Annotated in this window: 51 protein-coding genes (1 of these 51 cut by a window edge); 20 read left to right on the top strand and 31 right to left on the bottom strand. The window is 63.6% G+C overall.

Annotation, left to right across the window (positions count from 1 at the left end):
• The 4 genes from metX to ACZ6YA_RS13990 form a co-directional block, all read right to left on the bottom strand.
• Window positions 1-1,005, bottom strand: the 5' portion of a protein-coding gene (metX, locus tag ACZ6YA_RS14005; RefSeq protein ID WP_465897718.1) for a homoserine O-succinyltransferase MetX. The gene continues 135 nt to the left of window position 1, outside the view; the window shows 1,005 of its 1,140 coding nt (coding positions 1-1,005); its start codon is at window positions 1,003-1,005; its stop codon lies off the left edge, out of view.
• A gap of 88 nt (window positions 1,006-1,093) precedes the next feature.
• Window positions 1,094-1,684: a YggT family protein gene (locus ACZ6YA_RS14000; RefSeq protein WP_465897717.1), complete on the bottom strand. Its 591-nt coding sequence runs from the start codon at window positions 1,682-1,684 to the stop codon at window positions 1,094-1,096.
• Window positions 1,685-1,694: 10 nt separating this feature from the next.
• Window positions 1,695-2,513, bottom strand: a complete 819-nt coding sequence (gene proC / locus ACZ6YA_RS13995) for a pyrroline-5-carboxylate reductase (RefSeq protein ID WP_465897716.1) — start codon at window positions 2,511-2,513, stop codon at window positions 1,695-1,697.
• Between the two features lie 38 nt (window positions 2,514-2,551).
• Window positions 2,552-3,238: a YggS family pyridoxal phosphate-dependent enzyme gene (locus tag ACZ6YA_RS13990; RefSeq protein WP_465897715.1), complete on the bottom strand. Its 687-nt coding sequence runs from the start codon at window positions 3,236-3,238 to the stop codon at window positions 2,552-2,554.
• A gap of 65 nt (window positions 3,239-3,303) precedes the next feature.
• Here ACZ6YA_RS13990 and ACZ6YA_RS13985 point away from each other — a divergent pair, with 65 nt between their 5' ends.
• Window positions 3,304-4,302: a type IV pilus twitching motility protein PilT gene (locus ACZ6YA_RS13985; RefSeq protein WP_465897714.1), complete on the top strand. Its 999-nt coding sequence runs from the start codon at window positions 3,304-3,306 to the stop codon at window positions 4,300-4,302.
• A 121-nt stretch (window positions 4,303-4,423) separates the two neighbouring features.
• On the opposite strand, the gene ACZ6YA_RS13980 is transcribed toward ACZ6YA_RS13985, so the two are convergent.
• A complete protein-coding gene (locus tag ACZ6YA_RS13980) occupies window positions 4,424-5,050 on the bottom strand; it encodes a C40 family peptidase (protein ID WP_465897713.1) in 627 nt (208 codons plus the stop codon).
• A 177-nt stretch (window positions 5,051-5,227) separates the two neighbouring features.
• Between ACZ6YA_RS13980 and ACZ6YA_RS13975 the strand changes: the two genes are divergently transcribed.
• A complete protein-coding gene (locus tag ACZ6YA_RS13975; protein WP_465897712.1) occupies window positions 5,228-5,647 on the top strand; it encodes an NINE protein in 420 nt (139 codons plus the stop codon).
• A gap of 45 nt (window positions 5,648-5,692) precedes the next feature.
• Here the strand turns inward: ACZ6YA_RS13975 and ACZ6YA_RS13970 are convergent, their stop codons facing one another.
• The 3 genes from ACZ6YA_RS13970 to ACZ6YA_RS13960 form a co-directional block, all read right to left on the bottom strand.
• Window positions 5,693-6,388, bottom strand: a complete 696-nt coding sequence (locus ACZ6YA_RS13970; protein ID WP_465897711.1) for an SPOR domain-containing protein — start codon at window positions 6,386-6,388, stop codon at window positions 5,693-5,695.
• 1 nt (window position 6,389) lies between these two features.
• Window positions 6,390-8,126, bottom strand: coding sequence for an arginine--tRNA ligase (gene argS / locus ACZ6YA_RS13965; protein WP_465897710.1), 1,737 nt, complete (start codon window positions 8,124-8,126; stop codon window positions 6,390-6,392).
• Between the two features lie 108 nt (window positions 8,127-8,234).
• A complete protein-coding gene (locus ACZ6YA_RS13960; protein WP_465897709.1) occupies window positions 8,235-10,454 on the bottom strand; it encodes a primosomal protein N' in 2,220 nt (739 codons plus the stop codon).
• A gap of 167 nt (window positions 10,455-10,621) precedes the next feature.
• Between ACZ6YA_RS13960 and rpmE the strand changes: the two genes are divergently transcribed.
• The 3 genes from rpmE to ACZ6YA_RS13945 all read left to right on the top strand — a co-directional run bounded on the left by rpmE (window position 10,622) and on the right by ACZ6YA_RS13945 (window position 13,110).
• The gene (gene rpmE, locus ACZ6YA_RS13955) at window positions 10,622-10,837 is read left to right on the top strand and encodes a 50S ribosomal protein L31 (protein WP_465897708.1); all 216 of its coding nucleotides are present in this window, start codon (window positions 10,622-10,624) and stop codon (window positions 10,835-10,837) included.
• Window positions 10,838-10,839: 2 nt separating this feature from the next.
• Window positions 10,840-11,661 (top strand): thermonuclease family protein, encoded by an 822-nt coding sequence (locus ACZ6YA_RS13950; RefSeq protein ID WP_465897707.1) that lies wholly within the window; start codon window positions 10,840-10,842, stop codon window positions 11,659-11,661.
• A gap of 180 nt (window positions 11,662-11,841) precedes the next feature.
• A complete protein-coding gene (locus ACZ6YA_RS13945; protein WP_465897706.1) occupies window positions 11,842-13,110 on the top strand; it encodes a malic enzyme-like NAD(P)-binding protein in 1,269 nt (422 codons plus the stop codon).
• A 74-nt stretch (window positions 13,111-13,184) separates the two neighbouring features.
• On the opposite strand, the gene ACZ6YA_RS13940 is transcribed toward ACZ6YA_RS13945, so the two are convergent.
• A complete protein-coding gene (locus tag ACZ6YA_RS13940; RefSeq protein ID WP_465897857.1) occupies window positions 13,185-15,635 on the bottom strand; it encodes a penicillin-binding protein 1A in 2,451 nt (816 codons plus the stop codon).
• A 179-nt stretch (window positions 15,636-15,814) separates the two neighbouring features.
• On the opposite strand from ACZ6YA_RS13940, the gene pilM reads away from it, so the two are divergent.
• From pilM to ACZ6YA_RS13885, 11 genes are all read left to right on the top strand, one after another.
• On the top strand, window positions 15,815-16,663 hold the full coding sequence (gene pilM / locus ACZ6YA_RS13935; protein ID WP_465897705.1) for a type IV pilus biogenesis protein PilM: 849 nt from the start codon (window positions 15,815-15,817) through the stop codon (window positions 16,661-16,663).
• Window positions 16,663-17,199: a PilN domain-containing protein gene (locus tag ACZ6YA_RS13930; protein WP_465897704.1), complete on the top strand. Its 537-nt coding sequence runs from the start codon at window positions 16,663-16,665 to the stop codon at window positions 17,197-17,199. Before pilM ends, ACZ6YA_RS13930 begins: the two co-directional genes overlap by 1 nt.
• A complete protein-coding gene (locus ACZ6YA_RS13925; protein ID WP_465897703.1) occupies window positions 17,196-18,212 on the top strand; it encodes a pilus assembly protein PilP in 1,017 nt (338 codons plus the stop codon). Before ACZ6YA_RS13930 ends, ACZ6YA_RS13925 begins: the two co-directional genes overlap by 4 nt.
• The gene (locus ACZ6YA_RS13920) at window positions 18,136-19,404 is read left to right on the top strand and encodes a type IV pilus secretin PilQ (RefSeq protein ID WP_465897702.1); all 1,269 of its coding nucleotides are present in this window, start codon (window positions 18,136-18,138) and stop codon (window positions 19,402-19,404) included. The genes ACZ6YA_RS13925 and ACZ6YA_RS13920 overlap by 77 nt, the downstream gene beginning before the upstream one ends.
• 4 nt (window positions 19,405-19,408) lie before the next feature.
• Window positions 19,409-19,927, top strand: a complete 519-nt coding sequence (gene aroK / locus ACZ6YA_RS13915) for a shikimate kinase AroK (RefSeq protein ID WP_465897701.1) — start codon at window positions 19,409-19,411, stop codon at window positions 19,925-19,927.
• A 94-nt stretch (window positions 19,928-20,021) separates the two neighbouring features.
• Complete coding sequence (gene aroB / locus ACZ6YA_RS13910) at window positions 20,022-21,119, top strand: 3-dehydroquinate synthase (protein WP_465897700.1); 1,098 nt, start codon at window positions 20,022-20,024, stop codon at window positions 21,117-21,119.
• Between the two features lie 15 nt (window positions 21,120-21,134).
• Complete coding sequence (locus tag ACZ6YA_RS13905) at window positions 21,135-22,727, top strand: AAA family ATPase (RefSeq protein WP_465897699.1); 1,593 nt, start codon at window positions 21,135-21,137, stop codon at window positions 22,725-22,727.
• Window positions 22,728-23,100: 373 nt separating this feature from the next.
• Complete coding sequence (gene gltB / locus ACZ6YA_RS13900; RefSeq protein ID WP_465897698.1) at window positions 23,101-27,546, top strand: glutamate synthase large subunit; 4,446 nt, start codon at window positions 23,101-23,103, stop codon at window positions 27,544-27,546.
• A gap of 107 nt (window positions 27,547-27,653) precedes the next feature.
• Window positions 27,654-29,072: an FAD-dependent oxidoreductase gene (locus ACZ6YA_RS13895; RefSeq protein WP_465897697.1), complete on the top strand. Its 1,419-nt coding sequence runs from the start codon at window positions 27,654-27,656 to the stop codon at window positions 29,070-29,072.
• Window positions 29,073-29,267: 195 nt separating this feature from the next.
• The gene (hemE, locus tag ACZ6YA_RS13890; RefSeq protein WP_465897696.1) at window positions 29,268-30,332 is read left to right on the top strand and encodes a uroporphyrinogen decarboxylase; all 1,065 of its coding nucleotides are present in this window, start codon (window positions 29,268-29,270) and stop codon (window positions 30,330-30,332) included.
• A 115-nt stretch (window positions 30,333-30,447) separates the two neighbouring features.
• A complete protein-coding gene (locus ACZ6YA_RS13885; RefSeq protein ID WP_465897694.1) occupies window positions 30,448-30,795 on the top strand; it encodes a YgiW/YdeI family stress tolerance OB fold protein in 348 nt (115 codons plus the stop codon).
• Between the two features lie 99 nt (window positions 30,796-30,894).
• Here the strand turns inward: ACZ6YA_RS13885 and ACZ6YA_RS13880 are convergent, their stop codons facing one another.
• Window positions 30,895-32,139, bottom strand: coding sequence for an MFS transporter (locus tag ACZ6YA_RS13880; protein WP_465897693.1), 1,245 nt, complete (start codon window positions 32,137-32,139; stop codon window positions 30,895-30,897).
• Window positions 32,140-32,248: 109 nt separating this feature from the next.
• Between ACZ6YA_RS13880 and ACZ6YA_RS13875 the strand changes: the two genes are divergently transcribed.
• Window positions 32,249-33,142 carry a LysR family transcriptional regulator gene (locus ACZ6YA_RS13875; protein ID WP_465897692.1) on the top strand — a complete coding sequence of 298 codons (894 nt, stop codon included), beginning with the start codon at window positions 32,249-32,251 and terminating at the stop codon, window positions 33,140-33,142.
• 4 nt (window positions 33,143-33,146) lie between these two features.
• Here the strand turns inward: ACZ6YA_RS13875 and ACZ6YA_RS13870 are convergent, their stop codons facing one another.
• The 17 genes from ACZ6YA_RS13870 to ACZ6YA_RS13790 are packed head-to-tail and all read right to left on the bottom strand — an operon-like array spanning window position 33,147 to window position 47,960.
• Entirely contained in the window at window positions 33,147-34,373 is a 1,227-nt protein-coding gene (locus tag ACZ6YA_RS13870) for a beta-ketoacyl-ACP synthase (protein ID WP_465897691.1), read from the bottom strand.
• Entirely contained in the window at window positions 34,373-35,101 is a 729-nt protein-coding gene (fabG, locus tag ACZ6YA_RS13865; RefSeq protein WP_465897690.1) for a 3-oxoacyl-ACP reductase FabG, read from the bottom strand. The genes ACZ6YA_RS13870 and fabG overlap by 1 nt, the downstream gene beginning before the upstream one ends.
• Window positions 35,094-35,564 (bottom strand): hotdog family protein, encoded by a 471-nt coding sequence (locus ACZ6YA_RS13860; protein WP_465897688.1) that lies wholly within the window; start codon window positions 35,562-35,564, stop codon window positions 35,094-35,096. Before ACZ6YA_RS13860 ends, fabG begins: the two co-directional genes overlap by 8 nt.
• Complete coding sequence (locus ACZ6YA_RS13855; protein WP_465897687.1) at window positions 35,561-36,754, bottom strand: beta-ketoacyl-[acyl-carrier-protein] synthase family protein; 1,194 nt, start codon at window positions 36,752-36,754, stop codon at window positions 35,561-35,563. The genes ACZ6YA_RS13860 and ACZ6YA_RS13855 overlap by 4 nt, the downstream gene beginning before the upstream one ends.
• Complete coding sequence (locus tag ACZ6YA_RS13850; RefSeq protein WP_465897686.1) at window positions 36,751-37,233, bottom strand: hypothetical protein; 483 nt, start codon at window positions 37,231-37,233, stop codon at window positions 36,751-36,753. Before ACZ6YA_RS13850 ends, ACZ6YA_RS13855 begins: the two co-directional genes overlap by 4 nt.
• Window positions 37,230-39,551, bottom strand: coding sequence for an MMPL family transporter (locus tag ACZ6YA_RS13845; RefSeq protein ID WP_465897856.1), 2,322 nt, complete (start codon window positions 39,549-39,551; stop codon window positions 37,230-37,232). The genes ACZ6YA_RS13850 and ACZ6YA_RS13845 overlap by 4 nt, the downstream gene beginning before the upstream one ends.
• A complete protein-coding gene (locus ACZ6YA_RS13840; RefSeq protein WP_465897685.1) occupies window positions 39,541-40,134 on the bottom strand; it encodes an outer membrane lipoprotein carrier protein LolA in 594 nt (197 codons plus the stop codon). Before ACZ6YA_RS13840 ends, ACZ6YA_RS13845 begins: the two co-directional genes overlap by 11 nt.
• A complete protein-coding gene (locus ACZ6YA_RS13835) occupies window positions 40,131-40,556 on the bottom strand; it encodes an acyl-CoA thioesterase (protein WP_465897684.1) in 426 nt (141 codons plus the stop codon). The genes ACZ6YA_RS13840 and ACZ6YA_RS13835 overlap by 4 nt, the downstream gene beginning before the upstream one ends.
• Window positions 40,549-42,093: an HAL/PAL/TAL family ammonia-lyase gene (locus ACZ6YA_RS13830; RefSeq protein WP_465897683.1), complete on the bottom strand. Its 1,545-nt coding sequence runs from the start codon at window positions 42,091-42,093 to the stop codon at window positions 40,549-40,551. Before ACZ6YA_RS13830 ends, ACZ6YA_RS13835 begins: the two co-directional genes overlap by 8 nt.
• Window positions 42,074-43,006: an LpxL/LpxP family acyltransferase gene (locus ACZ6YA_RS13825; RefSeq protein WP_465897682.1), complete on the bottom strand. Its 933-nt coding sequence runs from the start codon at window positions 43,004-43,006 to the stop codon at window positions 42,074-42,076. The genes ACZ6YA_RS13830 and ACZ6YA_RS13825 overlap by 20 nt, the downstream gene beginning before the upstream one ends.
• Window positions 43,003-43,737, bottom strand: coding sequence for a glycosyltransferase family 2 protein (locus tag ACZ6YA_RS13820; RefSeq protein WP_465897681.1), 735 nt, complete (start codon window positions 43,735-43,737; stop codon window positions 43,003-43,005). The genes ACZ6YA_RS13825 and ACZ6YA_RS13820 overlap by 4 nt, the downstream gene beginning before the upstream one ends.
• On the bottom strand, window positions 43,730-45,409 hold the full coding sequence (locus ACZ6YA_RS13815) for an ApeI family dehydratase (RefSeq protein WP_465897680.1): 1,680 nt from the start codon (window positions 45,407-45,409) through the stop codon (window positions 43,730-43,732). The genes ACZ6YA_RS13820 and ACZ6YA_RS13815 overlap by 8 nt, the downstream gene beginning before the upstream one ends.
• Window positions 45,406-45,948: a COG4648 family protein gene (locus ACZ6YA_RS13810; protein ID WP_465897679.1), complete on the bottom strand. Its 543-nt coding sequence runs from the start codon at window positions 45,946-45,948 to the stop codon at window positions 45,406-45,408. The genes ACZ6YA_RS13815 and ACZ6YA_RS13810 overlap by 4 nt, the downstream gene beginning before the upstream one ends.
• Window positions 45,945-46,199 (bottom strand): acyl carrier protein, encoded by a 255-nt coding sequence (locus tag ACZ6YA_RS13805; protein WP_465897678.1) that lies wholly within the window; start codon window positions 46,197-46,199, stop codon window positions 45,945-45,947. The genes ACZ6YA_RS13810 and ACZ6YA_RS13805 overlap by 4 nt, the downstream gene beginning before the upstream one ends.
• 9 nt (window positions 46,200-46,208) lie before the next feature.
• A complete protein-coding gene (locus ACZ6YA_RS13800) occupies window positions 46,209-46,481 on the bottom strand; it encodes a phosphopantetheine-binding protein (protein WP_403133906.1) in 273 nt (90 codons plus the stop codon).
• Window positions 46,450-47,268: a lysophospholipid acyltransferase family protein gene (locus tag ACZ6YA_RS13795; RefSeq protein WP_465897677.1), complete on the bottom strand. Its 819-nt coding sequence runs from the start codon at window positions 47,266-47,268 to the stop codon at window positions 46,450-46,452. The genes ACZ6YA_RS13800 and ACZ6YA_RS13795 overlap by 32 nt, the downstream gene beginning before the upstream one ends.
• Window positions 47,244-47,960 (bottom strand): beta-ketoacyl synthase chain length factor, encoded by a 717-nt coding sequence (locus ACZ6YA_RS13790; protein WP_465897676.1) that lies wholly within the window; start codon window positions 47,958-47,960, stop codon window positions 47,244-47,246. The genes ACZ6YA_RS13795 and ACZ6YA_RS13790 overlap by 25 nt, the downstream gene beginning before the upstream one ends.
• Window positions 47,961-48,270: 310 nt before the next feature.
• Between ACZ6YA_RS13790 and ACZ6YA_RS13785 the strand changes: the two genes are divergently transcribed.
• The 3 genes from ACZ6YA_RS13785 (at window position 48,271) to ACZ6YA_RS13775 (ending at window position 49,770) form a co-directional block, all read left to right on the top strand.
• Window positions 48,271-49,044: a ParA family protein gene (locus ACZ6YA_RS13785; protein ID WP_465897675.1), complete on the top strand. Its 774-nt coding sequence runs from the start codon at window positions 48,271-48,273 to the stop codon at window positions 49,042-49,044.
• Window positions 49,045-49,115: 71 nt separating this feature from the next.
• On the top strand, window positions 49,116-49,424 hold the full coding sequence (locus ACZ6YA_RS13780) for a type II toxin-antitoxin system HigB family toxin (protein ID WP_465897674.1): 309 nt from the start codon (window positions 49,116-49,118) through the stop codon (window positions 49,422-49,424).
• Window positions 49,414-49,770, top strand: coding sequence for a helix-turn-helix domain-containing protein (locus ACZ6YA_RS13775; protein ID WP_465897673.1), 357 nt, complete (start codon window positions 49,414-49,416; stop codon window positions 49,768-49,770). The genes ACZ6YA_RS13780 and ACZ6YA_RS13775 overlap by 11 nt, the downstream gene beginning before the upstream one ends.
• A 3-nt stretch (window positions 49,771-49,773) precedes the next feature.
• On the opposite strand, the gene trxC is transcribed toward ACZ6YA_RS13775, so the two are convergent.
• The 4 genes from trxC to ACZ6YA_RS13755 form a co-directional block, all read right to left on the bottom strand.
• Window positions 49,774-50,208 (bottom strand): thioredoxin TrxC, encoded by a 435-nt coding sequence (trxC, locus tag ACZ6YA_RS13770; protein WP_465897672.1) that lies wholly within the window; start codon window positions 50,206-50,208, stop codon window positions 49,774-49,776.
• Between the two features lie 123 nt (window positions 50,209-50,331).
• A complete protein-coding gene (selO, locus tag ACZ6YA_RS13765) occupies window positions 50,332-51,792 on the bottom strand; it encodes a protein adenylyltransferase SelO (RefSeq protein ID WP_465897671.1) in 1,461 nt (486 codons plus the stop codon).
• 45 nt (window positions 51,793-51,837) lie between these two features.
• Complete coding sequence (gene mscK, locus ACZ6YA_RS13760; protein WP_465897670.1) at window positions 51,838-55,146, bottom strand: mechanosensitive channel MscK; 3,309 nt, start codon at window positions 55,144-55,146, stop codon at window positions 51,838-51,840.
• A gap of 35 nt (window positions 55,147-55,181) precedes the next feature.
• Window positions 55,182-56,924, bottom strand: coding sequence for a potassium/proton antiporter (locus ACZ6YA_RS13755; protein WP_465897855.1), 1,743 nt, complete (start codon window positions 56,922-56,924; stop codon window positions 55,182-55,184).
• Between the last annotated feature and the right edge of the window lie 254 nt (window positions 56,925-57,178).

Below are 57,178 nucleotides of genomic sequence, written 5' to 3'. Positions count from 1 at the left end.
GACGATTTCGCGCGAGCGGGCCGGCGAGAAGCGCCAGTCGGTGGTGAACGACATGATGCAGTAGTGCGCCGTGACGTTGGCCAGGGTCGCGGCCAGGTCGCCGCCATTGGCCGCAGCCGGGTCGAAATAGTCCAGCGCCTTGGTCATCAGCAGGTAAGTGTTGGCGTCGAAGCGGCCGGAAAATTCCTCGCCCTGATAGCGCAGGTAGCTCTCGACCTGGAATTCGACGCTGTGGAAGTCGTAGTTGAGCTTGTCGCTCTTGAGCTCGCGGCCGAATTTTTCGCCCATCGAGTCGTCGGACAGGTAGGTGATATGCCCGACCATGCGGGCCAGCATCAGGCCGCGCTTGGGGATTACGCCCTGGTCCTGGAACGAGCCGCCGTGGAACTCAGGGTCGGTAAGGATCGCCTGGCGCGCCACTTCGTTGAACGCGATGTTCTGCGCCGAGAGCTTGGGGGCCGAGGCGATGTCGACGCAATGGCGTACGCGGTCTGGGTAGGTCATGGTCCATTGCAGCGCTTGCATGCCGCCGAGGCTGCCGCCGACGATGGCGGCCCACTGGTTGATGCCCAACCGATCAGCCAGGCGTGCCTGGCTGTGCACCCAGTCAACCACGGTCAATACTGGGAAGTCGGCGCCATAGGGCTTGCCGGTGGCCGGGTTGACGCTACTGGGGCCGGTGCTGCCGTTGCAGCCGCCGAGGTTGTTCAGGCTGACCACGAAGAAGCGGTTGGTATCGATAGGCTTGCCCGGGCCGATGCAGCTGTCCCACCAGCCCGGCTTGCGGTCGGTGGTGGCATGGTAGCCGGCAGCATGGTGATGGCCAGACAAGGCATGGCAGATCAGCACGGCATTGCTCGCGCTGGCGTTCAGGGTGCCATAGGTCTCGTAGACCAGCTCGTAGCTGGCTAGCGAGCGGCCGCAGGCCAGGGCCAGCGGGTCATCGAATTGGGCGGTTTGCGGTGTAACCAGACCGACGGAATCTTCGGGAAGGACAGTGGACATCGACCCTGCTCACGCTTGACGGAGGCGTAAGTCTAAAGAGCGCTACCCCCAGCGGCAAGCAAAGGCTTGCCGCCAGAAGCATGCGGGGTCAGATCATGCGGAACAGTTCTTGTGGCATGCCGGCGTAGGCGGCCAGCGGAGGCATGACGAACGACTGGATTACCTGGATCGCCAGGAAGGCGAAGATCGGCGAGATGTCCATGCCGCCCAGGTTCGGCACCAGGCGGCGGAAGGGTGCCAGCACGGGTTCGCTGATCTGGTAGGCCAGTTCGGCTGCCGGGTTGTGGCTGTTCGGCGCGACCCACGAAACGATCACCATGACGATCATCGCCACCCAGAAGATCTTCAGGAACAGCGAGGTGATGCCAATGATCGCCCACATCAGCAGGTGCAGGACATCACCGAAGGTGCCGTACGTGACCATCAGTACGAAGCCCATCAGCAGCGCCTGGATGACTACCGCCAGCAGCAGCGAGGAGGTGTCCAGGCCGCCGACGCTGGGGATGATGCGGCGGATCGGCTTGAGCAGTGGCTGGGTGGCGCGTACTGCGAACTGGCACAGCGGGTTGTAGAAATTGGCTTTTACCAACTGCAGTACGAAGCGCAGCAGGACGATCACCAGGTACAGGCTGACCAGGGTTTGCACCACGAAGATCGTGGCGCCGGACAGTGCATTCATCTGGAACTCCTTATTTACCCAATTGCTCGGCCAGCTCGGCGGAACGCGTCGCCGCTGCTGCCAGTGCTTTCTCGACGATGGCTTCGAAACCGCTGGCCTGGAACGACTTGATCGCCGCTTCGGTGGTGCCGGCGGGCGAGGTGACCCGGCGACGCAGTTCGGCGGCGTCGACATCGCTGGCCACAGCCATGTGTGCGGCGCCCAGTGCGGTCTGCAGGGTCAGCTGCGAGGCGGTTTCGCGTGGCAGGCCCAGTTTCTCGCCAGCGGCGGTCATGGCTTCGATCAGCAGGAAGAAATACGCAGGTCCGCTGCCGGAAACGGCGGTGACGGCATCAAGCTGTTGCTCCTGCTCCAGCCACAGCGCGGAGCCGACAGCCGACAGCAGCTGCTCGGCCTGCTCGCGCTGTGCGCTGGACACTTCGGCGGTGGCATACAGGCCACTCACGCCCTGGCGCAGCAGCGCCGGGGTGTTGGGCATGCAGCGCACCACGGCGCGAGCGCCGAGCCAAGCCTGCAGGCTGGCACAGGTGATGCCGGCAGCGATCGAGACGATCAGCTGGCCATCCTGCAGGTTCGGCTGCAGGGCCTCGCAGACGGCCTTCATCACCTGCGGCTTGACTGCCAGGACGATCACGTCGGCCCTGGCGATGGCCTGGGCGTTGTCTTCGAACACCTCGATGCCGTGCTCGGCCTGGACCCGGGTGCGGGTTTCGGCGCCTGGATCGCTGGCGCGGATCTGCGCGGCGTCCACGCCCTGGGCGCGCAGGCCGCCGATCAGGCTGGCAGCCATGTTGCCGGCGCCGATGAAGGCAATATGTGTCTTGCTCATGTCAGGTCCTTGAGGGAAAGCGTGAGTAAAGCATGGAATCAGACGGGCCCGTAGTTGCGGGCGCCGAACAGGGCGGTGCCGATACGTACCCAGGTCGCGCCTTGCGCAATCGCAGCTTCCAGGTCGTGACTCATGCCCATGGAAAGGGTATCCAGGCCTAGATTCAGGCCTTCCTGCAGCTGGCGCAGGGTCGCGAACGCGGCCTCTTGCTTGGCGCGCTCTTCGCTGGGTTCGGGGATCGCCATCAGCCCGCGCAGGCGCAGGTTGGGCAGCGCCGCCACGGCATGGGCCAGCGCCGGCAGGTCGGCTGGGGCACAGCCCGACTTGCTGTCCTCATCGCTGACATTCACCTGCAAGCAGATGTTCAGTGGAGGCAGGCCCTGGGGGCGCTGCTCGGACAGGCGTTGGGCAATTTTCAGGCGGTCCACGGAATGCACCCAGTCGAAATGCTCGGCAATGGCTTTGGTCTTGTTCGACTGAATGGGGCCGATGAAGTGCCAGATCAAGGGCAGGTCGCGCAGTTCGTCCTGTTTGCCCAGGGCTTCCTGCAGGTAGTTCTCGCCGACATCGCACACGCCTGCGGCATGGATTTCGCGGATGGCGCTGGCCGGTTTGGTCTTGCTCACCGCCAGCAACTGAACGCTGGCCGGGTCGCGTCCGACGGCCTGGGCTGCACTGTGGATGCGGGCGGCGAGGGCGGAAAGGTTGTCTGCTATGGTGGACATGGATCGATGCCGTCGGCTCTGGGGTCTGCGGCATTCTACCTGCTTGATGGCTATTGGGGAGTCTCATGGACGTGACCGACCTGTTGACCCGGGCCAGTGATGTGGGGGCAAGTGACCTGCACCTGGCCGCGGGCGAGATACCGATGCTGCGCGTGGATGGCGAGCTGCGCCGCATGGACCTGCCGAGTGTGTCGCCGGCAGCATTGACCGAATGCCTGGCGCCGCTGCTTGACGATACCCAGCGCCAGCAATGGGCGCGGGGGGACGAGCAGGATCTGGCGTTGGAACTGCCGTCACTTGGCCGCTTTCGACTGAATCTGTTTCGTCAGTTGAAGGGCCCGGCAGCAAGCTTGCGCTTGATTCCGAAACGTATCGCCACTCTTGACGAACTCGACCTTGAAGAAGTGTTTCGTGCTGTTGCGCAGTGCACAGATGGCCTGATTCTGGTCGGTGGACCTACTGGCAGTGGCAAGTCCAGCACCTTGGCGACGTTGATCGACCAGCTTAATCGGCAGCGATCTGCGCACATCGTCACGCTTGAAGACCCTGTCGAAGTTATCCACAGCAGCCAGCGCAGCCTGGTCAACCAGCGCGAGATCGGTCGGCATTGCCGCGACTTTGCGCAAGGGTTGCGCAGTGCACTTCGCCAAGACCCAGATGTGATCATGATTGGCGAATTACGTGATCTTGAGACGATTCGCTTGGCGCTACGGGCGGCGGAAACCGGGCATCTGGTGCTGGCGACGGTGCACACGCGCTCGGCTGCGGGCAGCATTGACCGGCTGGTGGAAGTGTTTGCCGCCGAGGAAAAGCCGCTGGTGCGGGCGATGCTGGCGCAATCGCTGCGGATGGTAATCGCACAGGTGCTGGTCAAACGCGTGGACGGCGGGCGGGTGGCGGCCAGGGAGGTGCTGATGGCGACGCCTGCGGTGCGTAATCTGATTCGCGAGGGGCGGATGGCGCAGTTGTGTTCGGTGATGCAGGCCGGGGCGGCGGAAGGGATGCGGACGATGGAGGGGGCACTGCGGGGGTTGCGGGGTAGGGGATTGATCGGGCCTTTGTAATGCTGTCGCCGGCCTGTGGGAGCGGGCTTGCCCCGCGAACCAGGGCAGAGCCCTGGCCATTCACATGGCTGACTGGGCTGGCCTCTTCGCGGGGCAAGCCCGCTCCCACAGTTCGGTGCGGTCAGCGCTTGGCCAGGGCCAGTTGCTGCTGCTCCTTCGGCAATACCCGCTTGGCTACAACATAATGCTTCTGCCAGTAAGGCTTGCTCAGGTTGTCGATGCTCACCCGCTTGCCGCGGCGCGGCGCATGGATGAAGCGGTCGTTGCCCAAGTAGATGGCAACGTGGTTGACCCGGCGGCTCTTGATGTTGAAGAAGATCAAATCGCCTGGCTTGAGGTCGCTTTTAGGCACCTTCACACCGTGGCCCTGGGCCATGGCATTGGAGGTGCGCGGCAAGTCGACATCGGCCACGTCGTTGAACGCGTATTTAACCAGCCCGCTGCAGTCGAACCCTTTTTTAGGGCTGCTGCCGCCCCAAACATAAGGTGTACCGAGCACATTCACGGCGCGGCTGAGCACATCGCTGCTCTGCTTCGGCGACATGGCCGCGACAGGCAGGTTGTGAGCCTTGCCAGCGCTGCTTGAGCGTGCACGCAGTGCACTGTGCTTGCTGGGGGCGTGTTTCACCGTGGCATTGGTGGTATAGCCGGTGAAACCATTGGGAAGACGTTGCTCACGGTTGGTGGCGTGGGCGGCCAGGGGCAATAATAGACAGAGGGTCAGCCATGTCTTGAACAAAGGCGGCATAGATGAAGCTCTTGTGAAGTTTTGATTTTGGTTTTGAGTGTTGGCGCGCAACTTTATAACAGCTTTTTGATCAATTTTTGATCCGTTGGTCGATTGTCATGTTGCCGTACGTCGGCGTGCCACGCAAAAGTCACATTTTTTTTTAGAAAATTTTTGGATAACCCACAGGGGCTACGAATGAACAGTTATGAACAGGGTGCACCGATTCACGACACCCACAGCAAGGTCATCGGCTACCTGCTGTGGATTTTCGGCTTCACCGGATCGCACCGTTTCTACTACGGCAAGCCGATCACCGGGACGATCTGGTTCTTTACCCTGGGCCTGCTTGGCATCGGCTGGCTGATCGACCTGTTCCTGATCCCGGCGATGGATCGCGAGGCCGACCTGCGCTTCCAGTCGGGACGCCTCGATTTCAACGTGGCCTGGCTCCTGCTGACATTCCTTGGCATTTTTGGCGTACACCGCCTGTATCAGGGCAAATGGATCACCGCGATCATTTACTTCTTCACTGGCGGGCTGTTCCTGCTTGGCGTGCTGTACGACTTTTTGACCCTGAATGGGCAGATTTCTCAAGCCAATGCAGAGCGCCGTTAGGCTACAAAAAAGGCCTTGTCGCGCTGAGCGGCAAGGCCTTTTTCACTACTGGCGGGTCTGTCGCTGCTGCAGCAGCAGATTACTGAACCCTGCCCCTGCCAGCTGCTTCTGCGCGCCGGTCAGCTGTTCACGGTTGCTGAACGGGCCGACCAACACGCGATACCAGGTCTCATCCTTGACCGTACCCGATTCCACCTTCACCGCCTGACCGAGCAGGATGATCTGCGCGCGTACTTTGTCGGCATCGGCCTGCTTGCGGAACGAACCGGCCTGAAGGAAGAACTGTGTGGTCGCCGCAGGCTTGATTACCGGCGGTGCAGGTGGGGGGGTCTGGCCCAGCAGTGCGGCCTGCGCCCGGGCGGTATCGATCTTGGCCGCTTCCGCTGGCGTCACCGGGGTCACCGGTTGCGCAGGCACTGGCGGTGTTTTCTCCGGCACGGCCTCTGGCGGCACGATCACTTCCGACTCCGGCAGCAGGGTGTAGAAGTCGTATTTCGGCTTCACCGGTTGCTGCGTGGTGGCAGCTGTCGACTTGCCCTCGACGACCTTCTCCTGCTTCTGCTGCTCGGGCTTGGTGCGCTTGATATCGCCACCGCCCGGTTCGAGCTTCATCAGGAAAACGATGAACGCGCCGACGGTCAGGCCAACCGCCAACCACACCCAGCCGGGGATCGGCTGTTTGGCCGGTGCCTGGGTGCGGCTGGCGCCGCGCTTGGGTGCAGGTTTTTTCTTGGCTGCCAACTTACATGCGCTCCAGGGTTTCCAGGCCGAGCAGTTCCAGACCTTGTTTGAGGGTGCGACCGGTCAAGGCAGCCAGGCGCAAACGGCTCTGCTGCTGTTCCGGAGTTTCGGCGGCGAGGATCGGGCAGTTCTCGTAGAAGCTGGAGAACAGACCGGCCAGGTCGTACAGGTAGGTGCAGAGTACGTGCGGGGTGCCCTTGTCGGCGACGTTGTTGAGGATTTCGCCGAACTGCGCCAGGCGGGCAGCCAGGTCCTGTTCGTGGGCAGCCTGCAGGACGATGTTGCCTTCGACCTCGTCGAAGCCCTTGCCCAGCTTACGGAACACACCGGCCACACGGGTGTAGGCGTACAGCAGGTACGGTGCGGTATTGCCTTCGAAGTTGAGCATCAGCTCGAAGTTGAAGCTGTAGTCGCTGGTGCGGTGTTTGGACAGGTCGGCGTATTTCACCGCGCCGATACCCACCACTTCACCGATCTTGCGCAGTTCGTCTTCCGCCAGGCTCGGGTTCTTCTCCTTGACCAGCGCGTAGGCGCGCTCTTTGGCCTCGGTGAGCAGGTCGATCAGCTTCACGGTGCCGCCGTCACGGGTCTTGAACGGGCGGCCATCGGCGCCGTTCATGGTGCCGAAGCCCATGTGCTCCATTTGCATCGGGTGGCCGACGAAGCCAGCGCGGCGCGCCACTTCGAACACCTGGTTGAAGTGCAGGGCCTGGCGCTGGTCGACGAAGTACAGCGCGCGATCAGCCTGCAGCACGTTGCTGCGGTAGCGCACGGCCGCGAGGTCGGTGGTGGCGTACAGGTAGCCGCCATCGGCCTTCTGCACGATCACTGGCAGCGGTTCGCCTTCGCTGTTCTTGAATTCTTCGAGGAACACGCACTGCGCGCCTTGGTCCTCAACCAGCAGGCCCTTGGCCTTGAGGTCGGCTACCACGTTGGCCAGGTCGGCGTTGTAGGCGCTTTCGCCCATCACGTCGGCCATGGTCAGCTTGACGTTGAGCAGCTCGTAGGTCTTCTGGCAGTGCGACAGCGAGATGTCCTTGAAGCGCGTCCACAGCGCCAGGCATTCAGGGTCGCCGGCCTGCAGCTTGACCACCAGGCCGCGGGCACGGGTGGCGAACTCTTCCGATTCGTCGAAGCGTTTCTTCGCCGCTCGGTAGAAGTTTTCCAGGTCCGACAGCTCGTCGCTGGTGATCGGGTTTTCCTGCAGGTAGGCCATCAGCATGCCGAACTGGGTGCCCCAGTCGCCGACGTGGTTCTGGCGAATGACGTTGTCACCGAGGAACTCCAGCACGCGCGCGACGCTGTCACCGATGATGGTCGAGCGCAGGTGGCCGACGTGCATTTCCTTGGCCAGGTTCGGCGCCGACATGTCGATCACGACTTTCTCGCACGGGCCGGCCTTGCGTACGCCCAGGTGGCCATCGGCCAGGGCGGCGTCCAGGCGATTGGCCAGGGCGTCGGTGTTCTGGAAGAAGTTCAGGAAGCCGGGGCCGGCGATCTCGACCTTGCTGATGTCACTGCTCGATGGCAGGGCGTCGATCAGTTTTTCGGCGAGGTCCCGCGGTTTCATGCCGGCCGGCTTGGCCAGCATCATGGCGATGTTGCTGGCGAAGTCGCCGTGGGTCTTGTCCCGGGCGTTTTCCACCTGGATCGCCGGCGACAGCCCTTCAGGCAGCACACCGTCGGTGACGAGTTGGGTGAGGGCTTGCTGGATCAGCTGGCGAATGGTGTCTTTCATGGGGATCTCTTTTCGACCGCTAGCGCGGTGGAGCGCCTGGATGCGCAGGTGGAAAAACTGGGCATTATCCGTTGCCGAGGCCGGGTTGCCAACCTTTGGCCGGCAAGCTTAATAAAGGTCGACTGGGTCGACATCCAGCGACCAACGTACTTGCCGCCCGCTTGGCAGCTGCTCCAACACTAGCAACCAGGCACTGATCAGTCGATGCAAGGGCGCCCGGGTGTTGGCCTGGATCAACAGTTGGGCACGGAAGCGCCCGGCCTTGCGCTCCATCGGAGCCGGCACCGGGCCCAACAGTTCAATGCCGGGCAAGCGCTGCTCGGCCACCAGGCGTTCCGCCGCGCTGCAGGCTTCGTCGAGGAAGCCTTCGGCCTGCCCCGGCTTGTGCGCCTCGGCACGCAACAGGGCGAGGTGGGAATACGGCGGCAGGCCGGCTGCGCGCCGCTCGTCCAAGGCCTGCTCGGCGAACGCGAAGTAGCCTTGCTCGGTCAGTTGCACCAGTAGCGGGTGGTCGGCCAGGTGAGTCTGGATCACCACCTTGCCGGGCTCTTCGGCCCGCCCGGCGCGCCCAGCCACTTGCACGATGAGCTGGGCCATGCGCTCGGTGGCGCGGAAATCGCCGGAGAACAGCCCGCCGTCGGCATCGAGAATGGCGACCAGGGTGACCCGCGGGAAGTGGTGCCCCTTGGCCAGCATCTGCGTGCCAACCAGGATACTCGGCTGGCCGCGCTGGATGGTGTTGAACAGGTTGTGCATGGCGTCCTTGCGCGCGGTGCTGTCGCGGTCTACGCGCAAGATCGGGTAATCGGGGAACAGCACTTTCAGGCGTTCCTCGGCCCGCTCGGTGCCTGCACCCACCGCACGCAGGTCAACGTGATTGCACTTCGGGCACTGGTGCGGTAGGCGTTCGTCGTAACCGCAGTGGTGGCAGCGCAGCACGCCGGAGCGCTGGTGCACGGTCATGCGCGCATCGCAGCGCGGGCATTCAGAGAGCCAGCCGCAGTCGTGGCACAGCAAGGTCGGTGCGAAGCCGCGGCGGTTGAGGAACACCAGCACCTGTTGGCCGGCCTCCAGGGTCTGGCGGATGGCTTGCTGCAGGGGGCCGCTGATGCCGCTGTCCAGCGGCAGGCTTTTCACGTCCAGGCGCATCATCCGCGGCGGGCGTGCGCCGCCAGCGCGCTGGTTCATGCGCAGCAGGCGGTAGCGACCGGTCAGGGCGTTGTGCAGGGTTTCCAGCGAGGGCGTGGCCGAACCGAGAAGGATCGGGATGTTTTCCTGGTGCGCGCGCACCAGTGCCAGGTCGCGGGCGTGGTAGCGCAGGCCTTCCTGCTGTTTATAGGAGCCGTCGTGCTCTTCGTCGATGATGATCAGGCCAGGATTCTTCATCGGCGTGAACAGTGCCGAGCGCGTGCCGATGATGATGTCGGCCTCGCCATCGCGGGCCGCCAGCCAGGCGTCGAGACGTTCGCGGTCATTGACCGCCGAGTGCAACAGGGCGATGCGGGCGTTGAAGCGCTGCTCGAAGCGCGCCAGGGTCTGTGGGCCTAGGTTGATCTCGGGGATCAGCACCAGCGCCTGCTTGCCGGCTTCCAAGGTTTCGCGGATCAACTGCAGGTAGACCTCGGTCTTGCCACTGCCGGTGACGCCGGCCAGGAGGAAGGCGTTGAAGCTGTCGAAGCCCTCGCGCACGGCGTCGAAGGCCTCGCGCTGTTCATCGTTGAGCGGCAATTCCGGCTGGGCCAGCCAGTGCTCATGGCGTTGCGCTGGCAGATGGCGGCGCGTTTCGAGACGAACCAGGTCCTTGGCCAACAGCAGGTCTAGGCTGTCCTTGTTCAGGTTGAGCTTGCTCAGCAGGCTGTGGGCAACGCCGTGAGGGTGCTGGGCCAGCGTCTTGAGTGCGTCGCGCTGGCGCGGTGCGCGAGCGATGCGCGGGTCTTCGATACGCGCATCGGGGGCGACGTGCCAGAAGCGTTCCTGACGCATCTCGGCCGGTTCGCCCTGACGCAGCAGCGTCGGCAACGCCCAGCTCAGGGTGTCGCCGAGGCTGTGCTGATAGTACTGGGCGGTCCACAGGCACAGCTTGAACAATGATGCCGGCACTGGCGACACCGGGTCGAGCAGGGCGCTGGCCGGTTTCAGCTTGTCGGCTGGCACCTCGCTGTGGGTGCAAACCTCGACCAGCACGCCAATCATTTCGCGGCGGCCGAACGGCACGCGAATGCGCATGCCCGGGGTGAGCACCTGGCGCGCCATGCTCGCCGGCGCCCGGTAGTCGAACAGGCGACGTAGCGGGGAGGGCAGGGCAAGGCGCAGGATGACGTCGGACACGCTGAAGGTCTCGCAGGGCGTTTCAAAGACTGGCGAGCCTAGCAGACGACGGTCGGTGCAAGCGACAACTTGCGTTGATGCGAAGCTCTGGTATTATTCGCCGCCTAATTACGTGCGGTATTCAACAATGGGTGTTGGGTGGCGGCACGCAGCTTGAGGAAGTGACCATGAAAGCCGATATTCATCCGAACTACGAAGCTGTTGCAGTCACCTGCAGCTGCGGCAACAAATTCGAAACCCGTTCGACCCTGGGCAGCACCCTGTCGATCGACGTTTGCAACCTCTGCCACCCGTTCTACACCGGTAAGCAGAAAGTCCTGGACACCGGTGGTCGCGTACAGAAGTTCGCCGATCGCTTCGGTATGTTCGGTACCAAGAAGTAATCATGCGCATGGCGAACCCTTCGGGTTTCGCATTGTTGCTGAAAAAGGCGCCCCTTGTGGGCGCTTTTTTTGTGGGCGCAATCTGGCAAACCTCGACCTGGGCATTTTGCCCGCTGCCAGACCGGCCGCAGCAGGTGGCGGTGCGCCAGGTGGTCGATGGCGACACGCTGCGCCTGAGTGACGGCCGCAGCGTGCGCATGATTGGCATCAATGCGCCGGAAATCGGGCGCAAGGGGCGCACCAGCGAACCCTATGCCGAGGCTGCCAAGCGGCGCCTGCAGGCCCTGGTCAAAGCCAGTGATGGGCGGGTCGGGCTGGTACAGGGTGTCGAGTCAAAGGACAAATACGGGCGCACACTGGCCCATGTTTATGCCCGCAATGGCGACAATCTTGAAGCGCGGCTGCTCAGCGAGGGTTTCGGCTATCGGGTAGCAGTGGCCCCAAATGTGCGCTTGGTGGCCTGCCAGCAAGAGGCCGAGGAGTCGGCGCGCAAGGCGCGCATTGGCCTCTGGCGCAGTGTCCCTGTGCTGCGCGCCGATGAGCTCAGGCAATCAGGGTTCGCGCTGATCGAGGGCAAAATCCAGAGCATTTCACGCAACCGTGGTGGTGTCTGGCTGGAGCTGGATACCGGTGTGGTACTGCAGGTTCCCGCTCGTCTGCAACGCAACTTCCCCGCCAGCTTCTTCGATAACCTCAAAGGACGCCAGGTCGAGGCGCGCGGTTGGGTGCTGGATCGTTCCCGCAAGGGTGGGCTGAAACCGGGGCAGCGACGCTGGGTGTTGCCATTGACCGATCCGAGCATGTTGGAGCGCATCTTAGGCTGAAAAGATGTAGACAGTTCGCTATTGGATTGTACACACTGATGGCTCCAATGCCCCCGTGTGTTATAGCGTAAAGTCGTAGGCTAAAGGCCTTGACACAAGTGACCGGCCAGTCTTGTAGCTCCCCGGCTCTTTGCGTATCCTCGGCGGTCCGTCAGAACAGTAAATAGCGGAATGCCCACCATGTCAGACCTGAAAACCGCCGCTCTCGAATATCACGCTCAACCTCGTCCGGGGAAACTGAGCGTCGAGCTCTCCAAACCCACCGCCACCGCCCGTGATCTCGCCCTGGCCTACAGCCCAGGCGTTGCAGAACCGGTGCGTGAAATCGGCCGTGATCCTGAGCTGGCCTACAAATACACCGGCAAGGGCAACCTCGTCGCAGTGATTTCCGATGGCACCGCCATCCTCGGTCTGGGTGACCTCGGCCCACTGGCTTCCAAGCCGGTCATGGAAGGCAAGGGCGTTCTGTTCAAGCGTTTCGCCGGTATCGACGTATTCGACATCGAAGTCGAGTCGGAAAGCCCACAAGCTTTCATCGACACCGTTCGCCGCATCTCGATCACCTTCGGTGGCATCAACCTCGAAGACATCAAGGCACCTGAGTGCTTCGAAATCGAGCGCACGCTGATCGAGCAGTGCGACATTCCGGTCTTCCACGACGACCAGCACGGCACCGCGATCGTTACCGCCGCCGGCATGATCAATGCCCTGGAAATCGCCGGCAAGAAGCTCGAAGACGCCAAGATCGTCTGCCTGGGCGCCGGCGCTGCCGCGATCTCCTGCATGAAGCTGCTGGTCAGCATGGGTGCCAAGGTCGAGAACATCTTCATGATCGACCGCAGCGGCGTGATCCACGCTGGCCGCGACGACCTGAACCAGTACAAGGCCCAGTTCGCCCACGCCACCGACAAACGCAGCCTGGCCGATGCCCTGGACGGTGCCGACGTGTTCGTTGGCCTGTCCGGCCCGAACCTGCTGAGCCCGGAAGGCCTGAAGTCGATGGCGGCCAACCCGATCGTGTTCGCCTGCTCGAACCCGGACCCGGAAATCTCGCCAGAGCTGGCTCACGCCACCCGCAGCGACGTGATCATGGCTACCGGTCGTTCCGACTACCCGAACCAGGTCAACAACGTACTGGGCTTCCCGTTCATCTTCCGGGGTGCCCTGGACGTTCGCGCCAAGCGCATCAACGAAGAGATGAAAATCGCCGCCGCCATCGCCCTGAAAGACCTGGCCAAGCTGCCGGTACCGAAGGAAGTCTGCGAAGCCTATGGCGTTGACGGCCTGGAGTTCGGTCGTGAGTACATCATTCCGAAGCCGCTGGACGCTCGTCTGATCACCGTCGTTTCCGATGCCGTGGCCAAGGCCGCCATCGAATCCGGTGTGGCGACCCTGCCGTATCCGAAGCACTACCCGCTCAAGAGCGTGGATGAAGTGTTCAACGGCTGATTGAAGCCTAGGTGACACAAAAAAGCCCCGGCTCGCAAGAGTCGGGGCTTTTTGTTTGCCTGTCGATCAACTGATCAGAACAGATCCATCGGCGCCGTTTCATCCGCCGGCAGCGGGCTGCCTGGTGCTGCGCCGTTGCCTAGCTCATCCATCGACGGTGGCGAATCTTCGGCCTTGAACAGCTCGAAGTAGGCATTTGGCGTGCTTGGCGAAGCTGCGCGGCCGCTGACCGGGTCTACCCGCAGGCTAAGGATACCTTCTGGTTCGGCGGGTGCATGAGCCGGCTTGTCCTTCAGCGCCGCACCCATGAAGCTCATCCAGATTGGCAGCGCCGCAGTGCCGCCGTATTCGCGGCGTCCCAGGGTTTCCGGCTGATCGAAACCGACCCAGACCGTGGTGACGTAATCGGCGTTGTACCCGGAGAACCAGGCGTCCTTGGACTCGTTGGTGGTGCCGGTCTTGCCCGCGAGATCAGTACGGCCCAAGGCCAGCGCTCGGCGCCCGGTGCCGCGCTTGATCACGTCCTGCAGCATGCTGGTGAGAATATAGGAGGTGCGACCATCGATGATCTGCTCGGCGATCACCGGTGCCTGCGGCGCGGGCGCTATCTGGCCAAAGGCGGACGGCGCCTCGCCCGGCATTGCCGCCGTGCTGATCGGCTGCTCCGGCGCGGCCAGACCTGCCTGGTCTTCGGCGCCTTGCGGCACGCGTGCCGGGTTGGCGGTGAACAGCGTCTCGCCGCTGCGGCTCTCGATACGGTCGATCAGGTACGGATTGATCTTGTAGCCGCCGTTGGCGAAGGTGCTCCAGCCGGTGGCGATTTCCATCGGCGTCAGCGTCGCGGTGCCCAGTGCCAGCGACAGGTTGCGCGGCAGGTCCTGCTTGTTGAAGCCGAACTTGGCGATGTAGTCGATGGTGCGACCTACACCCATGTCCTGCAGCAGGCGGATCGATACCAGGTTGCGCGACTTGTACAGCGCTTCGCGCATAGGGATCGGGCCGAGGAAGGTGTTGGTGTCGTTCTTCGGCCGCCACTCTTTGTCCAGGTACTCGTCGACGAATACGATCGGCGCGTCGTTGACCAGGCTGGAAGCGGTATAGCCGCTGTCCAGCGCAGCGCTGTAGATGAACGGCTTGAAGCTTGAACCGGGCTGGCGCTTGGCCTGCATGGCGCGGTTGTAGTTGCTCTGTTCGAAGGAGAAGCCACCGACCAGTGCGCGGATGGCGCCGTTGGATGGGTCCAGGGTTACCAATGCGCTTTGTGCGCCAGGTACCTGGCTGAACTTGAGCTTGCCGTCGTCCAGGCGTTGCAAGCGGACCAGGTCGCCGACCTGGGCCACGTCTGCCGGCGATTGCGGTGCGCGGCCCTGGGCATTGTTGTTGATGAATGGGCGCGCCCATTTCATGGTGTCCCAGGCGACGTCTTCTTCCTTGCCGCCACGGGTCAGCACTTTCAGCCCGGTTTTCTCGATGTGGGTAACAATGGCCGGTTCAAGCCCACCCAGCGTGCGTTGTTTGCTCAGCTCCTGCAGCCAGGCGGCTTGAGTCTTGCCCGGGAAGCGTGATGCTGGGCCGCGGTAGCCGTGGCGCTCGTCATAGTTGGACAGGCCATTGAGCACCGCCTTGTTGGCCATTTCCTGCATGTCGCTCGGTACCGTGGTGGTGACGCGGAAGCCTTCGGTGTAGGCCTCGCTGCCATAGCGGCCGACCATTTCGGCACGGGCCATCTCGGCGATGTACGGCGCATTCACTTCAGGCGTCGGCACGTGGTAGCTGGCGTTGAGCGGCTCGGCCAGGGCGGCCTGATAACTCGCCTCGTCGATTTTGCCGAGCTTGTACATGCGGCCGAGGATCCAGTCCCGGCGCTCTTTCGCTCGCACCGGATTGGCCAGCGGGTTGAAGCGCGACGGTGCCTTGGGCAAGCCGGCGATCATCGCCATCTGCGCCAGGCTCACGTCACGAATCGACTTGCCGTAGTACACCTGCGCAGCGGCGTCGATGCCATAGGCACGGTTACCCAGGTAGATCTTGTTCACGTACAGCTCGAGGATCTCGTCCTTGGTCAGCTCGCGTTCGATCTGCAGGGCCAGCAGGATTTCGTTGGTCTTGCGCGAAAAACTGCGCTCGCTGGTGAGGAAGAAATTCTTCGCCACCTGCATGGTGATGGTGCTGCCGCCGGTCTGGATATGACCAGTCTTCACCAGCTGGGTCGCGGCGCGCATCAGGCTGCTCGGGTCGACCCCGTAGTGGTTGAGGAAATTGTCGTCCTCGGCTGACAGAAGCGCCTGAATGAATTGTGGGGGAATTTCCGCGAAACGGATCGGCGAGCGGCGCATCTCGCCGAACTCGGCAATGAGCTTGCCATCGCTGCTGTACACCCTCAGGGGTATCTGCAACTGGATGCTTCTGAGCGAATCGACCGACGGCAGGTTGGGGCTAAGATACAGAAACGCACCGCTCACACCGAGTACGAGCGCGCAGATGACTGCGACTAAAGACCACCAGAAGAACTTCAGCAGGCGTATCAAGGCTTTTGGGTGTCCAGGTTGAGGGGTGAATTGCGCACGGAGCCGGCGGACGGAAAAACGCTGGGCATTATAAGCATTTTTCGCCCTGCCGGGTGACCGGCCGGGCGGCCCGCCGCACCGCCTGGCTGTCAGCCTTGGTGCGGGTGCGGGTATACAGTTGCCACAAGGAAGTCGCGATGCTTGGACGCATGGGTAAGCATGCCGGTTCACTGCTGGGGGTGGAAATTGCCTCCGATTCCATACGATTGCTGCAACTGCGGGGGCGCAAAGGGCGCTACGAGCGGGTTGCCTGGGCGCTTGAACGATTCGAACCCTTCGCCTCTGGCGACTGGTGGCAGTCTCCTGATCGGGTCGTCCAGGCGCTTCGCAGCGCTTATCGGCACTGCGGCAGTCGCCAGCGGCAGGTCGCAGTGGCGGTGCCGGCGTCGCAGGTGATCTGCAAAGTGTGTCAGTGGCCAAGAGATCAGCCTGAAGGCGAGATGGAAACGCAGCTGCTGGCTGATGCCGATCAGTTGTTCCCGTTCCCTTTGGAAGACTTGGTCATGGACTTCCAGGTACTGGGCGCTTCAGAGGGCCCTGTCAACGCTCAGGACATACTGGTGGCGGCCAGTAGGCAGTCTGTTCTGCAGCCCATCGAGGCGTTGTTCGATGATGCAGGGCTGGAGCTGGTGGCCGTGGAGGTCGATAGCATCGCCTTGCGACGGCTCATGCCACAACCTCATGCAGGCGGCTCGGCGCTACTGCGGTTAGAGTCCGACAGTGCGACGTTGCATTACTGGTCGCAGGCAGTGCTGCCCCAACGGCGCGAAGTGTCTCTGGAGCGGCTGGATGAATCGTTGGTCGATGGCCTGCAGCTGGATGAATTGATTGTCACGAGTACGCTGCCGTTCGAACAAGGCTCACTGCAAATGGTGAGTAAGCGCTTGAGCGTAGCGTGCCGACCTTTGCCGCCTGTGGCTGGTCTCGAATGTCACGACAGCGGTATGACGTTGGCATGCGCCCTTGCGCTGGGGGAGCTTCTCTGATGCTGCGCGTAAATCTGCTGCCGTGGCGCGAGCAGCAACGCTCAGCCGCGCTAAGGCGTTTGCGTTTGAAGCTGGTTGGCGGGGCGATCGTTGCGCTTTGTGTTGTGCTGGTAATAGACCAGCTGGCGCGGCAACGCGCGCAGCAACAGGCAATGGTCAACAGCAACCAGCAAGCAGCCGTCGATCGCCTGGATGCGCAGTTGGTCCAGCTTGAAATTACCCGGCAGACGCTTGAGTCGTTGCGAGCTGAAACTGACACCTTGGCCGCTTTGCACGCCGATCGAGCACTGTTGACGACGCTGTTCGCCGATCTGGAGCGGTCATTGCCCGAAGGGGTCCAGGTGGTCGAACTGAAACGTGAGGGCGCGCGGCTGCAGATTGTCGGGCTCGCCGTTTCCGCCGCCGTGCTGGCGCAGTTCATGCGGGACCTTGGGCGCTCAGGCGTGTTGCTCGATCTGGAGCTCAAACGGATGAAGAGCTTGCCGGCCGGCGATGAGTTTCTACTGCTGGCGCGCCTGTCGGCGGCCTGGTCGTGAACCTGATTTACCGCCTGGATTGGCAGGCTTTCGTCGTTCGCTCGGGCTTCTTGCGCAGTGCTCTGCCTGTATTGGCGGCTTGCCTGATACTTGCGCTGGGCTGCCTGATTCGCTGGCCGGAGTGGCAGCAGTTGCAGCAGGTGGAGCAGGCCAGGCACAGGGCATTGAGCGAGCAGCAACAGCTCAGAACCGCGCAGGTGCTGGCACACGCGGGCACCCAGGAGGCGTTGGGGCAAGCCACACAGGACCTGCAGGAAAGCCGCTGGCGCCTGGCCGCAGGCGGCGACCTCAGCGATTTGCTCGACCAGTTGTCGGCCTCTGGGCATGCGCACGGGCTGCACTTCGAACAGCTTCATGTGCTGGATGAAGTCAAACAGTCAGGTTTTCGGCAAACCCCTCTGGATGTGCAGGTGGTTGGCCAATATGTGACGCTGCGCATGTGGCTGGACGAATGGCTTGGCCAGCTTCGCCTGCTGCGTGCCGGTGACCTACAGATAGCCAGCGCGATAGACAGGCCCGGCTTGCTGCGTTTGCGGCTTAGGGTGAATGCCTTTCAGGCTGATGGACCTGTGCCGGAGCCAAGCTCACTGGCCCTTCTGCCAGCTCGCGACGAGGTTTTGCCACCCGCGGTCGATCCATTTTCAGCCTGGTCTGGCCGCATCGTCCGCGAGGGGCTGGCCAGGGTTCCACTGGCTCAGTTGGAGATGGTCGGTAGTTTGTCGCGCGGCATGGCGTTCGAAGCACTGCTGTCATCTGCCGGGCGCTTGTACCGTGTGCGTCCGGGTGATCGGTTGGGGCGCGACGAGGGCGTGGTGGTCCATGTCGACGAGCAGCAGGTCGAGGTGTGTGAACGGCTGTTCGTGGGCGGCATGTGGCGCGAACGCAAGGTAACACTGACGCTCAGGAAGGGCGTGGACAGGGAGGTCAAGGACGACGATGAAAGGGTTGATAACGTGGCTGATGGTGGCGATGTTGCCGATGCCGTTGCTGGCGGCAGCGCCATACCGAGGTGAGCCGATTTCGCTGAACTTCCAGGATGTCGAAGTGCGCGCGGTGTTGCAGGTGCTGGCCGATTACGAGGGAATCAACCTGATCGCCAGCGACTCGGTACAGGGCAACGTGACGCTGCGCCTGCAAGACGTCCCTTGGGACCAGGCGCTGGAACTGGTATTGCGCAGCAAAGGGCTGGCCCGGCGAGAGGAGGGCAATGTGCTGCTGGTGGCTCCGGCGGCGGAGTTGGCCGAGCAATCCCGGGGCGCGCGCCTGGGGCAGGAGCTGGACGCCCAGTTGCAGCCATTGCGTCGCGAGTTGCTGCCGATACACCATGCCGAGGCTTCCGAGCTTGCCGAGTTGTTGCTGGCAACACTGGCCGACGATGGCATCCTGACGGGGCGCGGCAGCCTCAGTGTCGATACGCGCACCAACACCCTCGTGGTGCATCAGCCTGAAGATCGGCTCGTCGAGTTGCGGAAGTTGGTCGCGCAACTGGACGTGCCGGTGCGACAGGTGGCGATCGAGGCGCGAATTGTCGAGGCCAATGTCGACTATGAAAAAAGCCTCGGCGTGCGCTGGGGGCAGGGGCTGTATGGCGAGGCGCCGCAATTGGGCAAGGACGCATTCGTCGACCTGGGCGTGGAGCGGCCCGGTTCCAGCATTGGACTGGGTGTGTTGCGCGGTGGCGTGCTGCTTGATTTGGAGCTCAGCGCCATGGAAAAGACCGGCAATGGGGAAATCATCTCCCAGCCCAAGGTGGTCACTGCCGACAAGGAGACCGCGCGGATACTCAAGGGCACTGAGGTGCCCTACCAGGAAACGACAAGAAGCGGCGCTACCTCGGTGGCATTCCGCGAGGCGTCGTTGTCGTTGGAAGTCACCCCGCAGATCACGCCCGACGGCAAAGTCATCATGACGGTCAAGGTGACCAAGGATGAGCCCGACTTCGTCAATGCCTTGAACGATGTGCCGCCGATCCGCAAGAACGAGGTAAACGCCAAGGTCCGGGTAGCCGATGGCGAGACCATCGTCATAGGGGGGGTCTACTCGACCACGCAAAACAATGTGGTCGACAAGGTGCCATTTTTCGGCGATCTGCCGTATGTTGGGCGGCTGTTTCGACGCGATGCATTACAAGAGAAAAAATCCGAGCTGCTGGTCTTCCTGACTCCGCGTATCATGAGTGACCAGGCGATTGCTGTGAGTCGTTGATTCTGTGCGAAATTTGATACTTGTAGGGCCCATGGGCGCTGGAAAAAGCACCATCGGGCGCCTGTTGGCCAAAGAGCTGCGCCTGCTGTTCAAAGATTCCGACAAGGAAATCGAATTGCGAACCGGCGCCAACATCCCGTGGATCTTCGATAAGGAAGGCGAGCCGGGCTTTCGTGACCGTGAGGAGGCGATGATCGCCGAGCTCTGCGAGCTCGACGGCGTGGTCGTGGCCACCGGTGGCGGGGCGGTGATGCGCGAAGCCAATCGCAGGGCGCTGCACAACGGCGGGCGGGTGATCTACTTGCATGCCTCGGTAGAGCAGCAGGTCGGGCGTACCGCGCGTGATCGCAACCGGCCCCTTCTGCGCACTGCCAACCCGGAAGCGACGTTGCGCAACCTGCTGGAAACGCGTGACCCTCTCTATCGCGAGATCGCCGACCTGGTGGTGGAAACCGACGAACGGCCGCCACGCATGGTGGTGCTCGATATTCTCGAACGCTTGCAGCAGTTGCCGCCCCGCTAAGCCGGGACTATTCTCGGCCAGCGCCGAGGCGAGGTTCAACGTTACCGCGTGGGTCGTACAGCCGACGCCGCGCCTTAGTACATTGTGGGGATACATGCAGACACTAAAGGTCGACCTGGGCGAGCGTAGCTACCCGATCTACATTGGCGAAGGCCTGCTGGACCAGCCCGAACTGCTGGCGCCGCATATTGCTGGCCGGCAGGTTGCCATCGTTTCCAACGAGACCGTCGCGCCCCTGTATCTCGAACGCCTGAGCAAGACCCTCGGTGCCTACTCGGTGCTGCCGGTGATCCTCCCGGACGGCGAAGCCTACAAGAACTGGGAAACCCTGCAGCTGATCTTCGATGGCCTGCTCGCCGCCCGCCATGATCGGCGTACCACCGTGGTGGCCCTAGGCGGCGGAGTGATCGGCGACATGGCTGGCTTTGCCGCAGCCTGCTACCAGCGCGGTGTCGATTTCATCCAGGTGCCGACTACCCTGCTGTCCCAGGTGGATTCCTCGGTCGGTGGCAAGACCGGCATCAACCACCCGTTGGGCAAGAACATGGTCGGTGCTTTCTATCAGCCCAATGCGGTGCTGATTGATACCACCAGCCTCAAGACGCTGCCCGGGCGCGAGCTGTCGGCAGGCCTGGCCGAAGTGATCAAGTACGGTCTGATCTGCGACGAGCCCTTCCTCGGCTGGCTCGAAGACAATATTCAGGCGCTGCGCGCCCTTGAACCGGCAGCGCTGACCGAAGCGATCCGTCGCTCGTGTGCGGCCAAGGCCGCAGTAGTTGGCGCCGATGAGCGCGAGTCCGGCGTGCGTGCCACGCTGAACCTGGGGCATACCTTCGGGCATGCCATCGAAACCCACATGGGCTACGGTGTCTGGTTGCACGGCGAAGCCGTGGCAGCGGGTACCGTGATGGCCTTGGAAATGTCCATGCGTTTGGGTTGGATCGACCAGCCCGAGCGCGATCGCGGAATCCGCCTGCTGCAGGATGCAGGTTTGCCGGTGGTGCCACCACAGGAAATGACCCCGGCGCAATTCATGGAGCACATGGCGGTCGATAAAAAGGTGATCGATGGGCAACTGCGCCTGGTGCTGCTGCGCCGGATGGGCGAAGCCGTGGTCACCGACGACTATCCGAAAGAGATTCTTCAGGCCACGTTGTCGGCGGATTACCGCGCGATCGTGGCCCAGCTTTGAGGTTGTGACAGCGCAATGACCAGTTTGCATGCCGATGAGGCGTTTCTCGACCACTACCAGTTGAGCCACGATCCGTTCGCGCCGCGTGTGCCCGGCTTCAAGTTCTTCCCCGCCCAGCGCAAGCCTGTGCTCGGCCAGCTGCATCACCTGGCCCGTTACAGCCAGCTGATGCTCGTGGTCACGGGGCCAGTAGGCAGTGGCAAGACGCTGCTGCGCCAGGCCCTGGTGGCCAGCACCAATAAACAGTCGGTGCAGAGCGTGGTGGTGTCTGCCCGCGGCGCCAGCGATGCCGCCAGTGTTCTGAGCCAGGTGGCTCAGTCGCTGGAAGTGGCGCAGCCTGAGGTGCAGGCCATTCTGTCCAAGGTGGTGCAGCTTGCACTGACCGGCCAAGAAGTCTACTTGCTGGTGGACGATGCGGAACAACTTGACGAGTCGGCACTCCAAGCGTTGCTGGAGCTGGCGGCAGGTGTCCCGGAGGGGCGCCCGCACGTGTTCCTGTTCGGCGAACCGTCACTGATCGCCGGGTTGGACGAGATTCATGTCGAGGAAGAGCGCTTCCACGTCATCGAACTCGCCCCCTACAGCGAGGAAGAGACCCGCGAGTACCTGGAGCAGCGCCTGGATGGCGCCGGCCGGGGCATCGAGGTGTTCACCCGTGAGCAGCTCGTCGATATCCATGAAAACTCCGACGGTTGGCCTGGCAACATCAACCAGGTCGCCCGCGATACTTTGATCGAAGCCATGATCGCCAGCCGTACCACGGCCAAGCGACCAACCATGGGGTTCAAAATGCCTAAGAAACACGTGCTCGCGCTGTCCGCTGTGGTCGTGGTCGCTGTTGCTGCCGCGGTGCTCATGCCGAAGAAAGGCGACAAGGCGCCAACTGACGCACCAGCCGCCCAGGCACAGTTGCCGCTGGGCGAAGGTAAGTCGAAAGACCCGGCCATCGAGTTCTCAGGCTCGTCGCAGCCGATGCCACTGCCCTTGGTTGGCCAGTCGCAGCCGGTAATGCGTGAGCCACTGGCCCAGGCTGCTGGCATGGGCGAAGGCGAGGAAGGTAGCCCGGCAGGTGACACCGCGCTGCAGCCTGGCAGTCCCCCGACCGTGACCACCATCGCGCCACCGCAAGGCGCGACGGCTGGCCCGGCGCCAAGCATGGCTCAAGCCACCACCAGCACTGCTCCGGTGCAGCCTGTAGCGCCTGCGCAGAAGCCGGTTGCAACCCAGCCGGCCAAGCCGGTTGCACCTGCCAAGCCGGCCCCGGCACCGACTCAGGTGGCTACGGCCAAGCCCGCTGCCAAGCCGGCCGCAGGTGGCAGCACCGGTGGCTGGTATTCGGGCCAGAAGCCAGGCAACTATGTGGTGCAGATTCTTGGCACCAGCTCTGAAGCGTCGGCCCAGGCCTTCGTCAAAGCGCAGGGTGGCGACTATCGCTACTTCAAGAAAAACCTGCAGGGCAAGCCGCTCTACGTCGTCACCTACGGCAGTTTTGCCAACCGTGACGCAGCGGTTGCGGCAATCAAGAACTTGCCAGCGAAGGTCCAGGCTGGTAAACCTTGGCCACGTACCGTCGCCAGCGTCCAACAAGAGCTGGCCACGGCTCGCTGACTACCTTCCGGGCGGCACCACCCCGCTGCCCAGTTGCTGAGCGAACACTGACTTTCGTCTAGCCTGCTGCGCCCGAGCGCGGCAGGCTTTTCTGTCCCAGGCTGCCGGCCACAAGCCATCTTGCAGTCATGGCTGAAACGCTTCAGACTCGAGCCAAGCCGCTATCACGGCGCACGGCGCAAAAACATTCAAAATTGCGACATAAATTTTCAATGGTGAGACATGAAAATTTGTGGGTATCGCTGTCGCTGTGCAACAATGGTTTTCCATGGCCACCGCAAAAAAGCTGGCATTTGATCGGCGTGGATGGTAAGTGGTTGTTAAAAAAGAGATTTGCCTCCGGTTGAGAGGTGAACCTGGTGAGAAAGTGTCTATGAAAACAGGTCTGTACCATCCCGAAGAATTCAAGGACAACTGTGGTTTTGGCCTGATCGCCCATATGACGGGCGAACCGAGCCACCACCTTCTGCAAACCGCCATGCAGGCTTTGACTTGCATGACCCACCGTGGCGGCATCAACGCCGACGGCAAGACCGGCGACGGTTGCGGCCTGCTCATGCAGAAGCCTGATCAATTCCTGCGTGCCATGGCTCAGGAACACTTCGCCGTCGAGCTGCCCAAGCAGTACGCCGTCGGCATGGTGTTCTTCAACCAGGACCCGGTGAAAGCCGAAGCCGCTCGCGCCAACATGGACCGCGAAATCCTGGCCGCCGGCCTGAGCCTGGTTGGCTGGCGCAAAGTCCCTATCGACACCAGCGTGCTCGGTCGCCTGGCGCTGGAGCGCCTGCCGCAGATCGAACAGGTGTTCATTGGCGGTGAAGGCCTGAGCGATCAGGAATTCGCCATCAAGCTGTTCAGTGCCCGTCGCCGTTCGTCCGTGGCCAACGCCCACGACAGCGACCACTACATCTGCAGCTTCTCGCACAAGACCATCATCTACAAAGGCCTGATGATGCCGCGCGATCTCGCGGCCTTCTATCCGGATCTGGATGACGAGCGTCTGCAAACCGCTATCTGCGTGTTCCACCAGCGCTTCTCCACCAACACCCTGCCGAAATGGCCGCTGGCGCAGCCGTTCCGCTTCCTCGCCCACAACGGCGAAATCAACACCATCACCGGCAACCGCAACTGGGCCATGGCCCGTCGCACCAAGTTCGCCAACGACCAGATCCCCGACCTCGAAGAGCTCGGCCCGCTGGTCAACCGCGTCGGTTCCGACTCTTCGAGCATGGACAATATGCTCGAGCTGATGGTCACCGGCGGCATCGACCTGTTCCGTGGCGTGCGCATGCTGGTACCGCCAGCCTGGCAGAACGTCGAGACCATGGATGCCGACCTGCGTGCCTTCTACGAATACAACTCCATGCACATGGAGCCGTGGGACGGCCCGGCCGGTATCGTCATGACCGAAGGCCGCCATGCGGTCTGCCTGCTCGACCGTAACGGCCTGCGCCCGGCGCGCTGGGTGACCACCACCAATGGCTATATCACCATCGCCTCGGAAATCGGCGTATGGGGCTACAAGCCTGAAGAAGTCGTAGCCAAGGGCCGTGTCGGACCGGGCCAGATCTTCGCCGTCGACACCGAGACCGGTCACATCCTCGACACCGACGCCATCGACAACCGTCTGAAGTCGCGCCACCCGTACAAGCGCTGGCTGCGTCAGCACGCCCTGCGTATCCAGGCGACGCTGACCGACGACCAGGGCGCTGCCAGCTACGACAGCGACCAGCTCAAGCAGTATATGAAGATGTTCCAGGTCACCTTCGAGGAGCGTGACCAGGTGCTGCGTCCACTCGGCGAGCAGGGCCAGGAAGCGGTCGGCTCGATGGGTGACGACACGCCGATGGCGGTGCTGTCGCAGCGCGTGCGTTCACCGTACGACTTCTTCCGCCAGCAGTTTGCCCAGGTCACCAACCCGCCGATCGACCCGCTGCGCGAAGCGATCGTCATGTCCCTGGAAATCTGCCTGGGCGCCGAGCGCAACATCTTCCAGGAATCCCCTGAGCATGCCTCGCGGGTGATCCTCAGCTCGCCGGTCATCTCGCCCGCCAAGTGGCGTTCGCTGATGAACCTGGAACGCGAAGGCTTCGACCGCCAGCTGATCGACCTCAACTACGAGGAAGCCATCGGCCTGGAAGCGGCCATCCGCAACATTGCCGACCAGGCAGAAGAAGCGGTGCGCGCCGGCAAGACCCAACTGGTACTCAGCGACCGCTATATCGCCCCGGGCAAGCTGCCGGTGCACGCCTCGTTCGCCGTTGGCGCGGTGCACCACCGCCTGACCGAAAAGGGTCTGCGTTGCGACAGCAACATCCTGGTCGAAACCGCTACCGCCCGTGACCCGCACCACTTCGCCGTGCTGCTGGGCTTCGGCGCCTCGGCCGTGTACCCGTATCTGGCCTATGAAGTGCTGGCCGACCTGATCCGCACTGGCGAAGTCCTGGGCGACCTGGACGAAGTCTTCAAGTACTACCGCAAGGGCATCTCCAAAGGCCTGCTGAAGATCCTTTCGAAGATGGGCATCTCCACCGTTGCCTCGTACCGTGGCGCCCAGCTGTTCGAAGCCGTGGGCCTGGCCGAGGAAGTGGTTGGCCTGAGCTTCAAGGGTGTCTCCAGCCGCATCAAGGGTGCCCGCTTCGTCGACCTCGAAGGCGACCAGAAGCTGCTCGCCGCCGAAGCCTGGAGCGCACGCAAGCCGATCCAGCAAGGTGGCCTGCTGAAATTCGTCCACGGTGGCGAATATCACGCCTACAACCCGGATGTGGTCAACACCTTGCAGGCTGCCGTGCAGCAGGGCGACTACGCCAAGTTCAAGGAATACACCACGCTGGTCGACCAGCGCCCGGTGTCGATGATCCGCGACCTGCTGAAAGTGAAAGTGGCCGACGAGGCGCTGCCGCTGGAGCAGATCGAGCCGCTGGAGGCGATTCTCAAGCGCTTCGACTCCGCCGGTATCTCGCTGGGCGCACTGTCGCCAGAGGCTCACGAAGCCCTGGCCGAGGCGATGAACCGCCTGGGCGCGCGCTCCAACTCCGGTGAGGGCGGTGAAGACCCGTCGCGCTACGGCACCATTCGCAGCTCGAAGATCAAGCAGGTGGCCACCGGCCGCTTTGGTGTGACCCCGGAATACCTGGTCAACGCCGAAGTGCTGCAGATCAAAGTGGCCCAGGGCGCCAAGCCCGGCGAAGGCGGCCAGCTGCCAGGCGGCAAGGTCAACGGCCTGATCGCCAAGCTGCGCTATGCGGTGCCAGGTGTGACCCTGATCTCGCCACCACCGCACCACGACATCTACTCGATCGAAGACCTGGCCCAGCTGATCTACGACCTCAAGCAGGTCAACCCGCAGGCGCTGGTATCGGTCAAGCTGGTGGCAGAAGCCGGCGTTGGCACCATCGCCGCTGGCGTGGCCAAGGCCTATGCCGACCTGATCACCATCTCCGGTTACGACGGTGGCACCGGTGCTTCGCCGCTGACGTCGATCAAGTACGCTGGCGCTCCATGGGAACTGGGCCTGGCCGAAACCCACCAGACCCTGCGCGGCAACGACCTGCGCGGCAAGGTGCGGGTACAGACCGACGGTGGCCTGAAAACCGGCCTGGACGTGATCAAGGCGGCCATCCTCGGCGCCGAGAGCTTCGGCTTCGGCACCGCGCCGATGATCGCCCTGGGCTGCAAGTACCTGCGCATCTGCCACCTGAACAACTGCGCCACTGGCGTAGCGACGCAAAACGACAAGCTGCGCAAGGATCACTACATCGGCACCGTCGACATGGTGATCAACTTCTTCACCTTCGTCGCTGAAGAAACCCGCGAATGGCTGGCCAAGCTGGGCGTGCGCAGCCTGGGCGAGCTGATCGGGCGTACTGACCTGCTCGACGTGCTGCCGGGCGACACTGAGCGCCAGCAGTACCTTGACCTGTCGCCGTTGCTGGGCAGCTCGCACATTCCGGCGGACAAGCCGCAGTTCTGCGAAGTGGACAAGAACCCGCCGTTCGACAAGGGCGAGCTGGCCGAGAAGATGGTCGAGATGGCCCTGCCGGCGATCCGCGACCAGGCCGGTGGCGAGTTCAGCCTGGACATCTGCAACTGCGACCGTTCCATCGGCGCGCGCATCTCCGGCGAAATCGCCAAGCTGTATGGCAACCAGGGTATGGCCGCCAAGCCAGTTACCTTCCGCTTCAAGGGTACCGCTGGGCAGAGCTTCGGCGTGTGGAACGCCGGCGGCCTGAACCTGCACCTGGAAGGTGACGCCAACGACTACGTCGGCAAAGGCATGACCGGTGGCAAGGTCACCATCGTGCCGCCTGCCGGCAGTCCGTTCGAAACCCAGCACAGCGCCATCGTCGGCAACACCTGCCTGTACGGCGCCACTGGCGGCAAGCTGTTCGCCGCCGGCACCGCAGGCGAGCGCTTCGCTGTGCGTAACTCCGGCGCCCACGCTGTTGTCGAGGGTACTGGCGATCACTGCTGTGAATACATGACCGGTGGCTTTGTCTGCGTCCTGGGCAAGACCGGTTACAACTTCGGTTCTGGCATGACTGGCGGCTTCGCCTACGTGCTCGACATGGACAACAGCTTCGTCGACAAGCTCAACCACGAACTGGTGGAAATCCAGCGGATCAGTGGTGAAGCGATGGAAGCCTACCGCAGCCACCTGGCGCGGGTCCTTGGCGAATACGTGGAAGAGACCGGCAGCGCGTGGGGGCGTGAGCTCTCGGAGAACCTGGACGACTATGTGCGGCGCTTCTGGCTGGTCAAGCCGAAGGCGGCCAACCTCAAGCAACTGCTGTCCAGCACCCGTGCCAACCCGCAGTAAAAACAGCTGCAAGTGACGGGCCCCGTACGCGGGGGCCGTCGTGCTCAAGTGATCGTCTTGCAGCTTGCAGCCCGAGGCTGGCAACTGCGGTAAAGAGGTTTTGAAAAATGGCTGAACGTCTGAGTAACGACTTCCAGTTCATCGAAGTGGGCCGCAAGGACCCGAAGAAAAAGCTGCTGCGCCAGCGCAAGAAGGAGTTCGTGGAAATCTACGAACCGTTCAAGCCTGCCCAGTCCGTGGAACAGGCGCACCGCTGCCTGGGCTGCGGTAACCCGTATTGCGAGTGGAAGTGCCCGGTGCACAACTTCATCCCCAACTGGTTGAAGCTGGTCTCCGAAGGCAACATCCTGGCCGCGGCGGAGCTGTCGCACCAGACCAACACCCTGCCGGAAGTATGCGGCCGTGTGTGCCCGCAGGACCGTCTGTGCGAGGGTGCCTGCACCCTGAACGATGGCTTCGGCGCGGTGACCATCGGCTCGGTGGAGAAGTACATCACCGACACCGCGTTCGCCATGGGCTGGCGCCCGGACATGTCCAAAGTCAAGCCGACCGGCAAGCGCGTCGCCATCATTGGCGCAGGCCCGGCGGGCCTGGGCTGCGCCGATGTGCTGGTACGCGCCGGCGTGACCCCGGTGGTGTTCGACAAGAACCCCGAGATCGGTGGCCTGCTGACCTTCGGCATCCCAGAGTTCAAGTTGGAAAAGACCGTGCTGAGCAACCGCCGCGAAGTCTTTACCGGCATGGGCATCGAGTTCCGCCTGAACACCGAGGTGGGCACCGACGTCACCATGGAACAACTGCTCGCTGAGTACGACGCGGTGTTCATGGGCATGGGCACCTACACCTACATGAAGGGCGGTTTCCCAGGCGAGGACCTGCCGGGCGTGCATGACGCGCTGGACTTCCTGATCGCCAACGTCAATCGCAACCTGGGCTTCGAGAAGTCGCCGGAAGATTTCGTCGACATGCAGGGCAAGAAGGTCGTGGTGCTGGGTGGTGGCGACACCGCGATGGACTGCAACCGTACCTCGATCCGCCAGGGCGCCAAGGCCGTGACCTGTGCCTATCGCCGTGACGAAGCGAACATGCCGGGCTCGCGCAAAGAGGTGAAGAACGCCAAGGAAGAAGGCGTGAAGTTCCTCTACAACCGCCAGCCGATCGCCATTGTCGGCGAAGACAAGGTCGAGGGCGTGAAAGTGGTCGAGACCCGTCTTGGCGAGCCGGATGCCCGTGGCCGTCGCAGCCCCGAGCCGATCCCGGGTTCCGAAGAGATCCTGCCGGCCGACGCCGTGGTGATCGCCTTCGGCTTCCGCCCAAGCCCGGCGCCGTGGTTCGAGCAGCATGGTATCCAGATGGACAGCCAGGGCCGCGTGGTGGCACCGGAGCAAGGCAAGTTCAAGCACCAGACCAGCAACCCGAAGATCTTCGCCGGTGGTGACATGGTGCGCGGGTCGGACCTGGTGGTGACTGCCATTTTCGAAGGCCGCACCGCTGCTGAAGGGATCCTGGACTACCTCGAAGTCTGATCCATCGCATTCGCGGGGCAAGCCCGCTCCCACAGAAGTCGACACAGACCATGTGGGAGCGGGCTAGCCCCGCGAAGCTTTTTGTATACAAAATCGCTTGATCTATGGCACCCAATAGACAAAACGCATGGTATCGACCGTGCCTTTTGCGCTGGCGTCTGAGAAAATGCCCGCACTTTTTTGCTGGATGCCGACATGACTGCCCTGAAGAACGATCGTTTCCTGCGTGCACTGCTCAAGCAACCCGTAGACGTCACCCCGGTGTGGATGATGCGCCAAGCCGGCCGCTACCTGCCGGAATACCGCGCAAGCCGCGCCAAGGCCGGCGACTTCATGAGCCTGTGCATGAACCCGCAGTTTGCCTGCGAGGTCACGATGCAGCCGTTGGACCGCTACCCGCTGGACGCGGCGATCCTGTTCTCGGACATCCTCACCATCCCTGACGCGATGGGCCTTGGCCTGTACTTCGAAACCGGCGAAGGCCCGCGTTTCAAGAAGGTCATCAGCACCCCGGCTGACATCGAAGCCCTGCCGATCCCCGATCCGCAAAAAGACCTCGGCTACGTCATGGACGCGGTCAGCACCATCCGTCGCGAGCTCAACGGTCGTGTGCCGCTGATCGGCTTCTCCGGCAGCCCATGGACCCTGGCCACCTATATGGTCGAAGGCGGCTCGTCGAAGGACTTCCGCAAGACCAAGGCGATGGCCTACGACAACCCGCAAGCCCTGCACCTGTTGCTGGACAAGCTGGCCCAGTCGGTCACCAGCTACCTCAACGGCCAGATTCTGGCCGGTGCCCAGGCCGTGCAGATCTTCGACACCTGGGGTGGCAACCTGTCGGCGGCTGCGTATCAGGAGTTCTCCCTGGCCTACATGCGCAAGATCGTCAGTGGCCTGATCCGCGAGCACGAGGGTCGCAAGGTGCCGGTGATCCTGTTCACCAAGAACGGCGGCCTGTGGCTGGAAAGCATCGCCGAAGCGGGTGCCGACGCCCTGGGCCTGGACTGGACTTGCGACATCGGCGATGCCCGCCGCCGGGTCGGCGACAAGGTGGCGCTGCAGGGCAACATGGACCCGACCGTGCTCTACGCCAAGCCCGAGGCCATCCGCCAGGAAGTGGCGCGTATTCTTGCGAGCTACGGCAAGGGCAGCGGCCACGTGTTCAACCTCGGCCATGGCATTACCCCGGAAGTCGACCCGGAGCACGCCGGCGTGTTCATCAACGCCGTGCATGAGTTGTCGGCGCAGTACCACCAGTGATGCGATGCAGCAAACAGGAAACCGGCCTCAGGGCCGGTTTTTTGTTGGATTAAGTTTTAATTCAGCGATCGTCGTTAATCTGGTCCCATCGAAACCGGAACAGGACCCGATCCTCATGAAAACTCGCTATCTCGCATTGATCCTTGCCCCTTTCATCAGCACTGCTGCGCTGGCCGCCGGCTATACCGGGCCGGGTGCTCAGTCGGTCACCACCGTGGCCGCGGCCAACGACGCAGCCGATGACACACCGGTGGTGCTGCAGGGTTATGTCACCAAGAAGATCAACAACGACGACAAGTACGAGTTCAAGGACAACACCGGCACCATCACCGTCGAGATCGACGATGAAGACCTGCCACCGACGCCGTTCAACGACAAGACCAAGGTCAAGCTGACCGGTGAGGTGGAGAAGCACCTGATGAGCCGTGAGGTGGATGTGGATATCGTTGAGATCATCAACTGATCCTGGACTCATTCGCGGGCAAGCCCGCTCCCACAGATACTCCACTGTTTTCAAGGGCAGTGGATTACCTGTGGGAGCGGGCTTGCCCGCGAATGGGCTTCACACTGACTTCGGCGCCAGCTTGCTCAGGTGCAACGCCACCAGCAACGCCACCGCCAGCAGGCTGCCAATGAACAGCCCGATCCCATTCCAGCCCCATTGGTGCCAGAATACCCCGCCCGCCGTGCCCGCCACACTCGACCCCGCGTAGTAGCAGAACAGGTACAGCGACGAAGCCTGCCCCTTGGCCTTCAGCGCTCTGCGGCCAATCCAGCTGCTGGCCACCGAATGCGCACCAAAGAAGCCGAAGGTGAACACCAGCATGCCGAGGATTATCAGCACCAGTGGCGAGGCCAGGGTCATCAACAGGCCACCGGCCATGACTACGATACTGGCCCAGAACACTTTGCGCCGGCCCAGCTTGTCAGCCAGCGCACCCACCTGCGCCGAGCTGTAGATACCCGACAGGTAGACAATCGACAGCAAGCCGACCAGCGCCTGGTTCATGTGATAGGGCCCGGCCAGCAGGCGGTAGCCGATGTAGTTGAACAGGGTGACGAAGGCTCCCATCAAGAGGAAGGCTTCGAGGAACAGCCAGGGCAGGCCGGCGTCCTTGAAGTGCACGACGAAGCCGTCCAGCAGGCTGCGCGGGTTCATCGACTGGGAGCGGAAATTGCGCGATTCGGGGAGTACCTTCCAGAACACCAGTGCCGCAATCAGCGCCAGGCCGCCGATGGTCAGCATCGCCGTGTGCCAGCTGACGAAGTCGATCAGCACACCGGTAATCAACCGCCCGCTCATACCCCCGATGGCATTGCCGCCAATGTACAAACCCATGGCCAGGCCAATGTGCTGCGGGTGGATCTCCTCGCTCAGGTACGTCATCGCCACTGCCGCCAGGCCGCTCAGCGACAGGCCGACCAGCGCCCGGGTGGCGAGCACGCCTTCCCAGGTCGGCATCACCGCGCTGACCATGGTCGACAAGGCGGCGCAGACCAGCGCGAAGACCATCACCGGCTTGCGCCCGATACGGTCGGAAATCGGCCCGGTGATCAGCAAGCCGAACGCCAGCATGGCGGTCGACACCGACAGCACCAGGCTGCTCTGCGCGGCGTTGATCGAGAACTCCTGCGACAGCAGCGGCATCATCGGTTGCACGCAATACAGCAGGGCGAAGGTGGCAAAGCCGCCGCTGAAAAGGGCCAGCACCGTCTTCATGAAGGCTGGCGTGCCTTTTTCGATCCAGATGTCGTTCAGCGGGGCAGGTTCGGGTTCAACGGGAAGGGGCGATACAGCAGTTTTCACGGGCGGGTACCTCTGGCGCAATGAAAAAAGCATATAGCTGGCTAATGATTAGATCCAATATATTGTTCGACCTATTTAAGACGTTTATCGACCTGTTCTGGAGCCCACTATGGAACTGCGCCACCTGCGGTATTTCATCGCCGTTGCCGAAGAGCTGCACTTTGGCCGCGCGGCCCAGCAGCTGGGCATCTCTCAGCCACCCCTGAGTCAGCAGATCCAGGCCTTGGAACAGGAACTGGGTGCACGCCTGTTTGAACGTACCAATCGTCGGGTCGAACTCAGTGAGGCCGGGCGGTTGTTCCTGGAAGAGGCTCGCCAAGTGCTGGCGCAGGTGGAGAAGGCCGCCGACGTGGCGCGCCGCGCGCAGTTGGGTGAGCTGGGCGAGATGAAGATCGGCTTCACCTCGTCGGCGCCGTTCACCTCGAAAATCCCCAAGGCCATCCATGCGTTTCGCCAGCGCTTCCCGGCCGTGCACCTGAACCTCAAGGAGATGAGCAGCCGCGATGTCGCCGAGGGCGTGTTCGACGAGTCCATCGAGGTCGGGCTGATGCGGCCCATGCCGCTGCCGGACGGCCTGGTGGCCACCGAGCTGTTCCGCGAACCGCTGGTGGCAGTGATCAATGCGTCGCACCCGTTGGCCGAGGGCACCGAACACGGTGTGCACATGGCCGCGCTGGCCCAGGAGCCGTTCGTGTTCTTCCCGCGCAGTTACGGCAGCGGGCTGCACGCGCAGTTGCTGAGCCTGGCCCGTCAGGCTGGGTTCAGCCCGCATTTCGCTCAGGAGGCGGGCGAAGCCATGACGATCATCGGGCTGGTGTCGGCAGGGTTGGGGGTTTCGGTGTTGCCGGCTTCGTTCCAGCGCATGCGCATCGAGGGCGTGGTCTACCGCACCTTGCTCGATGAAGGCGCGACCTCGGCGGTGTGGCTGGTGCAGCGCGAGCGGGGCAGCTCAGCGATGGCCAAGGCCTTCGCTGAGCTGCTGACCGGGTTGATGACGGCCTGAACGATCAGGCCCAGCGACGGAAGATCAGCGAAGTGTTGACCCCGCCGAAAGCGAAGTTGTTATTCATCACGAACTCATTGCTCATCACCCGGAAATCACCGGTGAGGTAGTCCAGCTCGCCACACAGCGGGTCGACCTGATCGAGATTGAGCGTGGCCACGTAGCGGTCGCTGTTCATCATTTCGATGCTGAACCACGACTCCAGCGCGCCGCAGGCCCCCAGGGTATGGCCGAGGAAACTCTTCTGCGAGCTGATCGGCATGCGTGGGCCGAACAGGCTGCTGGTGGCCCGGGTCTCGGCGATGTCGCCCTGTTCGGTAGCGGTACCGTGACCGTTGACGTAGCCGATGGCGTCGGCGGCCAGCCCGGCGTCGTCCAGTGCCAGCTGCATGGCCCGGCCCATGGTGACCTGCTCCGGTCGGGTGATGTGCTGGCCGTCGGCATTGCTGCCGAAGCCGACCACTTCGGCATGGATCTTCGCGCCGCGGGCCAGGGCGTGCTGCAGTTCTTCGAGCACCAGCATGCCGCCCCCTTCGCCGATCACCAGGCCATCGCGGCCGACATCGTAGGGCCGTGGGGTCAGGTGCGGGGTGTCGTTCTTGAGGCTGGTGGCGTATAGCGCATCGAACACCATGGCCTCGGTCGGGCACAGCTCTTCAGCGCCGCCGGCGAGCATCAGCGGCAGACGTCCGTACTTGATCGCCTCGTAGGCGTAGCCGACGCCCTGGCTGCCGCTGGTGCAGGCGCTGGAGGTGGGGATCAGGCGCCCGGTCAGGCCAAAGAAGATGCTGATGTTGGCCGCGGTGGTGTGCGGCATCATGCGCACATAGGAGTTGGCATTCAGGCCGTCGGCCAGCGAATTCATCAGCATGTTGCCAAAGGTCTTGATCTCGTCGGTGCTGCCGGTCGAAGAGCCGCAGGCCACGCCCATGCGTCCGTCGCGGATGCTCGGGTCGTCGAGCAGCCCGGCGTCGGCCAGCGCGCGCTCGGCGGCGGCCACCGCCAGGCGCGAGACCCGGCCCATGCTGCGCAGCTGTTTGCGCGTCCAGTGAGTGGGAACCTCGAAGTCGTCGATGGGGCCTGCCAGGCGGGTATTGAGCTCGCTGAAGCGGTCCCACTCGGGCATGCGGCGGATGCCGCTACGCTGCTCGGCAAAGTGCCCCGCGATGGTTGCCCAGTCGTTGCCCAGGGCGGTAATACCGGCCATGCCGGTGACCACGACACGGCGCATCAGCACAACCCTCCATTGACCGCCAGCACCTGGCGGGTGATGTACGAAGCCTCCGGCGACATCAGGAAATTCACTGCCCCGGCCACTTCTTCAGGCGTGCCCATGCGCCCGGCGGGGATCATCTTCAGCAGCTCGTCGACCGGCACGTGCTCGTCGAGCATGGCCGTGTCGATCAGCCCGGGTGCCACGCAGTTGACCGTGATCTTGCGCTTGCCCAGCTCGATCGCCAATGCCTTGGCCGCGCCGATCAGCCCGGCCTTGGAGGCGCTGTAGTTGACCTGGCCACGGTTGCCGATCAGGCCGGACACCGAAGTGATGCAGACGATGCGCCCCGGCGCGCGGCGGCGGATCATCGGCATGGTCAGCGGTTGCAGGACATTGAAGAAGCCGTCGAGGTTGGTCCGCAGCACCTGGTCCCAGTCTTCTTCGCTAAGCCCCGGGAAGGCGCCGTCACGGCTCAGGCCGGCGTTGCACACCACGCCGTAGTAGGCGCCATGGCTTTCCACATCCTGTTCGAGGATCGCCCTGCAGGCCGCGCGGTCGGCGACATCGAATTGCAGAACCCGTGCCTGGCGGCCCAGCTCGCGGACTTGCGCGGCCACGGCATCGGCTTCGGCGCGGCCGCTGCGGCAATGCAGGACCAGGTCGTAACCGGCCCGTGCCAGGCGCAAGGCGATGGCCCGGCCGATGCCGCGGCTGGAGCCTGTGACGAGGATGGTGTCAGTCATGGGTAGGGTCCTCAGGGCCGGCTTCTGCCAGGTAGCGGGTAGGTTGTGGCGGGGTAAACACATTCAGCCGTGCGCTGGCGTGGATGCCGGGGCCGCGCAGGTGGCATTCGAACACGCCCATGCCGTTGTCGTCTTCCAATGAGCGCGTGGCGTGAACGTGCAGCTCGGCACCCGACGGAAAGTGTTCGACGTCGCATTGGTATTTGCGTGTACCGAGCAAAAAGCCCAGCTGTACTGGCTGGCCGTTGCGGCGCGCGCGGCAACCGGCAAAGGCGGCCACGCTCTGTGCCATCAATTCGATGCCGAACCAGGCGGGCAGGCTGCCGTCGGCGCGGTTGAACGGGCCGCCCGGGCGCACCAGGGTTCGGGTGTGGATCTGCTCGTCGTCGTAGCTGTCGACCTGGTCGATCAGGATCATCTCGCCAGCGTGGGGCAACAGCTCGGCCAGTGGCCAGGGGATCATGGGGCATCTCCGAGAATCAGGCTGACATTGTTGCCGCCGAAGGCGAACGAGTTGCTCATCAAGCGGCGTGGTCGATCCGTGGGCAGGCGGTGCTGCCGGGTCACCAGGTCGAGCGTTGGTAGCAGCGGGTCGGCCTGGCCGTCCCACACATGCGGCGGCAGCAGGCCAAGCGGGTTGTGCCCGCTGAGCACCAGCCAGCAGAACGCCGCTTCCAGTGCGCCGGCTGCCCCCAGGGTGTGGCCGGTCATGGGTTTGCTCGACGAGCATGGCACACCGCTTGCGAACAGGCGGTGCATGGCCTGGCTTTCCATGGCGTCATTGTGCGCCGTGGCGGTGCCATGCAGGTTCAGGTAGCCAATTTGCGCCGGTGTGAGGCGGGCATTGTCGAGGGCTTTGGCCATGGCTTGCAAGGCGCCCTTGCCAGAGGGGTCCGGCGCCGAGATGTGGTGGGCATCGCTGCTGGCGCCAGCGCCCAGCAGGGCAATGGATGGGCCTTCGTCAGTGGCCTCGCGGGTCATCAGGAACAGCGCAGCCGCCTCACCGATATTGATCCCGGCGCGCTCGGCCGAGAACGGGTTGCAGCGTTGCTCGCTGACCGCGTCCAGGGCGCTGAAACCGTTGAGGGTCAGGCCGCACAGGGTGTCTACGCCGCCACACAGCACCGCATCGCACAGCCCCAGCTGCAACAGCCGGCGCGCACTCATCAAGGCCCGGCCACTGGAGGTGCAGGCGGTGGAAATGACATAGGTCGGCCCGCTCAGTTGCAGCCAGTCGGCGAGAAACTCGGCAGGTGCGCTCAGCGCCTGTTGGTCGTAGCGGTAGTGCGCCGGAAACTGGCCCGTCTGCAGATAGCAGGCGATGTCTGCGCTGGCCTCATCGATGCCTGAGGTGCTGGTGCCGATGACCACGGCGACGCGCTGCGGGCCATGACGGTCGATCGCCGCACGGATGGCCGGTTCGATCTGCAGGGCTGCAGCATACAACAGCTGATTGTTGCGGCTGTGATGCTCGGCCACGGGCACATCGGGCAGTGCGCCGCGCACTGCGCCGACCGGCAAGCAACGCCCGGGCACCCAGTCGGCCTCGGCTTGCATGCCTGAGCAATCACCGGCCAGCAGGCGGGCGCTGACCTCGGCCTGGCCGCGGCCGAGGGCGCAGACCAGGCCCAGGGCATTGAGGTAGGCGGTCATGGCGCGTTCTCACTGGGCATTGGATCGATTTGATAACTCAGGCCCCCGACGTTCAAGGAGAACGCGCGTGGGGCCTGATAACGGACCTGCCAGCGCTCACCCAGCCAGCGTCGTTGGCCCAGCTGGCGCGCCTCGGGGTAGAGCTGCGACAACTGCTCGGTGGGCGTCAGCGCGAACAGCACGGCGGCGAACAGCTCACGGGCCGCCGGGTTGGGCGGCAACAGGCCGTCGGCCTGCCACTGTTGGCCGTCGAGCAACTGGCGCGCCTGGGGAATGCCCAGCAGGTCGAGCAGCGACCAGCGCAGGCGGTGGTCTTCGCGCTGTATCACCAGTAACCAGTCCTGGCGCTGGCCGGCCTGCTCACGTAACACGTGCAACTGCTGCGGCAGTTCGAGCGTCGGTTCGCGGGATGGCAGGGGAGGGCGCGCGCTGCAGGCGCCGAGCAGCAGACACAGGGCAAGGGTCATCAGGTATTTCATGGCTGCTCCTGGGGGACTGGGCGCGGGGCGGCCCAAGGCGCCAGCATGAAACTGAAAGCCAGCCCCAGGCTGACTGCCAGGCCGAAGTTGCTTACGGCTGGGGTAGCCGACAGCGCCAGCAGGCCGAACGAAAGCCAGGTGGTGACTGCTGCCAGCAGGGTGCCGAGCAGGCTCACCGCTGCGCCTCCGATATGTTCGTGCATCAGGATCGCATAGTCGACACTGATGGCTGTCACCAGTAGCAGGCCGAACAGGCTGAACAGCGTCAGTGGTTGGCCCAGCCAGCCCAGGCAAGCCAAGCTGCACAGTGCCGCCAGCAGCGGTAATGCGACGATGCGCAGTGCGCCACGCAGGCCGAACGGCAGTATCAACAGGACCATGATCAGCACGCAGGACAGCAACTTCAGCTCTGCGGCGCTCACTTGGGTGGCGGCGAACAGCTGGTTCAGCTCGCCCAAGCGATCCACCAGTTGCACACCTTCGAGGTCATCGACCTGCAGGCGCAGCAAGGCCGCATCGCCCAAGCCCTGCAAGCTGACGATGGCGGCCACGCCCGCACCCTCGTCGCCCAGCCATAGCGGTCGCCAGGCTTCGGCCAATGGCCCAGCCAGCAGTTGGTCGATGGTCTGGGTCGGCAACTGTTGCAACTGCTGCAACTCGGCCTGCAGCGCCGCCTGCGGCACGCCCAGGTCGAGCAACGGTTGCCAGTGTTTGGGCAACGCCGACAGGGCCTGGCGCGCCTGGGCTTGTTCCACCGGGCTGGCGGCCAGTTGGCCGAGGCTCATGTAACCCTTGAGCTTGCCCAGTTCGACCAGCTCATCGAGTTTGCCCGACAGCCCGTTCAGGCGTTCGAGCAGTTGTTGCTGATCGGCGCCTCGCACCAGGTAGAACTGGCTGGTGGGCTGGTAGCCTGTGATGCGCGCAATGGCTTGTGCCTCTTCGAGCAACTGGGGCGGGCTGGCGACCCATTGGCGGATATCGTTGTGGCTGCTCAGGCGCCACAGGCCGGCTGCGCAGAAGACCATCAGCAGCCCCAGCAGCACGGCACTCGGCACTTTGCACAGCAGCCGTTCGCGCCAGGTGGTGAGCGTCTCGGCGATCCGCAAGGGCCAGCGTGCAGGCTGTAGTTGCATGCCAGCGAGCAGCGCTGGTAGCAGGCACACTGCGCTGAGGTAAGCGCCGATCAGCCCGGCCGCCGAGAACGCAGCAATTTGCGTCAGCGCTGGGAAGGGCGTGAAGGCCAGCGCCAGGTAGCCGATGCAACTGGTCGCCAGGCTCAGGCTCATGCCGGGCACGGTCAGGCGCACGGCCGGCCAACTGCGCCAGGGCTTGAGGCTCCAGCTCTTGGACAGGTAGTGCAGCGGGTAGTCTACCGCCACGCCGATCAGGCTTGAGCCGAGCACCAGGGTCATCACATGCATCTGGCCGAACAGTGCCACGCACACCACCGAGCCGAACAGCATGCCCACCAGTACCGGCACGAACGCCAGCAGCACTCGCCAACGGCGGAACGCCAGCAGCAGCAACAGCAGGATGCCCAGCGTGGCGCCGCCGCCGACCCAGGTGATCTCCCGACTGGCCTGTTGCTGGCCGGCTGCGGCATGCAGCAGGCCGCTGGCTGCCAGCAGGTGAGCGCCGGACTGGTCTGCCTGCACACGGCCTTTTGCGAGCAGTTCGGCGACCTGCAGCGGCAGGTGCAGATCGAAAGCATTGCCCAGGGTGCGAGCGCGCAGCAGCACCCAATGTTGGCCATCCGCTTCGGCAATCAGCGCGCCGCTGGCGGTGTCCAATTGCACATTGACGGGCTTCGGCTGGCTGTTCTGGATGCGCCCGGTCAGGCCCAGCCAATCGTCCTGGCTGGGGACCAGGCTAAAGCTGGCGAAGGGATCGAACAGGCTTTGCACGCGCTGCTCGATAAATGCATCGGGCTGCTTTACCAGTTGCTGGCGATCGCTGGCTGCCAGCAGCGCCAGGCGGCCTTGCAGCAGTTGATCGCGCACGGCCTGCAGGTCGGTTTGCAGGCTCCACTGCACCTTTTCAAACAGGCCGCTGGTCTGCCATTGCGCGGCCAGTGACTGCGCCAGGGTCAGGGCCTGCAGGCGTTCTTTGTGGCCCACCAGCACCAGCAGTTCGCGGTTGAGCGGTTCCTGCATGCGCTGTTCGGCGCGCTTGAGTAGCGGGTCCTCGGTGGCGCCGGGGACCAGCGTCATCAGGTCGGCCGACAAGGGCGCAGCACGGTGCCACTGCCAGCCGGCGATGGCCAGCATGACCAGCAGCAGCCCCAGGAACAGGCGTGGCAACAGGCGCTCAGTTGGCAAAGTCACTGCGCTCCGCATCGCTCAATACCGCTGCGCCGTGGCTTTCAGGCATGCGCAGCAGCGTGCTGTCACCCTGGGTTTCGCTCAGTTCGATACGTTCGACGTACTGCCCGCCGCTGATGTCGATGCGCGTGAAGATCTGTTTGAGCAGCAACGAACGCGGCGTCAGGCGCAATTGCCATTGCTGCGCGGTGCCCGACAGGGCCAGCTCGAAATCCCGCTGCAGGCCACTGCTGTCGCCTTGCAGCACGGCGAAGAACAAGCGGTTCTGCTCGCTCCCGGCGCTGCGGCTGGGCAAGGTTTGCCAGCCGCTCGGGTCGCGGCGGGCTATGCCGGTGGCGGTGATGCGGTAATCCTGGCGCAGTGGCGTTTGCAGTTGCCACAGCAGGCCGTGATCGCGGGCGAGGACAAAGCGGCCTTTGCTGATCAGTGGTTGGGGCAGTGCGCGCAAGTGTTTTTCCTGCACGAATGGGCCGCTGACCACGGCCGGTTCGCTCAGTTGCTTCTGCAGGTCGTCGAGGCCGAAGGCTGAGGCAAATGGGCTGATGATCAGCAGGCCAAGCAGGACAACAAAGCGCTTCATGCCAGCACCTGCTGCACCGCATCGAGCATCACCTTCGGTGAGGCCAACTGCATCTCGCCGCTTTCGATGTGCACGGCCACCTGCACGGTGCTGGCGCGGGTCAAGCGCTCGCCGGTATTAGCGTCACTGATCAGGTAGTGGATCTTCAGGCGGTTCTCCCATTCCACCAGGCTGGCACGCACGCTCAGGCGCTGGCCGAAGGTGGCGCCGCGAATGTAGCGCAGCTGCAGGTCGATCACCGGCCATGCATAGCCGCTGGCCTGCATCTGCAGGTAGTTGTGCGCCAGGCGCTCGAGCAAGGCGCAGCGGGCTACTTCCAGGTATTTGACGTAATGCCCGTGCCAGACGACGTGCATGCTGTCGACATCGAAGAAGGGCACGACGATTTCGCTGTCGACATGGAACACGCCGGGGCTACGCATGCAGCCTCCAGTGGCGCTCGGCGATGCGTTTCAGGCACAGGCGCAAGTCGCTTTCCAGGGCGCGGTCTTCGATGACCGGGGCAAAGTCTGCGAGCAACGCTTCGTGCATGGCTGCCAACGCAGGCGGCAGGGCCTGTGCCCGGCTTTGTCGGGTGCGCAACCAGACGCCCTGGTTGGCCGCCAGCAGGCTGGCGGCGGCGACCTGTTCGGTCAACTCCAGCACGCGCAGGGCATCGCGTGCGGCGATGGTGCCCATGCTCACCTTGTCCTGGTTGTGGCATTCGGTGGAGCGCGAGAACACGCTGGCCGGCATGGTCTGCTTGAGGGCTTCGGCGGTCCAGGCGCTGGCGCCGATCTGCACGGCCTTGAAACCATGGTTGAGCATTGCCCGGTCAGCCTCGGCCCCTGACAGGTTGCTTGGCAGGCCATGGTTGTAGCGGGTGTCGACCAGCAGCGCGAGTTGCCGGTCGAGCAGGTCGGCGACGTTGGCCACCAAGGTCTTCAGGCTGTCCATGGCGAAGGCGATATGGCCGCCGTAGAAGTGCCCGCCATGCAGCACTCGCTCGGCGTCGCCGTCGATGATCGGGTTGTCGTTGGCACTGTTCAGTTCGGTCTCGATGAAGCCACGCAGCCAGCCCAGGCTATCGGCCAGCACGCCCAGCACATGCGGGGCGCAGCGCAGCGAATAGCGGTCCTGCAGGCGGTGCAGCGGCGGCAGCGGGGCGTCGATGGCGAGGTCCTGGCGCAGCCAGGCGGCGACCTGGGTCTGGCCGGGGTGTGGTTTGGCGGCGAACAGGCGTTCGTCGAAATGCTCGGGGTTACCCTGCAGGCCGATGACGTTGAGCGCGGTGATGCGCGTAGCCAGCTGCAGCAGGTAGTCGGCGCGGGCAAAGGCCAGGCACGCCAGGCCGGTCATCACCGCGGTGCCGTTCATCAGCGCCAGGGCTTCCTTGGGCCGCAGCACCAAGGGCTGCCAGCCCAGTTCGCGGTGCACTTCGGCACTGCTGCGGCACTGGCCCTGGTAGATCACCTCGCGCTCGCCCGACAGGGTCGCGGCGACATAGGACAACGGCGTCAGGTCGCCGCTGGCACCCACCGAGCCCTCTTCGGGAATCAGCGGCAGGATGTCGTGGGCGAGAAAGTCACGCAGCCGCTCCAGCAGTTCCAGGCGCACACCCGATACGCCATGGCTCAGCGAACGCAGGCGGGCGGCGAGTACGGCGCGGGTGGCGGGGGCATCGAGCAGCTTGCCCAGGCCGCAGCCATGGAAGGTGTACAGGTGGCGGGGCAGGGCTTCGACATGCTCCAGCGGCACAGCCACCACGCAGGAGTCGCCGTAGCCGGTGGTCACGCCGTAGATCACCCCTTCCTTGTCGAGCAAGGTGTCGAGAAAGCGCGCCCCACGGGCGATGCGCTCGCGGTAGACGGCGTCATCCTGCAGGCGCACCGTTGCCCGGCGCTCGGCCAGGGCCAGGACATCTTCGATTGCCAGCGGCGACTCGCCGAACGTTACAGGCTCATGCGGATGCATCGTCATCGGTCTTCCAGAAGGGGTAGAAATTGAACCACTGCAAGGGCGCCTGGGCGCAGTATTGACCCAGGCGTTCGGCATAGCGCGTGGTCCACTCGGCGATCAGCTGATCGCGCTGGCCGCGGCGCCATTGCAGGCGTTCGGCAAAGGGTTCGAGGGTGATGCGGTAGCGGCCCTGGTGCTTGAGGCAGAACAGCAGGTTGATCGGGCATTCGAGCATGCCGGCCAGCAGCCACGGGCCTTGTGGGAAGGCCGCCCGGTGGCCGAGGAAGTCCACCTCGACGGTGCGGGCGCCATGCAGCGGCACGCGGTCGCCAGCGATGGCCAGCCATTCGCCATGCTCCAGACGCTCGGCCAGCTGCAGCATGATCGCAGGGTCCAGCTCGCTGACCTGGATCAGCCGCACATTGCTCGCCCCGGCCTCACCGAGCAGGCGGTTGAAGCGCTCGGCGTGGCGGGTATGCACCAGCACGTTCATCGGCACTTGCTCGCCGAGTTCGGCCAGGGCGCGGCAGACCTCCAGGTTACCCAGGTGTGCGCCCACCAGCATCTGCCCACGCTCGCCACGCAATTGCCGGCGCAGCTGGCCGGGGTCGTCGATGTCGATGTCGGCGAGGCTAAGCTTGCCATGCCACACGTCGAGCTTGTCCAGCAGGGCATCGGCGAAGGCCATGAACTGGCGGAACACCTGCCAGTGGCTGGGGCGCGCAGTCTGCCCGCCGCTCCACTGCTGCAGGCGTTGCTGGTATTGCCAGGCGCTGCGCCGGGCGCGGCGGCCGAACAGGAAGAAGTAAGCGACGATCAGGTGAATCAGCGGGCTCAGCGCGCGGCGGCCGAGCAGGCGCAGCAGGGCGGCGGTAAGCTTCATCAGCCAGAAGCTGCCGCGCTCTTGCTGCTTGGCCCAATGCTGCTGGTTCATCGGCGCCACCTGCGCCAGAGGATCAGCGGGGCGCGAAGGAGCATGCCGAAAAACAGCTTGGCGTGCATTTTCGAGATCAGGGCGTTGTCGTGCACCAGGCGAAAGTGCGAACGGCCGTCCTGCGGGTAATGCACGCGGGTCGGCAGCCAGCACATGGGCTGGTTGCGCCAGGCCAGACGCACCAGGATCTCGGGGTCGAAGTCCATGCGCCGGCCCAGCGCCACGCTGTCGATCAGCGCCAGGGTGGCGGGCAATGGGTAGACCCGGAAACCGCACATCGAATCGGGTATCTGCAGCGACAGGCTGTTGATCCACACCCAAACGTGGGTGAGGTAGCGGGCATACAGACGCCCCTTGGGCACGCTGGCGTCGTACTGTGGGTAACCGCACACCAGCGCCTGTGGACAAGCCTGCGAACGGGCCAGGAACAGGCTGATGTCGGCCAGGTCGTGCTGGCCATCGGCATCCACCTGCAGGGCATGGCTGAAACCCAGCCGCGCCGCTTCGCGCAGCCCGGCCATGACCGCGCCGCCCTTGCCCTGGTTGACCGCCAGCGTGACCAGGAAAACCCGCGGCTGTTCGGCCAGTTGCCGCAACACCTGGGCGCAGGGCGCATGGCTGGCGTCGTCGACCAGCACGCAGGGCAGGCCGGCGCGCAGCAGCTCGGCGACCACAGCTGGCACAGCGTCTTCGTGGTCGTACACCGGGATCACCGCACAGGGCTTATGCATGATCGGCCTCCAGCAGAATTCGGCCGCTGGCGCAGACCTGCCCGGCGCAGTGGTAACTGAAATAGAGCTTGCCGCGTTCGGCATCGAAGCGCAGGGTCAGCGTCAGTTCATCACCTGGGCGCACCACGTGCTGAAACTTGATCACTTCCATGCCGGCGAATCGTTTACCGGGCGTGAGCCGTTCACTGGCCAAGGCAATCGCCCAGTCGACTTGCACCACGCCAGGCAGCACAGGGGTTTGCGGGAAATGGCCGGGAAAGCAGGCCAGATCTGGCGGCACGGCCAAGTGCAGCTGCAGTTCATCGCCTTGCACCGCTTGCCCCAGTACCTCAGGAGCCATGCTGCGGGCGGCCAGCAACAGCGCCTGCACGTCAGCCTGGGGCAGCTTGCCCTGGGCGTTGTGCGGCAGCTGGCGCAGCAGGCGCCAGCGCCGTGGCAGGGACGTGGCCTCGCAGTGGCCGGCCAGGTGTTCGCGCAAGCTGCCGATCAGGGTGCGCCGGCCTTGGTTGCGCAAGGCGTGCAGGCCGGCGGGCGATAGCACCAGCAGGGCGCCGAGGTAGGCGCGGCCTTGCTCGATCACACCTAAACGCGCATCCGCGACCCAGGCGTGCTCGCACAGCACCTGTTCAAGCAGCGGCAGGGCAACGCGTTTTTCTTCCAGCTTGACGATGCGGTCCAGGCGGCCAAGCAATGTGAAGCGTCCGTCGTTGGCGATGTCGGCGGCGTCTGCGCTGCATTCGATATGACCTGCTGGCAAGTACGGCGAGGCGATGCACAAGGCGCCGTGCGCATCCAGGCTCAGTTGAACATCGGCAAACGGCTGCCACAGGGCGGCGCCCTGGCGCCAGGCGATGCCGCCGGTTTCCGAACTGCCGAAGATCTCCGTAGGCCATTGGCCGAGGCGCTGGTGCAGCCTTTGCGCGGCTTCGGTCGGCAGTTCGCCGCCCGAGGAAAACACTTGGCGCACCTGCCTCAGAGCCGGCCAGTCGAGGTTATCGCCCATGCGCTTGAGCAGGGCCGGGCTGGCCACCCAGGCGAAGGCCGGGTGCGCGCGGCTGGCGCGCTGCAGGTCTTCGGGGAAGGGCAGCTGGCGCCGTTCGAAACCGCGCCCAGCGCACAGCGGCCAGAGCACGCGGAACAGCAGGCCGTAGATATGCTGGGTGGCGACACTGCCGATGATCCAGGCCTGGCCCAACGCCTCGCCCCATAAGCGTTCCAGCGCCAGCACCTCATTGGCCAACTGGCGCAGTTGCTTGTCGATACGCTTGGGCTCGCCGCTGGAGCCCGAGGTGCACAGGCTGATCCTGCACCGTTCCAGATCCAAATCGGCAGGGGGGAGTGGCGCGGCCTGCAGGTCGGCAAGGGCGAAGTCGCCAGGCCGATCACTGAGCCACAGGTCGATCTGCGCGGCCCAGCGTGCGCGGGTGCCCGGCTGTAGGTCTGCCGGCAGCAGCACTTCGACGCCCGCGCGCCAGGCGCCGAGCAGGGCAATGGCCAGCTGCGCGGCATCGTCCAGGTGCACGGCCAGGCGCTGCACGCCACGCTGCTGCAGGCCGCCGGCCAGGCGCAGCGCCTGCTCGCACAACTCGGCATGCGCCAGGGCCGGTGCCTGGGTGATCGGGCGCGGCGCGGCAGTGGGCTGTAGCAGGTGTTCGAGGTTGATCCAGTTCATGAGCCCGCTCGTACACGTTGTCTGATCCGCCACTCGACGGCGAACAGCAGGCCCATGGCGGCATACGCGATCAGGCCGTTGTACAGGGTCCACCAACTCAGAGGCGCCCACAGGGTAAGGCCAGCCGCGATCAGGCCATTGACCAGGAAGAACCCGCACCACGCCTGGGTTACACGCCGCGTGTAGCGCACCGCCCTGGGCGGCAGCTGGGGTTCACGCAGGCGCGCCAGGCGCTCGGCCATCGGCATGCCGCGCAGCAGGCTGGCGCCGAACAGGGCCAGCAGGAAGCTGTTGATCAGCACCGGATACCAGCGCAAAAGCTGCGCGCTGTCGGACAGCCCCAGCAGCACGCAGAACGTCAGCGCCGCGACGGCCATCCACAGGCTGCCCGGCCGCCGTGTGCCCAGTGCTCGGGCCAGCCACAGCACGCCAAGCAGCAGGCCGAACTGCCAGGGGGCGAAGTGGGCCATGCCGAAGTAAACGGCAAACGGGTACAGCACACCGGCCAGCAGCAGGCCGAGGCCGAGCAGGCGCTTCATGCCGCCGGGTTGACCAGGCGGAACACGGCTTCGACCACGTCATTGACGGTACGCACCGACTTGAAGTCGTCGGCGGCGATTTTCTTGCCGGTCTGGCGTTTGATGTGGTCGAGCAGGTCGATGGCGTCGATGCTGTCGATTTCCAGGTCTTGATACAGGTTGGATTGCAGGCTGATGGCCTTGGGGTCGAGTTCGAACAGTTCGACCAGGGCGTCGCTGAGGATGTGATAGATGTCTTCGCGGGTTTGCATGGTGCGGTCTCAGGCGGCCTGACGGGCAGTGACGAACGCGGCCAGGGCGGCGACGTTGCTGAAGTGGTTACGGGTGTCCTTGGCCTCGGCATCGATCTTGATGCCGTAGCGTTTCTGTAGGGCCAGGCCCAGCTCCAGGGCGTCGACCGAGTCCAGGCCCAGGCCTTCGCCGAACAGCGGTTGCTGGTCGTCGATGTCCTGCACACTGATGTCTTCGAGGCCCAGGGCGTCGATGATCAATTGCTTGAGGTCACGGTTGAGGTCTTGTTGTGGCACGCTCATCGGTGGCGAGCTCCTTGAAGTAGTACTGGTGCAGGTAATCGTTGAGTTTGCGTGACGCCTGCGGCGCAGGACCCTGCGCGGCAAACGCCTGGGGGTCGATATCGACGCCGACGTGAAGTGTGAAGTGCACACGGCGGCTCGGGATACGGTACCAAGGCTCGTTTTTGCTCAGGGTGGTGGGGCTGACCCTGATCGTCACCGGCGTGATGATTTTCGCACCGCGCAAGGCGATTGCCGCCGCGCCGCGATGAAAGGCCGGCATTTGGCCGGGCGGCGTGCGCGTGCCTTCGGGGAAAATGATCAGCGGCTGGCCCTGGTGCAGTGAGGCCACGGCATTGTCGAGCATATCCACGCTGCCGTCATTGCCGATGTATTGGGCTTCTGTGATCGGGCCGCGGGTAAAAGGGTTGGCGAACAAGCTGTGCTTGACCACGCAATTGGCCTGACGCACCAGGCCGATGAGGAAGACTACGTCGATCAGCGAGGGGTGATTGGCGATGATCAACTGGCCTGGGCGGCCCAGGCGTTCTGCGCCGTCGATTTGATACGTCAGCACACCCAGTCCGCGCATCAGGCGAATGAAGCGCCAGAACAACCAGCTGATGGTATGGCGGGCACGTTGGCGATGGCGCACTGCGCCACCCGGTAAGCAGGCCAGCAGCGGGAACACCAGTAGCCCGAGGCACAGGCTGCCCAGGCCGAACACGAAGAAGCTCGCGGCGGTGGCCAGCAGGCGCCAGTAATAGGCATCGCGAAACCTGCTCACGGCTGTCGTTGCCAGTTCCATGCGCGGCGCTTCCACGAGTGAGTGATGGATACCTGGCCCGAGAGCATGGCGTGCAACCAGCTCAGGGCATGGGGCAATTCGGTCGCTTGGGCTGACGAGGAAGGTTGCGCGGTCAGCCGCCATTGCTCGCCAGGGGTGAGCAACAGGCCAACCGCATAGCCAAACGGCACATCGTCTACCCAGGGGCGGTACGCCTCGGCCGGCAGCTCTTCGGTGACGATCAGCAGCACCGCCGGCGCGCCTTCGGCCAGCAGCGCGGCAGCCTCCAGTACACCGTGCTCGAAGCCATCGCCGGCCGCGGCCAGGGCGGTCATCTCGCTGGTTTCCCCGCGCAGGATCGACCACAAGCCGATCACCGCGTTATGCACTGAAAGGCTGAACTGGGTCGGCGACAGCGGCTGTCGCTCGGCCAGTTCGCAGAGCATGGCGAAGGTTCTAGGCGTTTCACCATGACGTGAGACGAACACCAGCGGTAAGGCCTCGCGCCCCTCGGCCAGCGGCCAGCCCACGGCGAATGCCATGCGCGCCAGGTGGCTGAGGCGACGGCGCTGCAGCGCCGGCAGGAACGAGACGTCCGGGGACGGCCCGTCGGGTGCTGGGCACAGGTTGCCTTGCGCCCAGGCCTGCCACTCGGCAGGGGTCTGCAGGCCAGGTGCCCAGGCGCGCCATTGGCTGATATCGAAGGTGATCACGATGTTTTCTGACTTCCCGCCCTATGGGGTTTCCTGCGCAGGGAGTAACTCGAAACCGGGTTGGCGCATATGCCGAATGGCGCGCAATTATCCCGGTGCCGGGGGTGTGTAGCAAACACAGGTTACATGATTGCCATCAGACAATTGCCATGCGTGATTGCGTCAATGTCTGCAGAAGCTGTAAGTGATTTCCGATGGACGGTGCGCAGGCGCTGCTGGTCGCCGTTTGTGCTCGCTGCGCCAAGAGGTGCTGGCCAATGCCGCAGCGCCGCCACATACTCGGACATTCGTTGATACACGGAGGTCTCTCATGCGGCGCGTGGTGTTCAATCAGAAAGGCGGTGTGGGCAAGTCGAGCATCGCTTGCAATTTGGCGGCGGTGAGCGCCAGCGAAGGCTATCGGACCCTGTTGATCGACCTGGATGCCCAGGCTAACTCGACTCAGTACCTGACCGGCCTGACCGGCGATGACATCCCCATGGGCATCGCCGATTTCTTCAAGCAGAGCCTGTCTACCGGGCCATTCAGCAAGAAGAACAAGGTCGATATCTACGAAACCCCGTTCGACAATCTGCACGTAGTGACCGCTACCCCGGAGCTTGCCGACCTTCAGCCCAAGCTCGAGGCCAAGCACAAGATCAACAAGCTGCGTAAATTGCTCGATGAGTTGGACGAGGATTACGAGCGGATCTATATCGATACACCGCCTGCGCTCAACTTTTACGCGGTTTCTGCGTTGATCGCTGCTGATCGCGTGTTGATTCCCTTCGATTGCGATAGTTTCTCGCGCCAGGCGCTCTATGGGTTGCTGTCTGAAATTGAAGAGCTCAAGGACGACCACAATGAAGACCTGATGGTCGAAGGCATCGTGGTCAACCAGTTCCAGTCACGTGCCACCCTGCCGCAGCAGATGTTGGATGAGTTGCTGGCCGAGGGGTTGCCGGTGCTGCCGGTGTACCTGAACAGCTCGGTGAAGATGCGCGAGTCGCACCATGCCAGCCTGCCGCTGATTCATCTGGAGCCCCGGCACAAGCTGACGCAGCAGTTTGTGGAGTTGCATGATTTGCTGGAGCGCAGCGAGTAAGCGCCGATTTTGTCCCTTGCATGATTCCCCGCTGCCCCGCATAATCTCCCAAAACGGGAGATTATGCTTGGATGCGCGTCATTGCCAAAAGCACCTTGGTGAAGTTTTGGGAGCTACCCGGGCATGATGATGCTCAGGCACCCTTGGAAAGCTGGCACGATATGGCGATCAAAGCCATCTGGCGAACGCCGCAAGATGTAAAGGATCAGATTGGCAACGCCAGCATATGTGGCAATAACCGCGTGGTCTTCAACATCGGAGGTAATAAGTACCGGCTTGTGGTCGAAATGCAGTATCGAGCCGGTATTGCCTGGGTGAAATTCGTCGGTACGCACAAGCGCTATGACGAGATTGACGTGGAGACAATCTGTGAATATTAAGCCGATCCGAAACGATGACGATCTTCGAGAAGCATTTCAGCGACTCGAAGTTATCTTCCAGGCAGAAGCGGGTACGCCGGAAGCTGATGAAATGGAAGTGCTTGTGACACTGATCGAGGTCTATGAAAACAAGCACTATCCCATTCATTCCGCCAATCCCATCGAGGCCATAAAATTTTGTATGGATCAACAGGGCCTTACGCCGCGTGATCTTGAGCCCTTCATCGGTTCCAGCGGACGCGTTTCAGAGGTGTTGAATGGAAAGCGGGGTCTTAGCCTTTCCATGATCAAACGTCTGCATGATGGCCTGCGCATTCCATACGAGTCATTGCTGGCGAGCGCTTGAAAATCAAACCCCTTGAGTACGCAACCATTCCAGCAACGACTGCAGTGGAAACGCCCCCGCCTGCCGGCTGACTTCGCGGCCGTTCTTGAACAGGATCAGGCTTGGGATCGAACGAATCCCCAACTGCCCAGCCAGGTTGCGGTTGGCTTCGCTGTCGAGCTTGGCCAGGCGGCAGCGGCCGCTGAGCTGGCGTGCAGCCTGTTCGAAGGTAGGGGCGAAGGATTTGCACGGGCCGCACCAGTCGGCCCAGACGTCGATCAGCAGCGGCAGGTCGCCTTTGATCTGGCTGGCATGGTTGCCTTCGCTGAGCTCGAACGGGTAGCTCAACAGCACGTCCTTCTTGCAGCGGCCGCATTTGGGGGCGTCGCTCAGGCGATCGGCTGGCAGGCGGTTGAGGCCGTTGCAGTGGGGGCAGGGGATCAGCAATGGGTCGGACATAATAGTTCCTTACAGGTTTGCACGGATACCGTGGGAGCGGCTTTAGCCGCGAACACCGGCGAAGCCGGTGCCATCCACCGCGACGATCGCTTCGCGGCTAAAGCCGCTCCCACAAGTGTTCACTCAGGAAGAGCAGCTGATCTCCAGATGCTTGCCCCATTCCGGTGGCCGCTCGGCATAAGCCTGCATGCCGGATTGTTCCTCGAACGGTTTGCTCAGCACCTGATGCAACCGCCGCACCTCACTGTAATCCCCGCCTTCAGCCGCTTCGATGGCCTTCTGCGCCAGATAGTTGCGCAGCACATACAGCGGATTGACCGCATGCATCCGCTCCCGGCGCCCCTCTGCATTGCCCGTTTCCCGCCCACAGCGAGCCAGATAATCCGCGCCCCAGGCATCAAAGCCAGCCAAATCGATGAAATCATCGCGGACAACCTTCAGCGCCTCTGCCACCGGTTGCTCGCCGAGCCTGCGGAAGAACAGGGTGTAATCCACACCCCCGCTCTGCATGCGCTGCAGCAGGCGCTCGACCAGCGCCATGTCGGCGTCTTCGGCCGTGGTCAGCCCCAGCCGCCGCCGCATGAGGTCAAGGTAGTGCGCCTGGTACAGCGGCAGGAACAACCCCAGCGCTTCTTTCAGCGGCTCGACCTCGATCACCGTGGTCAGTGCCTGGGCCAGCGCGCTGAGGTTCCAGTGGGCGATCGGCACCTGGTTGGCGTAGCTGTATCGGCCGCGATCATCGGAATGGTTGCAGATGAAGTTGGCGTCGAAATCGTCGAGGAAGGCGAAGGGGCCAAAATCGAAGGTGATGCCGAGGATCGACATGTTATCGGTGTTCATCACCCCGTGGCAGAAACCATAGGCCTGCCAGCGCGCGATCAGCTCGGCGTTGCGCTCGACGATGGTGCGGAACATGGCCAGGTAAGGCTGGTCGGCGTCGCGGCATTCGGGGTAATGCTGCTCGAGCACGTGGTCGATCAACACCCGTTGCTGCTCAGGCTGCTTGGTGTAGTAGAAGTACTCGAAATGGCCGAAGCGCACGTGGCTCTGTGCCAGGCGGGTGAGCATGGCGGCGCTCTCGCGGGTTTCACGCCATACCGCCGTGGTGGAACCGATCACGCACAGCGCCCGGCTGCTGGGAATACCCAGGGCGTGCAGGGCTTCGGAGGCTAGAAATTCGCGAATCGACGAACGCAACACCGCGCGGCCATCGCCCATGCGCGAGTAAGGGGTCTGGCCGGCCCCCTTGAGGTGCAGGTCCCAGTGCTCGCCTGCCTCGTTGAGCACTTCGGCCAACAGCAGGCCACGGCCATCGCCCAGGCGCGGGTTGTAGGAGCCGAACTGGTGGCCGGAATACACCATCGCCCGCGGGTCGGCCTGTTCCCAGAGTTTATGGCCGCTGAACAGCTCGGCGAACACCGGCAATTCGGCCTGCGCCGGGTCGAGGTCGAGCAGGGCCATAGCCGACTCGCTGGCTACCACCAGGCGCGGCTCTGCGATGGGCTCGGGCAGGACCTGGGTGGAGAACGCGTCGCCCAGGCGGGCGAAGCGGTTGTCGAAGGTGAGTTGGTCGAGGGCTTTCACGGGCTGCTCCTGGGGTTGCGCACAGAATAAAGCATTCGAGCCGCATCAGGCCGGCGCAGTGCCATCGGGTTTGGGTTGCTCCACGGGAATCAGCTGCTGCTTGCCGCCTTTGGTGTCCATCAGGAACACCTCGACCTGGCGGACCGAAATCTTGATGTTGTGCGCCTTGAACTCACGGTTGATGTAGCGGTTGATCTCGTCCAGGGTCGGGTTGCGGTCACCGAGGTCGCGTACGTGCATGCGCAGCTCGTGGTCCAGCGAGCTTTCGCCGAAGTTGAGGAAGTACACCAGCGGTTCCGGGTCCTTGAGCACCCGTGGGTTCTCGTGGGCACCTTTGAGCAGCAGGTCGCGCACCAGGTCCAGGTCGGAGCCGTAGTCGATGCCCAGCTTCAGCGTGACCCGGGTGACCGTGTCGGTCAGCGACCAGTTGATCAACTGGCCGGTGATGAAGGTCTTGTTGGGGACGATGATGTCCTTGCGGTCGAAGTCGGTGATGGTGGTGGCGCGGATGCGGATCTTGCTCACCGTGCCCGACAGGTTGCCGATGGTAATGGTGTCGCCTATGCGCACCGGGCGTTCGAACAGGATCATGATGCCGGAGATGAAGTTGGCGAAGATCTCCTGCATGCCGAAGCCCAGACCCACCGACAGCGCCGCCACCAGCCACTGCAGCTTGTCCCAGCTGACCCCGAGGGTCGACAGGGTGCTGACGATGCCGATGCCGACGATGGTGTACGACAGCAGCGTGGTGGTGGCGTAGGCGCTGCCCTGGGCCAGGTTCAGCCGCGACAGCACCAGTACTTCCAGCAAACCCGGCAAGTTGCCGGCCAGGGCGAAGGTGATACCGACGATCACCAGCGCGCCGAGCAAGTCGCCGAGGCTGATCGGCACCATGCTGGCAGCGCTGCCGGTACCGCTGGTGTATTCGTACAGGGTGAAGTTGTTGAGGTAGGCGAACACCGAGATCAGGTCCGCCCACACCCAGTAGAGGCCTGCGATGAAACCGCCGAGCAGGGCCAGGCGGATCAGGCGCAGCGACTGCTGGTTGACCTGCTCGATGTCCAGGGTCGGCTCTTCGGTAATGACCTCGCCATCCAGCCCTTCCTTGGCCGCCGCCCGTTTGCTCAGGGCGCGCTGGTAGGCCAGGCGCCGCGCGGCCACCGACAGGCCGCGCACGAACGCGGCCTCGATCACCAGCCAGAACATCAGCAGGTACAGGGTGTAGATGAGCCGGTCGGTGAGCTTGAGCGCGGTGTAGTAGTAGCCAAAGCACACGGCGACGAACAAGGCGATCGGCAAGGCGGTGAAGGCCACCCCGACGGCGCGGCGGAACAGCGAGGTATCGCGGTGCGCCGGGCTGCTCGCCAGCAGGCGACTAAGCAGCCAGGCCATCAGCGCATAGCAGGTGAGCACCACGCCGATGCCCAGGACGTCGTCGGCCAGCGCCGAAGGTTGGTGTTCAGCGACCGCCACCACACCGACCAGTGCCAGAACCACGGTGCCCAGCCGGCGCACCCAGCCGCGCAGGAATTCGACCTGCGGCTTGTGCCAGCGGAAGTGAATTTCCGCGACGCCGCCGGGGGCGAGGATGCGGTAGGCGGTGTAGAACACCAGCCAGGCCTGGGCCAGTTGCCACAGCGCCGCGCCCAGGTTGGCGTTCTGCCCGCGGGCGTCGATCTGCAGGGCGTAGCTGCACAGGGCCAGGCCCAGGCTCACCGGCATTGCCAGGAGGATGTTGATCAGGATCGCCTGCGGCGTGTGCCACTGGCTGTCACGACGGAAGTGGCCGATGTCCTGGTGCACTTTGCTCAGCCGCTGGTACAGGTACTTGCGCCGCCACAGCAGTGCGCCGATCACCAGCAGCAATGGCAGGAACAGCAACGGGCGCTGGCTCAGGCCGTCGTACAGCTCCTTGATGCCGGAGCCCCAGGGCAAGTCGGCGACCTGCTTGGCAAAGCGCTCTGGGACGAACTTCAACCAATCCCAGTCCAGCGGCTTGTTGCTGGGGATCCAGAACATCTGCTCGTCGAGGGTGGTGCGCAGGCCCTGCGCGGTGCCGAGTAATTGCTTCTGGTTGAGTTGCAGGGTGATCGACTCGTTAAGCAGCGCCGACAGCTCGCGGTTCAGGCGCTCCAGCAGGTCGCTGCGGGTAATGGCGACTTCCAGCAGGGCTTTGCGCAGGGCCGGGGTGACGTCTTCCTGTGGCTGATTGGCCAGCAGCTTGTCGACGTAGGTCACTGGGCTGCTCATCTGCTCGCGCTGCTGGTTGATCTCGAACTGGTACAGGCGGATGTCGGCGATCTGGTCGGCCAGGTCGCGGTCAAGCTTCAGGTGCGGCAGCGCCTGCTTCTGCTTGTAGAGAATCTTCGACAGCAGCAGGCTGCCCTTGAGCACGCTGATCTGCTCGTCCAGCGCCTGGTCAGCCTGGGTCAGGCTGTCGAGCTGTTGCTTGGTGCGCAGGTTCTGCTGGGTCAATTCGTTGAGGCGGTCAGTGCTTTTGAGCAGGTAGTCGGAGAGTTTGAGGTTGGCCGCGCTTTCGCTGGCCAGCAGGCTGCTGCCGCCGGCTTTTTGCGCTTCGATCGACTGCTGGGTGACGGTTTGCTGGGACTGGGCCAGGCGCTTTTCGTTGATCAGCGTCTGCAGGTCCTGGATTTCCTGCTCCAGGCGCGCGGCGCGCTCGATCAGCAGGTCATGGCGGGCATTGCCCAGGTCCTGCAGCAGGCCGTTGCCGGCCAGCTCCTGGCGGCGCAGCAGGGTCACGGCATTGAGCGAGGCGAGTTCGGCTGCGAGCTGGTTGCGCTGGTCGGCGTTGATCGCCTTGCCGCCGTCCTTGCCGCTCTTGAGGATGTTGTTGATCTGCTGGCTGCGGGTCTGGTTGTTACTGATCTCGGCCTGGGCGCGCTCGGGGCGGGTCTGCGAATTGATGATCAGGCTGTTGGCGTCTGACAGTGCCTTTTGCAGCTCGCCTTGCTGGGTGTTGCGCTCGCTGAGCATCTGCTCCAGCTGCGGCACGTTGAGTGTGGCGTAGCGCTGGGCCACCGGTTGCGGCTTGCTGTCCTTGAGCTTGGCCAATTCTTTCTGGCTGTCGCTGGTCTCTTTCGGCGCGGCGGCCAACTGCTGCTTGAGCGCGGCCAGCTTCTTCTCACTGTCTTCCTTGCTCGTCAGCAGGCTCAGGGTCTGTTCGAGCACCTGCTGCAGGGCCTTCTGATCGGCTTCGGGCAGCTTGCGTTCGGCGATCTTGTCGAGGCTGTGCTGGATGCTGGCAGCGGTCGGGGTTTCGGCCGCAGTGGCGGCCAACGAAAGGGACAGGCACAGCCCGAACAGGGCTGTGCGAAGGTACACGCGCAGGGACATAGGCAGACTACTTGCAGCTCAGGCGGAATCGGAGTTTAGAGGAACAATCCTGGTCCGGGTCGCGTTCCTTCGGGGAATCTGACGCCCACTTTCTGGATCTTGTTCCCGTCCATGGTCGCCACGGTCCAAATGGTGCCGTGCCATTCGACCTGGTCACCTACTACTGGAGCGCCTCCGACCTTCTGTCGGATGAACTGCGCCAGCGGCATTTTCGCGTCCAGGCCGTCGAGTTTCAGGCCATACAGTGCGGCCACCGCGCCCAGCTCGGCATCGCCTTCGAGCACGAAGTCGCCGAAGAAGCGCAGGTCCAGGCCGCGCTGTGGCGCCTGGCTGAATAGTTTGCCCAGCGCCGGCAGGTTATGTTCGTGGCCGATCACGCAGAGCATGTCGCCGACTTCCAGTACGGTACTGCCTGAGGGGTGAAGCAGCTGTTCGCCACGGAACAGCGCGGCGATCCGGGTACCTTCAGGCATCTTCAGCTCGCGCAGGGCGGCGCCGATGCACCATTTCTCCGCACCCAGGCGGTAGACGAACAGTTCCCACTCGCTGGTGATGTGCACTTCCAGCGCCGAGCGCGAGATCGGTGCCGGGTCCGGCGGGACCGTGACCTTCAGCAGCTTGGCCATCCACGGCAGGCTGGTGCCCTGCACCAGCAGCGACACCAGCACGATGAAGAACGCCAGGTTGAAGAACAGCTGCGCGTCCGGCAAACCGGCCATCAGTGGGAACACCGCCAGGATGATCGGTACCGCGCCGCGCAGGCCGACCCAGGCGATGAAGCCTTTTTCCCGGCCATGGAAGGCCTTGAACGGCAGCAGCGCGGCAATCACCGACAACGGCCGCGCAACCAGGATCATCCACAACGCCAGGCCCAGTGCCGGCAAGGCGATGGGCAGAAGGTCGTGCGGCGTGACCAGAAGGCCCAGCACCAGGAACATGCCGATCTGCGCCAGCCAGGCCATACCGTCGAGCATGTGCAGGATGCCGTGGCGGCTGCGGATCGGCTTGTTGCCCAGCACCAGACCGCACAGGTACACGGCGAGGAACCCGCTGCCGTGCAGGGCGTTGGTCAGCGAGAACACCGCCAGGCCGCCGGCGACCACCAGGATCGGATACAGGCCGCCAGCCAGGTTGATGCGGTTGACCAGTTGCAGCATCAGCCAGCCGCCGCCCAGGCCGAGCAGGCCACCGATGCCGAATTCACGTAGCAGGTGGGTCAGCAGGCTCCAGTGCAGGCCGGTCTGGCCGCTGGCAATCATGTCGATCAGGGTGACGGTGAGAAACACCGCCATGGGATCGTTGCTGCCCGACTCGATCTCCAAGGTGGCGGTGACCCGTTCGTTCAGGCCCTTGCCGCCCAGCAGCGAGAAGACCGCCGCAGCGTCGGTGGAGCCGACGATGGCGCCGATCAGCAGGCCCTGGATCAGGCTCAGGTCGAACAGCCAGGCGGCCACCAGGCCGGTGAGGGCGGTGGTGATCATCACCCCGACCGTGGCCAGCGATAGCGCCGGCCACAACGCCACGCGGAAGCTCGCCACCCGCGTGCGCAGGCCGCCGTCGAGCAGGATGACGGCCAAGGCCAGGTTGCCGACCAGGTAGGCGGTGGGGTAGTTGTTGAAGATGATGCCGCCACCGTCCACGCCGGCGACCATGCCGACGGCGAGGATAATGACCAGGATCGGGATGCCCAGGCGCGACGACAGCGAGCTGACCAGGATACTTGCACCCACCAGCAATGCGCCGATCAGGAACAGGCTGTTGATGGTGCTGGCATCCAAAGGCAGGTACTCCGGGGTAGCGCGGGAAAGGGATATGACTGGCAAGTCGCGTGCCAATCGATTCTAACCTGATGAATTGGCGGGATGTAAAGCGTTTCTGCAGATGTGCAAAAGGCACCGCGGTGGGTGCCTTTTGTTGGGTTGCCTGGGCGGGCCCTATCGCGGGTGTACGACCGGAGACATCGTTTACATAGTAAACCGGGGACATGGTTTACACATTTGAGGCTTGGACGCGGTTTTCGCCTCGTCCAAGC

This window comes from Pseudomonas sp. NPDC090752 (assembly GCF_055584805.1).
The sequence above is the reverse complement of the archived record's forward strand: the minus strand, read 5'-3'. Positions and strand labels throughout refer to the sequence as shown.

Coding starts and splice junctions, on each gene's coding strand:
- ACZ6YA_RS14000 (WP_465897717.1), bottom strand. CDS start 1,684: ATGAATGCACTGTCCGGCGCCACGATCTTCGTGGTGCAAACCCTGGTC.
- gltB (WP_465897698.1), top strand. CDS start 23,101: ATGAAAACAGGTCTGTACCATCCCGAAGAATTCAAGGACAACTGTGGT.
- mscK (WP_465897670.1), bottom strand. CDS start 55,146: ATGTCCCTGCGCGTGTACCTTCGCACAGCCCTGTTCGGGCTGTGCCTG.
- argS (WP_465897710.1), bottom strand. CDS start 8,126: ATGAAAGACACCATTCGCCAGCTGATCCAGCAAGCCCTCACCCAACTC.
- ACZ6YA_RS13800 (WP_403133906.1), bottom strand. CDS start 46,481: ATGAGCGTGCCACAACAAGACCTCAACCGTGACCTCAAGCAATTGATC.
- rpmE (WP_465897708.1), top strand. CDS start 10,622: ATGAAAGCCGATATTCATCCGAACTACGAAGCTGTTGCAGTCACCTGC.
- ACZ6YA_RS13795 (WP_465897677.1), bottom strand. CDS start 47,268: ATGGAACTGGCAACGACAGCCGTGAGCAGGTTTCGCGATGCCTATTAC.
- ACZ6YA_RS13820 (WP_465897681.1), bottom strand. CDS start 43,737: ATGCATAAGCCCTGTGCGGTGATCCCGGTGTACGACCACGAAGACGCT.
- proC (WP_465897716.1), bottom strand. CDS start 2,513: ATGAGCAAGACACATATTGCCTTCATCGGCGCCGGCAACATGGCTGCC.
- ACZ6YA_RS13950 (WP_465897707.1), top strand. CDS start 10,840: ATGCGCATGGCGAACCCTTCGGGTTTCGCATTGTTGCTGAAAAAGGCG.
- ACZ6YA_RS13895 (WP_465897697.1), top strand. CDS start 27,654: ATGGCTGAACGTCTGAGTAACGACTTCCAGTTCATCGAAGTGGGCCGC.
- ACZ6YA_RS13945 (WP_465897706.1), top strand. CDS start 11,842: ATGTCAGACCTGAAAACCGCCGCTCTCGAATATCACGCTCAACCTCGT.
- ACZ6YA_RS13930 (WP_465897704.1), top strand. CDS start 16,663: ATGCTGCGCGTAAATCTGCTGCCGTGGCGCGAGCAGCAACGCTCAGCC.
- ACZ6YA_RS13860 (WP_465897688.1), bottom strand. CDS start 35,564: ATGATCCCCTGGCCACTGGCCGAGCTGTTGCCCCACGCTGGCGAGATG.
- ACZ6YA_RS13815 (WP_465897680.1), bottom strand. CDS start 45,409: ATGAACTGGATCAACCTCGAACACCTGCTACAGCCCACTGCCGCGCCG.
- ACZ6YA_RS13805 (WP_465897678.1), bottom strand. CDS start 46,199: ATGCAAACCCGCGAAGACATCTATCACATCCTCAGCGACGCCCTGGTC.
- ACZ6YA_RS13975 (WP_465897712.1), top strand. CDS start 5,228: ATGAACAGTTATGAACAGGGTGCACCGATTCACGACACCCACAGCAAG.
- ACZ6YA_RS13785 (WP_465897675.1), top strand. CDS start 48,271: ATGCGGCGCGTGGTGTTCAATCAGAAAGGCGGTGTGGGCAAGTCGAGC.
- ACZ6YA_RS13810 (WP_465897679.1), bottom strand. CDS start 45,948: ATGAAGCGCCTGCTCGGCCTCGGCCTGCTGCTGGCCGGTGTGCTGTAC.
- ACZ6YA_RS13870 (WP_465897691.1), bottom strand. CDS start 34,373: ATGCGCCGTGTCGTGGTCACCGGCATGGCCGGTATTACCGCCCTGGGC.
- ACZ6YA_RS13840 (WP_465897685.1), bottom strand. CDS start 40,134: ATGAAGCGCTTTGTTGTCCTGCTTGGCCTGCTGATCATCAGCCCATTT.
- ACZ6YA_RS13825 (WP_465897682.1), bottom strand. CDS start 43,006: ATGAACCAGCAGCATTGGGCCAAGCAGCAAGAGCGCGGCAGCTTCTGG.
- ACZ6YA_RS13850 (WP_465897686.1), bottom strand. CDS start 37,233: ATGAAATACCTGATGACCCTTGCCCTGTGTCTGCTGCTCGGCGCCTGC.
- fabG (WP_465897690.1), bottom strand. CDS start 35,101: ATGACTGACACCATCCTCGTCACAGGCTCCAGCCGCGGCATCGGCCGG.
- pilM (WP_465897705.1), top strand. CDS start 15,815: ATGCTTGGACGCATGGGTAAGCATGCCGGTTCACTGCTGGGGGTGGAA.
- ACZ6YA_RS13835 (WP_465897684.1), bottom strand. CDS start 40,556: ATGCGTAGCCCCGGCGTGTTCCATGTCGACAGCGAAATCGTCGTGCCC.
- ACZ6YA_RS13885 (WP_465897694.1), top strand. CDS start 30,448: ATGAAAACTCGCTATCTCGCATTGATCCTTGCCCCTTTCATCAGCACT.
- ACZ6YA_RS13855 (WP_465897687.1), bottom strand. CDS start 36,754: ATGACCGCCTACCTCAATGCCCTGGGCCTGGTCTGCGCCCTCGGCCGC.
- ACZ6YA_RS13780 (WP_465897674.1), top strand. CDS start 49,116: ATGCGCGTCATTGCCAAAAGCACCTTGGTGAAGTTTTGGGAGCTACCC.
- ACZ6YA_RS13905 (WP_465897699.1), top strand. CDS start 21,135: ATGACCAGTTTGCATGCCGATGAGGCGTTTCTCGACCACTACCAGTTG.
- ACZ6YA_RS13980 (WP_465897713.1), bottom strand. CDS start 5,050: ATGCCGCCTTTGTTCAAGACATGGCTGACCCTCTGTCTATTATTGCCC.
- ACZ6YA_RS13875 (WP_465897692.1), top strand. CDS start 32,249: ATGGAACTGCGCCACCTGCGGTATTTCATCGCCGTTGCCGAAGAGCTG.
- ACZ6YA_RS13990 (WP_465897715.1), bottom strand. CDS start 3,238: ATGTCCACCATAGCAGACAACCTTTCCGCCCTCGCCGCCCGCATCCAC.
- trxC (WP_465897672.1), bottom strand. CDS start 50,208: ATGTCCGACCCATTGCTGATCCCCTGCCCCCACTGCAACGGCCTCAAC.
- ACZ6YA_RS13920 (WP_465897702.1), top strand. CDS start 18,136: ATGAAAGGGTTGATAACGTGGCTGATGGTGGCGATGTTGCCGATGCCG.
- hemE (WP_465897696.1), top strand. CDS start 29,268: ATGACTGCCCTGAAGAACGATCGTTTCCTGCGTGCACTGCTCAAGCAA.
- aroB (WP_465897700.1), top strand. CDS start 20,022: ATGCAGACACTAAAGGTCGACCTGGGCGAGCGTAGCTACCCGATCTAC.
- ACZ6YA_RS13830 (WP_465897683.1), bottom strand. CDS start 42,093: ATGACGATGCATCCGCATGAGCCTGTAACGTTCGGCGAGTCGCCGCTG.
- ACZ6YA_RS13985 (WP_465897714.1), top strand. CDS start 3,304: ATGGACGTGACCGACCTGTTGACCCGGGCCAGTGATGTGGGGGCAAGT.